This is a genomic window from Agromyces luteolus (assembly GCF_009729855.1).
GTDB lineage: Bacteria > Actinomycetota > Actinomycetes > Actinomycetales > Microbacteriaceae > Agromyces > Agromyces luteolus.
Window position 1 is genome coordinate 1 of the sequence record NZ_WODA01000018.1, and the last position, 48,073, is coordinate 48,073.

A 48,073-nucleotide genomic window follows, 5' to 3' on the forward strand; every position below is an offset into this window, starting at 1 on the left:
GCCCCAGAAATGACAGATGTCTCGCGACATATGAGACATATGTCGCGAGACATCACATGGTGGCGAGTGAGGGATTCGAACCCCCGAAGTCGTAGACAGCTGATTTACAGTCAGATCCCTTTGGCCGCTTGGGTAACTCGCCGAACGCCCGACCACGTTGTTCACATGACCGGGGGCCACACAAGGATACCCGCGGTCGGCCGTTGCGTGAAATCGACGCGAACGGCGGACCTCGGGCGGGTCAGAGCCGCTCGATCGGGACCGTGTCGTTGGGGCCGAGCCCGTCGGCGCGGTCGGATGTCGAGGGGGCGACCCGCGGTGCGGCGCCCGTCGCCGACGAGGCCTGGGCACCGGCCGCTGCGGCGCCGCCGGGGCCCAGCGGCGCGCCCGTCGCCCGGTTCACCGGCCCGCGGAGGCCGGCTCGCGCGATGACGCGCTGGATCGTGAGGTCCCGCTCGTTCGGCGAGCCCACGAACCGGATCTCGTTGAGCCCCTGCCGCTGCGCGGCCGACTCGAAGATGATGTGGCCGAAGCCGAAGATGCGGCCGACGACCGGCCGGTGCACCGAGATGTCGAGGATCCGAGAGAGGGGCATGGTCGCGATGTTCTGGCTCAGGATGCCGTGCACGCGGAACACGCGCATGTTCGTGATCACGAACCGGTCCATCTGGGCCTGCAGGATCCGCCACAGGCAGTAGCAGGCGAGCCCGATGGCGAGGACTGCGGGCAGCCACCACGCCTGGGGAGGCACGACGAACGCGAGCAGCAGCAACGGCACGGATGCCACGAGCCCGAGCACCGGCGTCACGATCGCCGCCCAGTGCTTCGCGACCTCGTCCACGACGACCTCGCCCTCGTCGGCGATGAGGAACCGCTCGACGTGGGGGTCGAAGATGCTTCGGGCGTCGGCGCTCACGGGGATCCCGTCAGGATGCGAGCGAGGTGAAGAAGGTACCGACGGCCTCGATGGCGCCCCAGACGGCGGCGAACGCGCCCTGGACGGCGTTCGCGGCATCCTCGGGCCGGGTGATCGTGTAGAACAGGGCGAACCCGACGACGAGCCCGATGGCGATGCGCTTGACCCACTTCACGGCGGTGTTCCCTTCGAGTAGAGGTGGGTATGGGCAAGCCAGGCCCCCCGAAGGCCCGCCCCGGACCCGCTCTTTTCTACCGCACGCCGGGGAGGCCCTCAACGCGCCACTCCGCGCGGCGATAGGATCGGCTGTCCCGGTCCGCGCTCCCGGCGGACGGCGTCAGGCGAGGAATCCATGGTCGGCATCGAAGAGGTGGCCAAGCTCGCGGGGGTCTCCACCGCGACGGTCTCGCGCGCCCTGAGCGGCCGCGGCCACGTCTCGCCGGCGTCGAAGGCCAAGGTGGTGGATGCCGCGGCGCAGCTCGGCTACGTCGTCTCGTCGAACGCGTCGAGCCTCGCGTCGGGGCGCACGCGCAACGTCGGCGTCGTGATCCCGTTCCTCAACCGGTGGTTCTTCGCGTCGGTGCTGGAGGGCGCGCAGCAGGCGCTGCTCAGGCACGGCTACGACGTCACGCTGTACAACCTGTCGGGCGACGGCCGCGAGCGCTCGAGCGTGTTCGAGCACTTCCTGCTCCGCCAGCGGGTCGACGCGGTCGTCGCGGTCTCGCTCGAGCTCACCGAGCACGAGGTGCAGCGCCTGCACGACCTCGGCAAGCCCCTCGTCGGCGTCGGCGGTCCGATCCCCGGCGTCCGGACGCTCACGATCGACGACGCCGCGGTCGCCCGGCTGGCGACCGAGCACCTCATCGCCCTCGGGCACCGGCGCATCGCGCACATCGGCGGCGACCTCGAGTTCGACCTCGACTTCCACCTGCCGACGAACCGCCGCCTCGGGTACGAGGCCGCGCTCCGCGACGCGGGCGTCGAGCCCGATCCGCGCATCTTCGCGCCGGCCGACTTCACGATCCAGGGCGGCTACCACGCCGCGAAGCAGCTGCTCGGCGTGCCGCACGACCGGCCGACCGCGATCTTCGCCGCGTCCGACGAGATGGCCATCGGGTCGATCCTCGCCGCGCGCGACCTCGGCATGGTCGTGCCGCGCGACGTGTCGATCATCGGCATCGACGACTACGACCTGTCCGAGTTCTTCGGCCTCTCGACCGTGGCGCAGTTCCCGCGCGGCCAGGGCGAGAAGGCGGTCGAGATCCTCATGGAGCAGCTCGAACCGGGCCCGGATGCCGCGCCGCCGGCCGCGACCCCCCTGCCGTTCGAGCTCCGCGTGCGCTCCTCCACGGCGGTCCCCCCGGAGCGCTGACCCCCGCGCGGACCCCATTCACGGACCATTTCTGCGGTGGAGTACGCGCACACCCCGCCCTCCACCCCAGAAATCGCACTCGAACGCGACGAGAGCTCGGGGCGAGAGCGCGGGGCGAGAGCGCGGCGCGTCAGGCGGGAAGGCGGAGGCGCGCCAGCGACGCCTGGATGGCGACGGCCGCCGCACCGCGCGCCCACGAGCTGAAGCCCGCCGCGTCGACGTGCACCTCCACGGGGGTCGCCTCGGGATCGCGGTCCGCGGCGAGCGCGGCGAGCGCCGTGTCGCCGGCGACCTCCCAGAGCCCGACGCCCTCCCCCGAGAGCACGATCGCGTCGACCATCGTCAGGTTCGCGATGTACCCCATCATCCGGCCGAGCGCGCGGCCCGCGGCATCCGTCACCGATCGGGCGGCCGGATGCCCCGCCGCGGCCAGCTCGAGGACCTCGTCGTAGCCGACCTCGCGTCCGAGCGCGATGCCGACCTGCGCGCAGATGCTCGGGATCGCGAGCATCGCGGTCGAGCACCCGCGGTGGCCGTCCAGGCAGAGGGGTCCGTTCTGGTCGAGCGGCAGGTGGCCGCCGAGGCCGAGGCCGGTGTCGGGTGTCGTGACGACGCGGTCGTGCATCACGAGGCCGTAGCCGACGCCGGCGCCGACCGTGACGACCGCGAACGCGTCGTGGGCCCGCGCAGGTCCGAACCACTGCTCGGCGGTCGTGAGCGCCGTCACGTCGTTCTCGAGGTCGACCGGGATGCCGAGTCGCGCCTCGAGCAGGTCGGCGAGCGGCACGTCGCGCCAACCGAGGAACGGAGCACGGGTGACCACGCGCTGGTCGGTGACGTTGCCGCCGATGCTGAGGCCGACGCCGCCGAGGGCCGAGCCGTCGAGCGCCCCGCCGTCGAGCCCCGCGCCGCCGAGGGCCGCGCCTCCGTCATCGGCGAGCTCCGCCACGAGCCCGGCGATCACGTCGACGACCCGTTCGACGTCGTGACCGTCGAGCTCTCGCGACGCCTGGGCGAGCGCGGTGGCGCGCAGGTCGGTGAGCACGCCGTACGCCGCCTCCCCGGTGAGCTTGATGCCGACGAACCGCCGGGCGTCGACGCGCACGTCGAGCGGTCGCGCCGGCCGGCCGGTCGCGCCCTGCACGGCCTCGGCGGTCTCGACGAAGAGCCCGCGGTCGAGGAACGGCTTCGACAGGCGGGTGAGGCTCGCGGGTGAGAGCCCGAGCCGGCGGCCGAGGTCGGCGCGGGAGATCGGGCCGTGGATGAGGACCTCGCGGGCGAGCTCGCGCGCGGAGTCGCCGAGTTCCACCTGCGTCATCACCGCCTCCTCACGCGATTCATTCCATCATGACATGAACCGAGGCGATCCACCCCTCTTCATAGATAGAAGAAGTGGGGATTGACACTCCGTTATTTCTGTCGTAGAAATAAGTCATGCTCCGATCAGCGCCGATCCACCTCCGCAACGGCGGCACCAGCGTGGTGCTCGACCATGCACGCGCGGCGCTCCCGACGATCGTCCACTGGGGTGCTGACCTCGGCGCGGTCACGGCCGACGACCTCGACGCGGTGGCGATCGCGGCGCTCCCCCAGCGCGTCTCCGGCGGGCTCGACCGCCCGGCCGCCCTCACGCTCATCCCCCAGGACGCCGACGGCTGGCTCGGCACCCCCGGCCTCGCCGGGCACCGCGGCGGGCGCGCGTTCTCGACGAGGCTCGTCACCGACGCGATCGAGGTCGACGGCGCGTCCGCCGTGATCAGGGCGACGGATGCCTCGGCCGGCCTCGCCGCGACCATCGAACTGCACGTGACCGACTCGGGCCTCCTCCGCCAGCGCATCACGCTCGAGAACGTCGCAGCAGAGCCCTACGCGCTCACCGCGCTCGCCCCCACGTTCCCGGTCCCGCTCGGCGCCGACGAGCTGCTCGACACGACGGGCCGCCACCTCCGCGAGCGCAGCCCCCAGCGGCACGCCTTCACGATCGGCACGCACCTCCGCGAGAGCCGGCGCGGCCGGCCGGGCTCCGACGCGAGCCTCCTGCTCGCCGCCGGCCGAACGGGCTTCGGCTTCGAGCGCGGCCTCGTCCACGCCGTGCACACCGCCTGGAGCGGCAACCACCGTCTCCTCGGCGAGCGCACCCCGACCGGCGAGGCCTTCCTGTCCGCGGGCGAGCTGCTCGTGCCCGGCGAGATCGAGCTCGCCGAAGGCGAGTCGTACACGACCCCGTGGGCGATCGGCTCGTGGGGAGACGGCCTGAACGAGCTGTCGAAGCGGTTCCACGACGAGCTCCGCGCCCGGCCGCAGCATCCGCGCCGCCCTCGCCCGGTCACGCTCAACACGTGGGAGGCCGTGTACTTCGACCACGACCTCGACACGCTGACGGCGCTCGCAGAGCGGGCCGCGCGCGTCGGCGTCGAGCGGTTCGTGCTCGACGACGGCTGGTTCCGCGGCCGCCGCGACGACACGGCCGGGCTCGGCGACTGGTTCGTCGACGAGGGCGTCTGGCCCGACGGGCTCGGGCCGCTCATCGACCGCGTCCGCGGGCTCGGCATGGAGTTCGGCCTGTGGGTCGAGCCCGAGATGGTGAACCTCGACAGCGACCTCGCGCGCGAGCACCCCGACTGGATCCTCCGCGGTCGCGACGACCTGCCCGTGCCCGCGCGGCAGCAGCACGTGCTCGACCTCGCGAACCCCGACGCGTGGGAGTACCTGCTCGACCGGCTCGACGCCCTGCTCGCCGAGTACGACATCGCGTACCTCAAGTGGGACCACAACCGCGACCTGCTCGAGGCCGGCGCCGCCGACAGCGGGCGGCCGCGCGTGCACGAGAACGTGCTCGCGCTGTACCGCCTGCTCGCGGCGCTCAAGCGCCGCCATCCGGGCCTCGAGATCGAGTCCTGCGCGTCGGGCGGTGCCCGCGTCGACCTCGGCATCCTGGAGCACACCGACCGCATCTGGACCAGCGACACCCTCGACCCGATCGAGCGCCTGCAGATCCAGAAGTACACGGGGCTGCTCGTGCCGACCGAGCTCATGGGCGCGCACCTGACGAGCCCCGAAGTCCACTCCACCGGACGCTCGGTGAGCCTCGACCTCAGCGCCGGCGTCGCGATGCTCGGCCACTTCGGCATCGAGTGGAACCTCGTGAACCTCGACGACGCCGGCCTCGACGCGGTCGCCGCGTGGGTCGCACTGCACGCGCGCCACCGCGACCTCATCCACACCGGCACGCTCGTGCACGGTGACGTGACGGATGCCGCGACCGACGTCCGCGGCGTCGTCGCACGCGACGCGGCATCCGCCCTCTTCACGTTCACGCAGGTGACCACCGGCGTGACCCTCCCGCCCGGCCGGTTCACGCTGCCGGGCCTCGACCCCGACCGCCGGTACACCGTGCGCGTCGCCGCAGGCAGCCCGGCCGCGGGCCCCGGCCAGTCGCCGCTGCCGTGGGCCGAGCAGCCCATCACGCTGACCGGCCGCCAGCTCGGCACCGTGGGCCTCCAGGCCCCGGTGCTGTACCCCGCGCAGCTCGTGCTGCTCGAACTCACCGAACCGTCCCCGGAGGTCGAGTAGGACGCGAAGCGCCCGTATCGAGACCACCACCCGCCGGGTCTCGATACGCGCGCCGCGCTACTCGACCACCGAAACCGACCACCTCATCCCCGACGCGCAAGGAGGCGCACGATGACGCACCATCCACCACGCCCGTACCGGCACCGCCGACGCCGAGCGCTCGCCGCGGCATCCGTCGCCCTCGCCCTCACCGCAGGCCTCGGCCTCGCCGGCTGCGCGAGCGGCGCCGGCGACGACCGCGTGAAGCTCGACTTCTTCCAGTTCAAGGGCGAGGCCCTCGAGGACTTCGAGCAGATCATCGCCGACTTCGAGGCCGAGAACCCCGACATCGACGTCGTGCAGAACCAGGTCGCCGACGCCGACACGCTGATCCGCACGCTGCTCGTGAAGGACCGCACGCCCGACGTCATCACCCTGAACGCGAACGGCAACTTCGGCCGGCTCGCGCAGGCCGGGGTGTTCCACGACTTCACGGGCGACCCGCTGCTCGACACGATCAACCCGGCGGTGCAGGAGATCCTCGCCGACCTCGGCACGTACGGCGACGAGGTCAACGGCCTCGGCTACGTCAACAACGCCAACGGCATCATCTACAACCGCGACATCTTCGAGGAGCAGGGCCTCGAGGTGCCCGAGACGTTCGACGAGCTGATCGCGGTGTGCGATGCGCTGGCGGATGCCGGCATCACGCCGTTCTACGGCACGCTCGCCGATTCGTGGACCGTGCTCCCGTCGTGGAACGCGCTCGGCGCGTACCCCGCGCAGGGCGACTTCTTCGACGAGATGCGCGCCGAGGGCGAGGACGTCGGCCCCGACTCCCCCGTGTCGTTCGAGAAGGACTTCCCGACGGCGATGGAGCAGCAGGCCGAGCTCTACTCGTACGCGCAGGAGGGCTACCGCGGTCGCACCTACGACGACGGCAACGCCGCCTTCGCGAACGGCGAGGCCGCGATGCTCATGCAGGGCATCTGGGCGGTGAACCCGATCCTCGGCATCGACCCCGACGTGAACCTCGGCATCTTCCCGTACCCGGGCACCGACGACCCCGACGACCGCCTGCTCGTCTCCGGCGTCGACGTCGTCGTGACCATGGGCAGGGACGGGCCGCACCAGGAGGAGGCGCAGCGCTTCATCGACTACCTCTTCCAGCCCGAGGTCATCGAGGGGTTCGCGGCGTCGCAGAACATGGTGCCGTCCGTCGAGGGCGCAGAGCTCAGCGACTCGGCCGCGATCCAGTCGGTCGCGCCGTGGTTCGAGGAGGGCCGCATCACCGGCTTCATCGACCACCAGGTCCCGCCCGGCATCCCGCTGGATGCCACGGTGCAGGAGGCCCTCTTCACCGGCGACCCGCAGTCCGCGCTCGCCACCCTCGACCGCGAGTGGGCGAAGGTCGCCGCTCGCACGATCCCCGTGACGGGAGAGTGACCATGTCCACGTTGACCCAAGCGGTCCGCACGTCGACGACGGGCGGCACCAAGCGGGGCCGGGCCGCGCGCAACCGCGTCGAGACCCGCCGCGCGATGCCCGCCTTCTACTGGATGGTGTGGCCCGCCGTGATCGCGTTCGCCGCGTTCCACACCCTCCCCGTGATCATCGGCATCTTCTTCAGCTTCACGAACTACGCGGGCTACGGCGCGTGGAACTTCGTGGGCCTGTCGAACTACGCCAACCTGTTCCGCGACGACCGCGTGCTCGCGGCGTACGGCTTCTCGTTCCTGTTCGCGATCGTCGCGACGATCCTCACCAACGTGATCTCGCTCGCGATCGCGCTCGGGCTGAACGCGAAGATCGTCGGCCGGAACTTCTTCCGCGGCGTCTACTTCGTGCCGTACGTGCTCGCGATCCTGGTCATCGGCTACGTGTTCCAGTTCTTCTTCTCGAACTCGCTGCCGAAGATCCTGTCGGGCATCCCGCTGTTCCGCGACAACCTCCTGACGAGTCCCGACTGGGCGTGGACCGCGATCGTCGTGCTCGCCGTGTGGCAGGCCTGCGCGTTCGCGATCATCATCTACCTCTCGGGGCTGCAGACGATCCCGGGCGAGCTCTACGAGGCCGCGTCGCTCGACGGCGCGGGCGCGTGGCGCCAGTTCCGCTCGATCACGTTCCCGCTCATCGGTGCGTTCTTCACGATCAACGTGGTGCTCAGCCTGAAGGGCTTCCTCCAGGTGTTCGACCCGATCGTCTCGCTCACGAACGGCGGCCCGGGCACCTCGACCGAGTCCGTGACGCTGCTCATCTTCCGGGGCGGCTTCTCGGGCGGCGAGTTCGCCTACCAGACGGCCAACGCGGTGATCTTCTTCATCGTCATCACGGTCGTCTCCCTCTTCCAGTTCCGGGTCCTTCAGCGCAGAGAGGCCGATTTCTGATGACCACCGCAACCACCACCCTGGCGCAGGCCGAGGAGGCCCTGCCCACGGGCGCCACCGACGCCGTCGGCGGCGGACGACGCCCCCGTCGCGGCCGCGGCCGCGAGTCCGACGACACCCGCCGAATCAACTGGTGGGCGACCGCCCTCATCGCGGTGTGCTCGCTCACCGTGCTGATCCCGCTCTACCTCGCGGTCGTCGTCGCCCTGAAGACCCCCGACCAGCTGGTGTCGGGCACGGGCTTCGAGTGGCCGAACCCCGTGAACTGGGGCAACTTCGCCGAAGCCTGGCAGCGGACGAACTTCCCGCAGGCGCTCACGAACACCGCCCTCATCACGGTCGGCTCGGTCGTGTTCACGCTGCTGACGAGCTCGATCGTCGCGTACGCGCTGGCCCGCAACATCCACCGGCCGTTCTTCAAGGGCGTGTTCTTCTACCTGCTCGCGGCGCTGTTCATCCCGTTCCCGATCATCATGCTGCCGCTCGTGAAGCAGACCGCGATCCTCGGGCTCGACAACCAGGCCGGCATGATCGTGCTCTACACGATCTACGGGCTCTCGCTGAACGTGTTCATCTACACGGCCTACATCCGCTCGATCCCGATCGAGCTCGAGGAGGCCGCGCGGGTGGACGGCGCCTCGACCTGGCGGGTGTTCTGGCAGGTGATCTTCCCGCTGCTCGCGCCCATGAACGCGACGGTCGGCATCCTCACCTGCGTGTGGGCGTGGAACGACTTCATCATGCCCCTCGTGGTGCTGACCGACCCCGCTGCGCGCACCCTGCCGCTCGCGCAGTACGTGTTCCAGGGCCAGTTCAACACCGAGTACACGACGGCGTTCGCGTCCTACCTCATGGCGATGGCGCCGCTGCTCATCGTGTACATCTTCAGCCAGCGCTGGGTGATCTCCGGCGTCACCCGAGGCTCGATCAAGTAACCTGCGCGGATGCCGCGGGGCGGGCGCTGCGTGCAGACCCCGTCCCGCGGCATCCGTTCGATCCCTTCGAAAGGAAACACCCCGATGACCGACGCCCGGCTCTCGACGACCGACGCGCCCGCCACCCTCGCCGATGCCACCGTGCTCGCCGCCGACCCCGACTGGTGGCGGCAGGCCGCGGTCTACCAGATCTACCCGCGCAGCTTCGCGGACGCGAACGGCGACGGCATCGGCGACCTCCGCGGCATCACGTCGCGCGTGCCGTACCTGGTGGAACTCGGCGTCGACGCCGTCTGGCTGTCGCCGTTCTACCCGTCGGCGCTCGCCGACGGCGGGTACGACGTCGACGACTACCGGAACGTCGACCCCAAGCTCGGCACGCTCGCCGACTTCGACGAGCTCATCGCGGCGCTGCACGCCTCCGGCATCCGCCTCATCGCCGACATCGTGCCGAACCACTCGTCGAACCGGCACGAATGGTTCCGCGAGGCGCTCGAGTCGCCGCGCGGGTCGGCGGCCCGTGAGCGCTACATCTTCCGCGACGGCGAGGGGCCGGATGGCTCGGAGCCGCCGAGCGACTGGCAGTCGATCTTCGGCGGCTCGGCGTGGGAGCCCGTGGGCGACGGCCAGTTCTACCTGCACCTGTTCGCGCCCGAGCAGCCCGACCTGAACTGGGCGAACCGCGAGGTGCGCGACGACTTCCTGCGCACGCTGCGCTTCTGGTCCGACCGCGGGGTCGACGGCTTCCGAGTGGACGTCGCGCACGCCCTCGCGAAGGACCTCACCTACCCGCTGCGCTCGCACGCCGAGCTCGAGGCGACGAAGCTCGTCACCGACGGCTCGCACCCGCTCTGGGATCGCGAGGAGCTCGACGAGATCTACGCCGAGTGGCGCGCCGTGTTCGACGAGTACGAGCCGCCCCGCATCGCGGTCGCCGAGGCGTGGGTCGAGCCGACGCGCCGGCACCGGTACGCGGCACCGACCAGCCTCGGCCAGGCGTTCAACTTCGACCTGCTGCGCGCGAACTTCTCCGCGGCGGAGTTCCACGAGATCGTCGACCGCAACATGGTCTTCTCGGCCGAGACAGGCTCCTCGAACACGTGGGTGTTCTCGAACCACGACGTCGTGCGCCACGCCACGCGGTACGGCCTGCCGGCCGACCCCTCGGGCGACGGCGCGCCCGGTCGGGAGTGGCTGCTGGACGGCGGCTCGCCCGCCGAGGTCGACGCCGCCTGCGGCCTCCGGCGAGCGCGCGCCGCGACGCTGTTCCTGCTGGCGCTGCCCGGCAGCGCGTACCTCTACCAGGGCGAGGAGCTCGGACTCCCCGAGGTCGGCGAGATCCCTCCGGCCGACCGCCAGGACCCGTCCTTCTTCCGCAACGCCGGCGTCGAGGTCGGGCGAGACGGATGCCGCGTGCCGCTGCCGTGGGACGCCGACGCGCCGTCGTTCGGCTTCGGGCCCGCCGGCTCGGATGCCTCGCATCTGCCGCAGCCGTCGTGGTTCGGGTCGTACGCGGTCTCCGCACAGGCCCCCGATCCGTCGTCGACCCTCTCGATGTACCGCCGCGCGCTCGCGCTGCGGCACGAGCTGCAGGGCGCCGAGGAGCTCGCGTGGATCGCGCTGGACGGCGCAGCGGGCGGTGCCGCCGGCGGTGCCGACGCCGCCGTCGAATCCGACGTGCTCGCCTTCCAGCGCCCCGGCGGATGGACCGTGGTCACGAACTTCGGCACGACCCCGTTCGCGCTGCCCGCCGAGCTCGCCGGACTCGAGTTGCTCCTCTCGAGCTCCCCGGATGCCGACTCCGCTCCCGCCGCCATCCCCGCCGAGACCACCCTCTGGCTCCGCTGACGCGCCGGCCCCCACGCACGTTCAAGCACCATTTCTGGGGTGGAGTACGCCCGCACACCGACCTCCACCCCAGAAATCGCACTCGATCGGAGGCCTGCCCTAGCGCACGATCAGGTGCACCGGCTTCCGCACGATAGGGAGGCCGGCAGCGACCAGCCGGTCGCGGATCGGGTCCCGCCGCCACATCTCCTTCCAGTCCCACCGCACGAATCCTGTCACCAGCAGGCGAATCGCGTCCTCTCGCGCCTTCTCCGCGAGCACGGCGTCGGCGGCCGATCCTCCTTCGCCGCTCACGTACTTGCCTCGTCCGTCCGCCTCCCCCACGACCTCGTGCTCGGGCCACCAGAAGTCGAGGTAGGCATCGCGATCGAGTGCGGGCAGGCGCATCCGATGCTGGAGTACCGGCTGGGGGAACCCGAACTCCTCGACGACGAGGCGGCTCATCGTCTCGAGCGGGCTGTCGGCGTCGGTCGTCGCACGCGTCAGCACCTCGTCCACACGCCGGCTGCCGTGGTACGGCAGGAGCCGCTCGTGCTCGGCACGGAGCTCGGCTAGGGTCGTCAGCGGCGGCGGCGCGGCGGCCGATCGCGACACGCGGAGCGCGGCATCCGTCGCCACCAGCGCCGTCGCGAGTGGCGCGTGCCGCGCGAGCTGCACCAGGCTGAAGGCGATCGTCGTGGTCGTCAGCCCATCGGTCTGCACGGTCGAGATGTCAGCGGTGCGCGCGACCCTGACGACATCGCCGCGGCGACTCCCCCGGCCGTCGCGCGACATGATGTGGACGTTCCGCGGCCACGGGCCCACGATGGGAAGTCCCGCAAGCGCGATCGCGGCGTACGACGTGAAGATCGGCGCCTTCAGCGAGATTCCCGCAGCTCGGACGAGGTCGCGATAGCGCGCAGCATCGCGCTCGGGCGCCGACGCGCCGGCTACGCCTACAGGCTCGCGGAACACACCGACTCGCACGCGATGGAGGCGACCTGCCTCGGCGGCGGCATAGAACTCGGCTTCACGACCCGCGGCGCGAGCGTCGCGGGCCAGGACGAAGCCATGGGTGGTCCTCGGGAACGGCTGGTTCACCTGCCGATCCTGCGCTGTCGACGACGGACGCCTCGGGCCCGCCCCCGAGTACGTGGATGACGCACGCCCGTGGACTCCTGTGCAGGCACGGTCATGCCCGGCAAGCGGCGTCGCGATCACCCATCCAAGCACCATCGCTCGCCGATCCGAGCACCATTTCTGGGGTGGAGTACGGGGTGCACGCGTACTCCACCCCAGAAACGGCACTCCAACGGCACGAAAGCCCCCTCGCTAGACTGGCGCGCATGGCTGATTCGACGTTCGACATCGTGAGCAAGGTCGACAAGATGGAGGCGGAGAACGCCGTCAACCAGGCCCGCAAGGAGGTCGAGCAGCGCTACGACTTCAAGGGCGTGGGGGCGTCGGTCGAGTGGTCGGGCGAGAAGATCCTGCTGAAGGCCTCGACCGACGAGCGCGTCAAGGCGGTGCTCGACGTGGTGCAGTCGAAGTTCATCAAGCGTGGCATCTCGCTGAAGTCGCTCGACTCGGGCGAGCCCTACCCGTCGGGCAAGGAGTTCCGCATCGAGATCGCCCTGAAGAACGGCATCGACCAGGAGCACGCGAAGAAGATCGGCAAGCTGATCCGCGACGAGGCGCCGAAGACGGTCAAGTCGCAGATCCAGGGCGACGAGCTCCGCGTCTCGTCGAAGAGCCGCGACGACCTGCAGGAGACCATCCGCCTGCTGAAGGCCGCCGACCTCGACGTCGACCTCCAGTTCGTCAACTTCCGCTGACGCGCGCGGATCGGTTCGCGAGCCAGCGGATGCCGCGCTACGGCGCCTTCACGCGCTGGCGACGAGTGGCGTGATCGTCAACGTGACGACTGAAGTGCCTCCAAATTGACGACTGAAGTGCCCCCGAATTGATGACTGGCCTCGTATCGCACCCCGGCACGATCGGATGTCACCCTTCGGCCTCGCCCGAGATCGGCGCCGCCCTCGCGCCCGTCAACCGATCCGTCCCGTACCGGAACACGAACACCAACCCGGTGATCATCACCGGAATCGTGACCACGTAGACCAACTGCGGGATCACCGTCATCTCGGGCTCGGGCACGACGATCTCGCCGATCAGCGCCGCCAGCCCCGGCGCCGCCGCCAGCAGGGGCGGCCACCACCGCCGACTCAGCCACCACCCGAGCACCAACGTCGCGGCCAACAGCACGAGTCCGACGATGTACCACGGCGCCGCCGCGCCGCGCGCCTCGAGCGCCGCCGTCCAAGTGAAGTGCAGGAACGTCTGCCAGAACCACACCCCGAGGCAGATCGTCGCGGCCACCGCGAGGAACGGCCAGACGGCGGCCCCGGCGACCAGCAGCCTGCGGCGACCCGGCCCGACCGAACGGGCACCAGCACCATCCCAGACCCCAGCCCTGGTCACACCCGCACCCCGTACCCCTCCAACCACCGCGTGACCGCCGCGTACGCCGCCGCCCGCGCCGGCTCCCGCGACAGGAACACGTCGTGCAGCGCCCCGTCGATGCGCGCAACCGTGACGTTCGGCCCGAGCTTCAGCGACTGGCGGGCGATCTCGTCGACGACGAGCACGATGTCCGACGTGAGCATCGCGTCATCCCACGTCGCCTGCAGCACCGAGCGCCCTGACACGAGGGTCAGGACGGGCGCCCCCACGTCGATGCCGGCGGCGACGGTCGCGTGCCCGGCGAGGATCGCGGTCAGCCAGGCCGGATGCGTGCGGAACCCGCGGTCGGGCCGCCACGCGTGGTCGTACTCCCACTCCCCGTCGAGCTCCTTCGCGACCGACCGCGTGTAGAACCCGAGGTCGACGTTCGGCATCGGCCCCATCGGGTCGAGCCGCGCGCGGAACCCGATGACCGGCTGGATCGCCTGCCGCCCGATCCCGCTCAGCTGGAACTCCAGCCACGGACTGTTCAGCACGAGCGCCGCCGCCCGCCCGCGGTTGCGCGCAGCCCACAGGCTGAGCGTGAGCCCGCCGGTCGAGTGCCCGACGAGAACCAACGGCCGAGCGGATGCCTCCGGCCCACCCTCGCGCGCGATGGCGCCGAGCGCCGCCTCGATGTCCTCGTCGTACACGGCCAGGTCGGTCATGTACCCGGGCGTCTGCCACTCCCGCAGGCTCCGCCCGTACTTCCGCAGGTCGAGCGCGTAGAACCGCGCCCCCGCATCGGTCCAGAATCGCGCCAACTCGCGATTGAAGAAGTAGTCGCTCCACCCGTGCACGAACAGCACATCGCACCCGGATGCCGCCGGCCGCCGCTCCGGCTCCGCCTCGCGTTCCCACGGCCAGCGCCATCGGCGCCGAGCGGATGCCGCGGCCTCGCCAGCGTCGCTCGAGGTGTGCCGCACGAGCGTCGCGACGACCTCGCCCTCGTCGTCAGCCTCGAGCGGCAACTCGAGCTGCTCGAACCCGGGCCCGAGCACGTCGGGCCGCCACCCGGCTGCATCCCCCATGCCGACCCCCTCGGGGCCAGCCTAGGCAACCGATCCGCCGCACCCTACGTGAAGGCCCCGATGATGTTGATCACCGCGGGATAGAGCAAGACGATGAAGAGGACGGGAAGGATCGCGAAGACCAGCGGGAAGACAACCTTGATGGGGACCTTCATCGCCTGTTCCTCGGCGCGCTGACGCCGCTTGATGCGCATCTCACTGGCCTGGACGCGGAGGACGTCGGCGACGGCGATACCGTAGCGGTCGGCCTGTTGGACCGCGCGTATGAACCGCTTCAGGTCGTCGGAGTTGGTGCGGGCGAGCAGCGCACTGTAGGCATCGGATCTGGAGCGACCGATGGACATGTCCTGCAGGGTTCGGATGAGTTCCTCGGAAAGCGGACCCGTGCCACCGTGCGCAGCCTTCGCCACCGCGGCTTCGAAGCCGAGACCCGCCTCAACAGCGATCGTCATCTGGTCGAGCGTGTCGGGAAGCGCGAGGTTGATCGCCGTCTGGCGGTCGTCAGCCCGGCTATTGAGGATGACCTCCGGTGCCACGAGGAGCAAGATTCCGAACACGATGCCGAGCGCCTTCTGCAGGGGCAGGGCGGCGAAGAAGATCGCCCCGAGGAGCACGAGGATTCCCGCCGCAGACACGAAGATCTTGACAAGGAGGAACCCGCCGACGGTCCACCGGCCGGCGCGACCAGCGAAGACGATCTTCTTCTGGATCCAGCCCGTGTAACCACGAGGCATCACCGCGGCGAGCGACTCACTGAAGCTCGCGCGTTCCACACGTTCCCGCTCGGCTTCCGTCGGCGGCGCGAGCACTGCCACGACGTCGCGTCTGGACGGAATCGCGGTGAAAACGAGGAAGACGAGCGCGCCCGAGCCGATCGCGATCGCCGCGATGGACAGGTACATCAACACAGTCGGTTCCATGGCCTAGAACTTCACCTTCACCGCGAAGTACATCCAGACCGTACCGAGCACCATGAGCACGAACGCCACGACGAGCGCGAGCCAACCCAGGATCGACTCGAAGAAGGGCGCCAGATAGTCGGGCCGCAGGATCAGAATCCCGAGGAAGACTCCGATCGGCAGCAGAAGCAGCACGATGGCCGACAGACGTCCCTCAGCGCTCAGAGCCTTGACCTGGCGGCGAATCTGATTCCGCTCTCGGATTGTGGCGGCGGTTCGGTCGAGGGTCTCAGCCAGGTTGCCACCTGTCTCCCTGTTGATGGCGATCGCCTGGGCCGCCCAGTTGAAGTCATCGCTGTTCATCCGAGCGGCGGTGTCCGAGAGAGCGGCACCCAGATCTCGTCCGATCCGAGACTCGTTCACGATGCGAAGGAACTCCTCCGACGTCGGCGGGTCGGCGTACCGAGCCACGGAGTCCACCGCCTGAACGAGGCCGTGTCCGGCACGCAAGTTTCCGGCGACCAGTTGAAGCGTGTCATCCAACTGGTCGGCGAACCGAGCTTGTCGACGCGATGTGCGCAGGGCGACATAGCCGCTCGCCAGCATGGGAGCCAGTACCGCGAACACGATACCCAGCACCACAGCCCAAGCCGTACCGAAGCCGACGATGACGCCGAGCAGCGCCAAGACCGCCGCGAGTGAGAACACGACGAGAATGAAGGCCGATTGAGTCATGCGGATCCCCGCCAACTCGAGTCGCTCCTCGCTGAACATGCCCGCGGACCGTCGATTCGAGAGTGCGGAATCGATCGCCGACACGGTCTTGTCGGTCGCTTTCGTGAGGGCCGACACGTGCTCTGTCCCGGGCGCGATTCGGCGCTCCACCGAGACGCGACGGTCCGGTGGCGCAATCACGAACAAGACGATCACGAGAAGAGCGAGCAGCGCCAGGAGGGCACCGGCGGCGAAGACCAGGTTCATCGGATCTCCCCGAGCATGCTGCCCTCACCGGGCTTGTACTGGAAGATGCTCGTCGGCACCTCGATGCCCACATCCCGGAACCGGTCGACGAAGCGAGGCCGGATGCCCGTGGCGACGGCGTGTCCGCGGTACCGACCGTCGGCATCGAGACCGGCCGCATAGTCGAACGCGTACGCGTCCTGCATCGTGATGATCTCGCCCTCCATGCCTTGCACCTCGGTGAGGCTCACGACACGTCGCGTACCGTCGCGAAGCCTCGAGATCTGCACGATGATGTCGATCGCGGAGGCGATCTGCTCGCGAATGGCCCGGAGCGGCAACTCCATCCCAGCCATCAGGACCAGAGTCTCGAGTCTCGACAACGCGTCACGCGGAGAGTTCGCGTGGATCGTCGAAATCGACCCCTCATGGCCTGTATTCATCGCCTGGAGCATGTCGAGGCTCTCGGCGCCACGGACCTCACCGATCACGATCCGATCCGGGCGCATGCGGAGCGAATTCCGCACGAGGTCCCGGATCGTGATCTCACCGCGTCCCTCGATGTTCGCGGGACGAGACTCCAGCCGGACCACGTGCTGCTGCTGAAGCTGGAGTTCGACCGCGTCCTCGATGGTGATGATGCGCTCATCACCGGGGATGAACGCCGACAGCACGTTGAGCAACGTGGTCTTACCGGTTCCGGTTCCACCCGAGACGAGGACGTTGAGCTTCGCCCGAACCGCCGCGTCGAGCAACGTCGCCATCTCGCGCGTGAGTGTATCGAAGCCGACGAGGTCATCGACTGTGTAGGGGGTACGTGAGAACTTCCGGATCGTGAGCGACGATCCGTCCACCGCGAGCGGAGGGATGATCGCGTTCACTCGGGATCCGTCATCGAGCCGTGCGTCCACCAGGGGCGCGGACTCATCGATTCGCCGACCAACGCGCGAGACGATCCGCTCGATCACCCGCCGCAGCTGAGCTTCACTCGTGAAACGATTCCGAGACTCGTACAGCCGACCAGCCCGTTCCACGTAGATCTGATCGAATCGGTTGACCATGATCTCAGTGATTGCGGGGTCATCGAGCAGCGGTTCGAGCGGACCGAAGCCGAGAACATCCGCCCCGATCTCGGTGATCAGCCTGTTGCGCTCGGCCGTCGTAAGGGCCACCTGTTCGGACTCGACGATGCGGCTGAGTTCATCTCTCGCGAGAGCGTGGAGCTTTTCCTCGGTGAGGCTGCGGTCATTCAAGCGAGAACCGATTCGACGGAACAGCTCCTCCGTCGCGCGCTCCTTGAGGTCGATCAGCGCATCCGCCACCGGCTCCGCACTGGACGGGCCGGCCAAGGCGGTCCAAGTGCTCGTGTGGGCAGGCTCCTCTGGCGTGTGCGGTGCCGAATCGGGCGTATCGGTCCCGCCCTCGAGATCAACCGCGTCAGTTGCGTCCTCGAGGTCTTCCTCGACTCGCGCGGCGTCAGCCGCCCGATGAATGCCACGGGCTCGATCAAGTCGATCACTCAGGCTCATGGTTCCTTGCCTTCCTGTGGATCCGCTTCCGCGTGGGCGTCGCGGAAGGTTCGATGCGCTGGATCATCGACCGCATCGCCTTCGCCGCGGAATCGCGCACGTCGTGGTGGATGAGCGGCACGCCCTCGTTCGAAGCCAGAACCACTCCGGTCGACCGGGGGATGACCACGTCGATCGGGTTACCGAGAATCGCTTGGGCGTCCTTTTGAAGCAGGCCGGTGTGCCGTTCGGCGAAGTTCAGAATGACGTGCCGATTCGCCGGAACCATGTCCAGTTGGACCAGGATCTCGAATTCCTTGCGCAGGGCGCGGAGGCTCGGCACGGTCATGTTCGTCACGAAGACACCGTCGGTGGCGTGCTCGATGGCCGCCAAGGTGTGCTCGCCGAGCCCTGGCGTGGTGTCCACGATCACGTATCTGAACATGGTTGCAAGCCGGTCGATGAGTGCACCGAGAAGCTCGTCGTCAACGTCTTCTGCGAGCTCCGGGGAAGGCGGCGCAGCGAGAACGAAGAAGTCGTCGGCATGATGGGCGAAGAGTGCCTTGAGTGCGACCTCGTCGTTGCCTACCCGGGCGACATCGGACAAGGAGTATGTCGGATTGAGCTCGAGGGCGTTCGCGATGTCCCCGAACTGAACGTCCGCATCGACGAGGACGACCGAATTGGGATGAACCTCCGCAAGCCCCGCGGCCAAGTTGATCGCGGTGGTCGTCTTGCCCTGTCCGCCCTTCGGGGCAGCGACGACGATCACCTCGGTGCGCACGGTCTGGGCGATCGGCGGGAGCACCCATTCCTCGACCGGTTCCGGTTCCGGTTCCGGTTCCGGTTCCGGTTCCGGTTCCGGTTCCGGCTCTGCCTCTCCCTCAGCTCCGTTCGAGGCGAGCAGCGATTCGAGATTCGTTGATGCAGCTGTAGGGGCCGGACCATCGCCATCCCCGAGTGCGAGCAAGACAGCTGAGGCGCCGCCATGGTCATCGTCATCCGGCATCGGCTCGTCGGGACGTCTGCCTGTCGCAGTGAGCCAATCGTCGAGCCGTACGAGCAGTTCCTGTGTCGTGGCTTCGCTCGCCTCTGGACTCAGGACGGCGTGGATCTCCATTCCGTCGACCCAGTCCTCCAAGTCGGCACGCTGCTCACGCACGACGATGACACCGATCCCCGGGTACTTCGACGTGAGACCTTCGATGAGCGACTTGGACTCGTCGAAACTGAGCAGCGGACCGAGAAGAGCGATGCGCGGGTTGCCCCGAACCCGGTCGACCACCTGACGCTGACCGAAGGTCAGGTACTCGGCCGGAACCGCCTGGAAGTGAGCGCGCAGCATGCGGCGGAGTCGCGACTCGTACTCCGCACTGCGGCTGACCAGGAGATAGCGGGTCACTAGAACGCGTTGCTTCCGGTCACCGGCGAGGTTCCACTGTTGTCGGTCTGGTCATTCTCCAGTGTGAGCCACATCTGCGCGTAGTTGGCAGCCTCACCTTCCGTGAACCACACCCATCGCTCGATGTCATGCGCGTTGAGCGCAATCGTCAGCATGATGTTCGCGTCCGAGTTCTGATCCGTCTCCTCACCGGACTCCGGATCGGTTCGAACCACGCCTTGGACGCGGGTCACAAGCACGCCATGGAATGCGAAGCTCGTAACCGGATTGATCACGTCCTCCTGGTCTCCGACTTCGTCCGGCTCGATCGTCCCAACCATGCCGATGCGGTCTCCGACCGAGACCTCGCCGCCGACCACGCGATCCGCGGGGAGTGTGAAGGAGACCAGTTGCATGCCAGGCGGCACGGCGACTGTGCCCGTCGCGAGATCCGCGGGATCGATGAATCGGTCTTGGCGAAGCAGGTCGCCTGGCAGCAGGTCGGCAGACGTCACCAGGCCATCCAGATCTGCGAGATCCGTTACTGCATCTTCCGGCACGGCGTTTCGAGGGATTTGATCGACCTCGAGGACTTCGCGGACGGCCTCCGCACCGGTGCCTTCTGGCACCATCGTCGTGACCACGTAGGCATCGACGAGTTCCGCCCCTCTGGCTGCCCTCGCGTCTGCGTCCTGAACGTAGAGGTAGAGCGCGACGCCGCCGACGACGGCCAGAATGATGGCGATGATGGCGCCGATGATGCGGGTTCTCACAAGCTTTGGTCTTTCGTTCGGGTGCGGGGGCTGTGGGGGCGTACCGAAAGTCGTGATCAACCGATGAGGTCGGCTCGCTCTGCGTCGGTGAGGATCATGCGGACAACGCTCAGGCCGTCAGGCTCACCATCGCCGAGCTCGAAGGCCTCGCCGACGGATACGTACTTGACGAAGTAGCCCTGAAGGCCGCGGCACGATCCGTTGCAGGTGGGCGCACCCGAGTCGACGTAGGTGTTGCCACCGCTCAGCTTGAACCCCGTCAGTTGGAATGCTGCGAACTTCGCGATCCGAAGGCAGACGGTTCCACCGCTCGCATTGTTGGCCTCCGTGCACTCGTGCGAGACCTTCTTGTACGAGTCGTAGATCGGGATGAGAACGGTCGTCCCGATCAGCGGAGCGAGGTCGGATGCGACGTCGCAGCCGCTCTTCGACAAGCTGTTGCCCCGATCACCCTTGTACCAGACCACGCCACCAGAGAGGTCGATATCCGCGATGCAGTCGACGGCGTCGAGCCATCCGAATCCACCCGGCGCGTACGTCTCATCACACGTAGCTCGCGCCTGAGTGTTGTACTCGACGAGGATCTTCACGGGAGTCTCGGTCTCATCGATCGGTGGGTTGCCGTCGAACTCGCAGACGCCGATCGCGAGCGGCAAGGTGGAGCCGGCGATCGGCTTCCCCCACTCGGCCGAGCCGGACGCGGAGACATCGGTGGACGTCGTGCCTGTCAACACCGAGGCGAGGATGTGGGTGACATTCGTGTCCGCGGTCACCGTCACCGTGTTGTCGACCGTATCGATCAGAGGCGTGTTCGCCAGCGGATCACGAAGAATGGCGGCGTTCGCCGTGACGTAGGTCTGAGCCGTCCCGGTCATGTTGGTCGGAGCCGCGCAATCAGATTCCTTCTTCGCGCATTTCCCCGCGACGGCGAGAGCGGCTGCGTCGACGCCGTTCTGCAACTGTGCGCGCTCTGCGTACAGCGCACCCACGTCGACGGCAATGGCACCAGCGCCGAGGAGAGGGATCAGCGCGAGTGCGACGACCGTCGCCGTCGCACCCCGTTCTGCTCGAAGACTCCTCGTCATCCACCGCACGGCATGACTCCCTTTCCAGTGAGTTCAATCGATCCCATTGCGGGGACGAAGGCTTCGATTCCCGTGATCGTCGTCAATTCGATCGTGACTTCGACCTCTGCGTCGCCACTCCCGGTCGCTGGGCACGAACTCGTCGAGATGGCGGGTGTGCTCTGAAGAGACGCAGCCGCGTTCAGGGCCGCCGTCGTGGCATCGCCGGTGTCCCGAGTGATCGCGAGCACTCGGGCGCCTTCTCGTGCTGCATTCGTCACCGTGAGCTGCTGGTTGAACACATAGCCGAACTCGATGATGCCGAGGAGCAGGACGAGAAGCGGAATGAGCACCAGCGCAAATTCGACTGCCGCGGCGCCACGCTCAGAACGAACTCGCACGGTGAACCTTTCGGTGTTGAACAGGGCATGGCCGCGCGTGTGCAACGCGCGGCCATGCCAAGCTGAGCCGAGACTTCGGCGATCGGTTCTCGGCCTAGAGGCTGCCCGCGACGTCGCTGAACAGGCCGTTGAGGCCGGCGGCGAGGGCGGCGAGCCCGACGATGATCACGACCGCGACACCGGCGATGATTAAACCGTACTCAGCGGCGTTGCCGTCCTCGTCGGTCCGAAGCGCGGCGAGACGGGCCTGGGCGTGGGTGTAGGCCTTCAGCATGTTCGATTCCTTACGATTGCAGGTCACTCGGCCGTCCCCGGATGGAGTGGCCCCGCGCTACGGGTCGAGCGCGGTCACTAGACCATACGAGGCGGAGTTGCGGACGATGAACTCCCCATTTCGGGGGACCCGTCATCTCGGCGCGGCCGACTGAGCAGCCGTCGACTCGGGCTTCATCTGGAATTCGGGGGACGTTCACCGTTCCGAGCCGGGGGTTAGTCCATCGAGGTCCGGCCTCACCCAGAGCACAAAATCATTGGCGGTCGCGGCCCGAACCCAGTCGCCTGATTCGTCGAAGCTCGAGACGAGGTCGGCGTTGCGTGGCTCTGCTTTCACGATGGCACATGTCGCATCCGCCGGCACCGGCGTGATCCCATCTCGGATCCGTAGGAACTCGAGGACGTGCTCGCGACCGTAGAAGTCCACTCGACCGTCGATCCATACCTTGACGTCCGGTCGACTGACAATCGTGGGGCCCGCTATGCGAGCGTCCGACCAGAGAAGGCATCCTCGAGGGAGTTGTGCGATGACGTGATACTCCGGCGGTCGCGCCCCGCTCGGGATGATGATGGCGAGAACGGAAAACGCCACAGCCACGACGACGAGGACATCGGTCCAGAATCGTCCGGAGGTGTACCGGAGCATGCGTTTCGACGACCAGAACCCGAGGCCCTGCCGCTGAGCGCGCCGGACGCGGTCGACGAACGCCGTTGTCGCGGCCGCCACCGCAGGAAGGATGACGAGCGTCCCGAGAGTGAGAAAGCGCAGCATGCCCGTGCCATAGACGATGGCGGGCAGCGCCAATACGAGTAGGGGCGCGATGAGACGGATTCGCGCATCGAATCGACCGACTGCGCGCAGCAACCGCACGAACCATGCGACGGTTGCACCCGCGGCGATGAGCGTGACCACCGTGATCGGAAGCCAGATCCACCCGCCCTCGTGGCCGAGCATCGTGGGCAGTGACATCCATTCGCTGATGAGTCCGACGCAGATCTCGCTCACGGCACGCGATCGCTCAAGGGTGAGCCCGATGCCGTACGGCGAGAACACGCACCCCGCGAAGAGCCCGATCGTGCCGACGCCGATGAGACCGAGACGTCGAAGAGCGTCGAGCCCGGGGGTGGCCCACCAGGCGACGGCCCACATCACCGCGACGGCTGCCGCGAGCATCATGAAGGACAGGTGAATCCAGTTGCCTGCAAACGAGAGCGCGAAGCCTGTGGCGCCGACGACGACGAGCGACTGGGCGATCGATCGCGAGGCGGCGCGGCTACCCCACCACCACGCGAAGAGCACCGAGAGGAAGATGAGGATCTGGATCATCACGGTTGCCCGCGCTGAAAGGCCGGCCGACGCTGCGAACAGGAGCGGGACGAACGCAAAGAACGTCGGCAGGGCCCGTGCTCCGGCGCACTTGGCGATGTACATTGCCAGGCCGATGAGCGCAGTCGTCGTTGCGAACGCGACCCAGAAGAGTCCCCAGAAGCCCAGACCTTCCCACGCCAGGCCCAGCACGACATTCCATGCTGGTGAGTTGGGATACCAGAGCCCCTCCGCGGACCAGCTCCACGTGTCCGGTCGAGCCAGTGGTGTCCCGTCCAGCGTTTCAAGGCCGGCCCTCGCTGACCAGAACGGGTCGCGTTCGGTCGGCGTGGCGGCTCGCGCGGCACCCATGATCGCAAGGACAGCGAAGCCGAGCCACCATCTGAAGCGCTCTGTTGCCATCAGCAAGCGCAACTTGGAGGTCTGTCGAGTCGAGGGCGGGGACAAGGCCATGCGGAGAGGTCCTTCAGTAGGGAAGTGCCCGGCCCCTAGACAGGGAATGACCGACACGTGATCTAGGTACGCTACTCAACCTGTTCAGATCACAGGAACGAAAGCCCCAGTTCGGGCGAGGGCATCACCCGTGAAGGAAGACGGCGATGATTCCTCCTGCGAGCATCGACGGCCCGAACGGAATCGAGCCCCGTAGGGTGACCCGTCTCATCGCCAGAGCCGTCAGGGCAACGATGGCCCCGACGAAGAATGCTGCGAGGAGCCCGACGAGCCAGACAGACAGGCCGAACCATCCGAGCACAAGCCCGAGCGGCAGCGCGAACTTCACGTCGCCCATGCCCATCGCCTTCGGTGAGATGAGCGCGAGCACGAAGTAGAAGAGGAACATGCCGGCGGAGCCGGCGGCCGCCCAGGCGAGCGCGAGCCAGTCGCCCGTGAGGGCGGACGCGGGGACGAGCAGCACCGCGACCACGAGCAGGGTCGGGAAGACCATGGCGTTCGGCAGGCGCTTCTCGGTGAGGTCGACGATCGAGAGGGCGACGCCGGCGGCGGCGATGGCGAGGAGCGCCGGCAGCACGGGGTCGAGGTCGTAGCGCCAGGCCAGCAGCCCGAACAGCAGGGCGGTCGTGCCCGCCGACCAGGCGCGGAGGGCGCGCAGCGGCATCCGCTCGGTTCGATCGCGACGGATGTTGCGGTCGGTCCAGACGGTGAGCGGCCACCAGCCGAGCACGGCGCCGAGGAGGGCGGCCCCGACGACGAGGGCGACGGGGGCGAGGGGCATGGTGTGCAGCGTAGCGCGGCGCGCGCCGCGCGCGCGGCGTAGGCTCCCCCGCGAAGGCACCGACAGGGGGATGACATGGATGACGTGCAGGCGACCTACGACGCCGTGGCGAACGAACTGCTCGAAGACGCCGACTACGACGTGGATGCCACGCCCGACGGGCTGCTCGTGAAGGGCAGGCTGTTCGCGTTCCTCGACGGCGGGCAGCTCGTGGTCGACCTGCCCGCGGCGCGGTCGTCCGACCTGCAGCAGCGCGGCGTAGTGGAGCCGTTCCACTCGACGCGGGGCGGCGACAGCCGCACGTGGGTGCGCGTCAGCGACCGCGAACTGTGGTCGGAACTCGCGCGCGAGGCGCACGAGTTCGTCGGCGAGCCGCCGGTGGGGCATCAGTCCTGAGGGTCTGATCGGGATCGCTCGAGGGCGCGAAGCTGGACTCAGCCGTCGGTCGTCCGGACCGATCTCCTCAGCTTGTCCTCGAATTCAGGAAGGTCCTGCTCCACGGTGTCGCGGATGATCGTCAGGTCGATGTAGGCATAGCCGTGGGCGATTCGGTTACGCGTGGCCCAGATGAACTTCCAGTCCGCGCCGAACGTTCGCTCGCGATATCCGTCACTGGCGTGTGAGACGGCCTCGATCGCCGCCGCCAACCGCAGGCTGACCGCGTCCGCCACGGTCTCGTCATCGAGGTCCCCGCGCTCGAGATGGCGCTTCAGGGCTGCGAGGTGGGCCAAGGCGTCGTCGACGAGCTCTCGATCCGACCGGCTCACAGCGGAACCGCCTCACCCAGCACACGCTCGGCGAGGTGTTCTCGCAGCCCGCGAGCCGGAACGACGTCGACCTCGGCGCCGAGGAGATCTGCGAGTTCGGCCTCCAGGCGTGCAAGCGAGAACAGGCCGGTTCCCGGCTCGAGGTCGACGAGGAGATCGATGTCGGACTCAGCAGTGTCGGCACCGGACGCGACGCTGCCGAACACGCGCACGTTGCGGGCGCCGCGAGCGGCGGCGAGCTCGATGACCTTCCTGCGGTTCCGGGCAAGTGCGCGCCCGCGAGCCGATGCCCCGCGGAAATGCAGCAGTCGGGAGACCTCGGGCTGACTCCGCCCGACCGCAGCGGCGATCTCCCGCTGGGAGAGACCGGCCCGCGCTCCGGAGCGGACGGCATTCACGAGCATCGTGCGCGATCGCTCGTGCAGCTCATCGGCGGCGCGCGCGTCAGCGCGAATCCGATCGATGATGCCGGTCGGGTGTGGTCGCATATAGCAAATACTATCAGCGAGGAGGAATCACTGAACCGGCGATGTCGATCCCGGCCCGCGCCGTTCGACGTACGAGATGAAGGCGACATCCGTCTCGACTCGAAGGGCAAACATGAACACCTCGACCTCCGGCACCGCGACCACCTTCGACCGGTCGGCCGCGACCACCCGCAGCATGCTCGGCTGGGGCGTGGTCGCCGGTCCGTTCTACCTCGTCGTCGGCCTCGCGCTCGCGCTCAGCCGGCCCGGGTTCGACCTCAGCCGGCACGCGCTCTCGCTGCTGATGCTCGGCGAATGGGGGTGGCTGCAGCGGGCGAACCTCGCGCTCGCGGGCATCATGACGATCGTCGCCGCGGTCGGGATGATCCGAGCCATCCGGAGTGGGCGCGGCCTCGCGCTCGGCGTGCTCACTTCCGTCTACGGAGGGGCGCTCGTGCTCAGCGCCGTGTTCGCCCCCGACCCGATGGGCGGCTTCCCGGCGGGTCAGGCGGATGGCACGGCGAGCCTCAGCGGCATCCTGCACCTGCTGTTCGGAGCCCTCGGGTTCGCGGCCGTCGCCGCGGCGGCGTTCGCGTATGCCGGGTGGAGCCGACGCGTCGGGGCGCCGAGGCGGGCGGCGCTCGGAGTGGTGCTCGGCGTGGTCATCGTCGGCGGCTTCTTCGGCGGTGCGGCGATGGCGACGACGGCGGCCGGCGTAGGGCTGCTGTGGCTGGCGGTCGTCGCGGCGTGGACGTGGCTCGCCGTGGCGTCGGCGCACGTGTACGCGTGGTCGCCGCATCCGCTCGGGGCACGGTGACTGGGGTCTCGATACGGGCGCTTCGCGTCCTACTCGACCACCGGAGCGGGCGGGTCTCGATACGGGCGCTGCGCGTCCTACTCGACCACCGGAGCGTACGGGCGCTTCGCGTCCTACTCGACCACCGGGAGCGGGCGGTTCAGACCTCGCCGCGCGAGATCGTCACCATCTCGTCGCGCGGCACGACCTTGATGCGCGTGCGCTCCTCGGCGGAGCCGAGGGCGAGCTCGTGCTCGTCGAGGCGGTGCCATCCGTCGAGGTCGGTCCAGCGGATGCCGCGGGCCTCGAGCATCTCGACGACCGACGCCTCCGACGGCGACTCGGGCCGCCACCAGTTGCCGAGGTCGTTGATGAGGTGCTTGATCGTCTCCATGGCGTCGGACTTGGTGTGGCCGATGAGGCCGACCGGTCCGCGCTTGATCCAGCCGGTCGCGTAGACGCCGTACATCTGACGCGACTGTCCGGTCTCGGGGTCGCGGATCAGGACCTGGCCCTCGTGGTTCGGGATGACGCCGATCTCGCGGTCGAACGGGATGCCGGGCAACGGCGAACCGAAGTAGCCGACCGCGCGGTAGAGCGCCTGGATGGCGATCTCGCGGATCTCGCCGGTGCCGACGACGCCCCCCTCGCCGTCGGGCGCGGTGCGCTCGTACCGCAGCGCGGCCACACGGCCGTCGCCGTCGCCGACGACCTCGAGCGGCTTGGCGAAGAAGTGCAGGTGCAGTCGGCGCGAGGCCTGTCCGGTTTCGCGCTTGCGCCACTGCTGGAGCACCTTGTCGATCACGAAGACCTGCTTGTTGCCGGCGACGGCCGCGCGTGCGGCGTCGTCGTAGTCGAAGTCCTCGTCGTAGACGATCATGTCGACGTCGCGAAGCTCGCCGAGCTCGCGCAGCTCGAGCGGCGTGAACTTCACCGACGTCGGGCCGCGGCGGCCGAACACGTGCACGTCGGTCACCGGAGAGCGCGAGAGCCCCTCGTACACGTTCGCGGGGATCTCGGTCGGCAGCAGGTCCTCCGCGTGCTTCGCGAGCATGCGCGCCGCGTCGAGCGCTACGTTGCCGTTGCCGATCACACCGACCGACTCCGCGTCGAGCGGCCACTCGCGCGGGTAGTCGGGGTGCCCGTCGTACCAGCTGACGAAGTCGGCCGCGCCGTACGACCCCTCGAGCTCGACGCCCGGGATGTGCAGGTCGGCATCCTTCACCGCGCCCGTCGCGAAGATGACCGCGTTGTAGTGCTTCTTCAGGTCGGCGAGCGTGATGTCCTCGCCGAAGCGCACGTTGCCGAAGATGCGGATGTCGCCTCGGTCGAGCACCTCGCGGAGCGCCGTGATGATGCCCTTGATGCGCGGGTGGTCGGGGGCGACGCCGTAGCGGACGAGTCCGTAGGGCGCGGGCAGGTGATCGAACAGGTCGATCGAGACGTCGAAGTTCCGCTCCGACTTCAGCAGGATGTCGGCGGCGTAGATGCCGGCCGGGCCGGCGCCCACGATGGCCAGGCGCAGCTTGTTCCTCGTCACCGGTCGGGTCCTCCTGTCGTCTCGGGCCTCGTCGGCTCGGGAGTCGTCGTCACGGGAGCAGGGCTCAACTCGAGCGCTCCACGATGGTGTCGGCGAAGCGCGTCAGCGCCTTCTTCACGCTGCCCTCGGGCACCGGTGCGAGCGCCTCGACGGCCTCGCGCGCCCAGCGGTGGGCCTCGGCGAGCGTCGCCCGCGTCGCTTCGTGCTCGCGCAACTCGTCGACGAGCGCGTCGACCGTCGCGCGCGACGGCACGATCCGGGCCGCGAGCGTGTTGGTGTCGAACGGGTCGCCCTGCTCGTCGGCCGGCGCGGGCAGCACGTCGCGGCGGATCCGGTCGAGCAGGTCGGCCGACGAGGCATCCGTCTTCGCCAGCTCTTCGAGCCGCAGCAGCGGCAGCGTCACGACGCCCGCGCGAAGGTCGGTTCCGGGCACCTTGCCGGTCTCCTCCGGCTGCGGCGACAGGTCGATCACGTCGTCGATCAGCTGGAACGCGACGCCGATCTTCTCGCCGAACGCGATGATGGGCGCCTCGAGCGCCGGGTCGGCGCTGCCGAACACGATGCCCGACTGCGCGGCCGCCGCGATGAGCGACCCGGTCTTGTCGGCGAGCACCTGGATGTAGTGCTCGATCGGGTCCTCGTCGGGGTCGGGTCCGACGGTCTCGTTGAGCTGGCCCAGCACGAGCCGCTCGAACGTGTCGGCCTGCATGCGGATGGCGCGCTCCCCGAGCTGCGCCATGAGCTGGCTCGCACGGGCGAACAGCAGGTCGCCCGTGAGGATCGCGACCGAGTTGCCCCACACGGTCTGCGCGCTCGGCACGCCGCGGCGGCGCTCCGACTCGTCCATGACGTCGTCGTGGTAGAGCGAGCCGAGGTGCGTGATCTCGATCGCCATCGCCGCGGTCACCACGTCGTCGACCGAGCCGTCGCCGAGCTGCGCGGTGAGCAGCGTCAGCATGGGGCGCACGCGCTTGCCGCCCGCCTCGAGCAGGTAGCGGCTCGTGACATCCGCCACCGCATCCGCGAAGCGGACCTGCTCGGCCAGCCCCGCCTCGACGCGCTCGAGGCCGTCGTCGATGGCCCGGGCCATGGCTCGATCGGCCGCGGAGGCGAACACCCGCTCGCTGAGGCCGAGATTGGCCGCGAGCGAGGAGGCGCGACGGACCGTGTGGCTCGGATTCACGTGCCCCAGCCTACCGAGAGCGAGCCGAGCGGATGCTGCGAGCTTGTCGAACGCGACGACGCCGACGCTCCACGGCGGCGGGTCCCGATGGGGGCGTCGAGGTCTCGATACGGGCGCTTCGCGTCCTACTCGACCACCGGGGCGACGTCCCGCGGGTCTCGATACGGGCGCTTCGCTCCTACTCGACCACCGGCGCGACGTCCCGCGGGTCTCGATACGGGCGCTTCGCGTCCTACTCGACCGGCGCGGCCACCGCGCCGGTCAGCGGCTTGCGCGCGCGGTGCAGCGCGACGATGCCGGCCGTGAGGTTGCGCCACGCGACATCCGCCCACCCGCTCTCGCGGATCCACCCGGCGAGCGTCGGCTGGTCGGGCCACGCGTTGATCGACTCGTTGAGGTAGTCGTAGGCGTCGTCGTTCGAGCTCGACAGCTTCACGAGCGGCGGCATGACGACCTTCTGGTAGAAGTCGTAGCCCGCGCGCACGACGCCCACCGGCGGGTGCGAGAACTCGCACACCACGAGGCGTCCGCCGGGCTTCGTCACCCGGAGGAACTCGGCGAGCGCTACCTTCGGCTCCTTCACGTTGCGGAGGCCGAACGAGATCGTCACCGCGTCGAAGTCGGCGTCGCCGAACGGCAGCTTCATCGCGTCGGCCTCGACGAACACGAGGTTCGGCACGTGCGCCTGACGCCGGCGGCCGACCTCGATCATGCCCGGCGAGAAGTCGGCGGCGACGACGCTCGCACCCGACTTCGCGAGGCTCGCGCTCGAGGTGCCCGTGCCCGCGGCGACGTCGAGGATGCGCTCGCCCGGCTTCGGCGCGATCGCCTTCGTCGTGGCGACCCGCCACAGCGCGGCGTTGCCGACCGACAGCACCGCGTTGGTGCGGTCGTAGCGCGCCGCGACCCGGTCGAACATCGCCGAGACGTCACGGGGGTCCTTGCCGAGGTCTGCGCGCGTCATGCCTGCGAGTCTACGGTCGCCCGGCTGGGCGGCCTCGGTGAGGGGCGAGGCCCTGCCGCGTGCTCCGCTCCCCTCCCCGCTCCACCCCACCCACGAGTTCGCAGGACCAGGCACCCCATACCCGCCCCACGGCACCCATCGCGCCGCTCATCCTGCGAACTCTCACGGCCCTGCCCATGCCCGCCCCTGCGCCCGACCTCGCCCACACGAGTTCGCAGGACCAGACACCCCATCCCCGCCCCACGGCACACATCGCGCCGCTCACCCTGCGAACTCGCCACGCCGCGCGCGGCCGAACCTGAGAGTTTCCATGCATCGGGATGGAACTGGGGCCGGACGGCGTTGAATCGTGGTGGACGGCGCGGATGCGCCATCCGCTCGAAGCTCGAATCTCGAAGCTCGAGAAGCTCGTAGGAAGGTACAGCTGGGCATGAAGGCGATCTGGAACGGCACGGTCATCGCGGAGTCCGACGACACCGTCGTGGTGGAGGGCAACCACTACTTCCCGCGTGAGGCGATCCGCCCGGAGTACTTCGTCTCCAGCGACAACCGCACCGTGTGCCACTGGAAGGGCACCGCGAACTACTTCCACGTCGAGGTCGACGGCCAGCGCAACCCGAACGCGGCCTGGACCTACAACACCCCGTCCGACGCGGCGGCGGAGATCCGCGAGCACGTCGCCTTCTGGCACGGCGTCGACGTCGTCCCCGCCTGAGGCGGGTGACGCGCACCGCGCGGGGAGCGACCGCGCCGCGCTGCGGCGCCCCGGCGGCCCGCGTGAATCGCCCCCGCACCCTCCGGCGTAGGCTGGTCCGGTGACGCGAACGGATGCCGCGGCGCCTCCCGCCGCCGACACGAGGTTGCGCGTCCGCACCGTCGCGGTCGACGAGACCGCGCCGCTCGTGCCTCGCCTCGACCCCCGCCATCCGCTGCTCTGGATGCGCCGCGGCGAGGGCATCATCGGCCTCGGCGAGGTGCTGCGCATCGAGACGTGCGGGGCCGACCGGGTCGCCGACGCCGCCCGCGAGTGGCAGCGCGTCGCCGCGAGCGCCGATGTCGACGATCGCGTCGGGCTCCCGGGCAGCGGCCTCGTCGCGTTCGGCGCGATCGCGTTCGCGGACGAGTCCGCGGCGACGAGCGTGCTCGTCGTGCCCGAGATCGTGCTCGGCCGTCGCGACGGGCGCGCGTGGGTCACGCGCATCGAACTCGTCGACGGGGCATCCGCGCCGCCGCCGGCACCGGTCGAACTGCCCGCGCCCGCACCGAAGCGCGACGTGCCGCGCGTGCGCTTCGCGCCAGGCTCGATGCCGCCCGAGGCATACACGGGCGCCGTCGGCGAGGCGGTGCGCCGCATCGACGACGGCCGGTTCGAGAAGGTCGTGCTAGCGCGCGAGATCGTCGGCACGCTGCACGAGGATGCGGGGCTGCGTGCAGCGCTCGCGAAGCTCGCCGACGACTACCCCGACACGTGGGTGTTCGCGGTCGACGGCCTCATCGGCGCGAGCCCCGAGACGCTCGTGCGCGTCGACCACGGCACGGTCTCGGCGCGCGTGCTCGCCGGCACGGCGTCGCGCGGGCGGGACGCGGCATCCGATCGCGCCCAGGCGGCGCGCCTCGCGGCCTCGCACAAGGACCTCGCCGAGCACGCCCTCGCCGTCGAGAGCGCCGTCGCGACGCTCGCACCGCACACCGCGCGACTCGACGCGAGCCCCGAGCCGTTCACGCTGCAGCTGCCGAACCTCTGGCACCTCGCGACCGACCTCAAGGGCACGCTCGGCGACGGGTCGAGCTCGCTCGATCTCGTGCGCGCGGTGCACCCGACGGCCGCGGTCGCGGGCACGCCCCGGAACGTCGCGCTCGCGGCGATCGCGGAGCTCGAGGGCTTCGACCGCGGACGCTACGCCGGGCCGGTGGGCTGGGTCGACGCCGACGGCGACGGCGAGTGGGCGATCGCCCTGCGCTGCGCGCAGGTGTCGACGGATGGCACGGTGCGCGCGTATGCCGGATGCGGCATCGTCCACGACTCGGTGCCGGCCGACGAACTCGCCGAGACCGACATGAAGTTCCGGCCCATCGTCGAGGCGTTCGGCGCGCCGCCGCCCTCGCCGCCCGTGCCGTAGGACTCAGCCCGCCCGCGGGCTGCGCTGCATGCGTAGCGATTCTGCGCACTCGCCGGCTCGCCCGGGTACCGCAGCTCCGCCAGCCGCATCGCCGAATCCGCGCGCCGCATCGCGCCAGTCGCACGCCGAATCGGCGCGAAGGCTCGAACCCCTCATGTGCACGCGGCTGCACATGAGCGGTACGGCACATCACCCGCGCTCGGCTCGGACCGAGCCGGAACCGTCGCGGCCCCGCGGCATCCGCCCGGCCCCGACCCGCACTCAGCCCGTCGCGAGCCGCGCCTTCTGTTCCTCGATGTCGTAGTCGGCGAGCGGCCAGTCGAGCTTCATGCCCTCGAGCGCGTCGATCAGCAGGTGCTGCACCGCGAGCCGCGCGTACCACTTGTGGTCGGCCGGCACGACGTACCAGGGCGCGTACGGCGTCGTCGTGCGGTCGAACACGACCTGGTACGCCTCGCGGTACTTCGGCGCGAGCATCCGCTCGTCGATGTCGCCGGGGTTGAACTTCCAGTGCTTGTCGCGCCGTTCTAGGCGCTTCAGCAGGCGTGACCGCTGCTCGTCCATCGAGATGTGCAGCATGACCTTGATGATCGTGGTGCCGGATGCCGCGAGCTCGGCCTCGAACTCGTTGATCGCGTCGTAGCGGCGCTCGATCTCCTCCGGAGGCGCGAGTTCCCGGACGCGGCCGATGAGCACGTCCTCGTAGTGGGACCGGTCGAAGACGCCGATCATGCCCGGCTCCGGCACCTCCTTGCGGATGCGCCAGAGGAAGTCGTGCGCGAGCTCCTCCTCCGTCGGCTTCTTGAACGTCGCCAGCTGCACGCCCTGCGGGTCGACCGCGCTCATGACGTGCTTGACGATGCCGCCCTTCCCGGCCGTGTCCATCGCCTGCAGCACGAGCAGGATGCGACGGGGATCGTCGCCCATCTGGTGCCCGGCGAACAGCTGCTCCTGCAGACCTGCCAGGATCCCGGCACCGACCGCGAGCGACTTCTCGGCCTCCCGCTTCTTCCCCTCGAACCCGGGCGCCGACCCGGTGTCGACGTCGGCGAGCACGAAGTCCTGCCGCACGCGCAGCACGTCCATCGGATCGCTCGCCCAGTACTTCTCCAGCCCCACGGCGCTCCCCTCACGGCCGCGACGGCCGCGGCGCTCCCCCATCTTCGAGGGCCGACGGATGCCACGGCAAGGGGTCGCCCGGAGCGGTCAGCGCGCGAGCGGCACCTCGAGCAGCGTCGGCCCGGTGACCGCCGTGCCCAGCGCCTCGTCGAGTTCGCCCCGCGTCGTCGCGCGGCGGTACTCCCAGCCGTAGGCCGTCGCGATCGCCGACAGGTCGACCGACTGCGGCGTGTACTGCACGCGGTCGAACGCGTCGGCCGGGGCGGATGCCGCGACCTCGAGTGCGTCGAAGATCGTGCCGCCGCCGTCGTTGCCGACGATCACGAGCACGCGCGGGCGCGCCTCCCCGGCGCCGAGCAGGAGCGAGCCGACATCGTGCAGCAGCGTGAGGTCGCCGATCAGCGCGCGCGTGGTCCCGGTCGCCTTCGGCGCGACCGACGTGCCCGCCGCCTCGACCGACGTGTCCGCCGCCGACTGGCTCGCGATCGCGATGCCGATCGCCGTCGCGACCGTGCCGTCGATGCCCGCGAGGCCGCGGTTCGCGTGCACGGGGATGCGGCGACCGGGAACGTTGCGATCGGCGTCGCGGATCAGCCGGGACGCGCCGAGCACGAGCCGGTCGTGCGGCCAGGTCGCCGCCCAAAGCGCCTCGACGAGCATGCGTCGGTCGACGGGCGTGCGGATGCGCGCGAGCTGGTCCTTCAGGTACGCGCGCTGCGCGGCGTAGTCGCTGACGTGCCCGGTCTCGTCGACGCCGCTGCGGAGGCCGCCGCCGGGCGACCCTCCCCCGCCGGACGCGCCGCCGCCGCCGGACGCGCCGCCGTCCGCACCGGCCGAGCCCGCGGTGACCTCGTCGCGCCGATCCAGCAGGATGCGGCTCGCGCGCACCCAGCGCCCGGTCCACGCCCGCTCCTCGGCCGTCGGCTCGCGCGGATCCACCGCCACCGCACGCTCGAACCGGTCGACCGAGTGCCCCGGATCGAACCACTCGATGCCCCACGGCGCGACCGCGACGGTCTCCACGCCGTCGCGCTGCACGAGTGCGGGGACCTCGCGCGACAGCGTCGGATGCCCGAACACGATCGCCCGCTCGACCGCATCGCCGAATCCGGGCTCGCGCAGCAGCTCGCGGTACGCGACGACGAGGTTCGGGCCGAACCGCGCGCCGCTCGTGACCTCGGCGATGAGCGGCCAGCCGCCCGCGCGGGCGAGCTCCTCCGCCTCGGGACCGGCGCCGGCGCCGGCGATCACGACCGTGCGCGGACCGTGCTCGAGGCGGGCGATCCCGACCCGCGCGTCGGCTGCGGCGGCCGTGATCGAGGCGACGGATGCCGCGGCATCCGCTCGCTCGACCGGGGCCGAGTCGAGCGATACCGGCGACGACAGCGGCTCGCGGTACTGCAGGTTCAGGTGCACGGGGCCGGGGCCGGGATGCGGCACGAGCACGCCGTCGGCGTCGACGCCGAGTGCGGCGCGCACGGCCTCGCGCGCGAGCGTCGCCGCGGCATCCGCCTCGCCGGCACGGCCCTCGGGCGGCGCGACATCGCGCTCGAGGCGCACCGCGCCCGCGAAGATCCCGGGCTGCACCGTGGTCTGGTTCGAGCGGATGCCGCGGAGCTCCGCCGGGCGATCGGCCGTCGCGACGATCAGCGGCACGCCCGCATGGTGCGCCTCGAGTACGGCGGGGTGCAGGTTTGCGACCGCGGTGCCCGACGTCGTAACGACCACCGCCGGGCGGCCCGTCTCGACGGCCAGGCCGAGCGCGAGGAATCCCGCGCCGCGCTCGTCGATGCGCACGTGCAGGCGGATGCCGCCGGCGCGCTCGAGTTCCGCGGCGGCGAGCGCGAGCGCCTGCGAGCGCGAACCGGGGGCCACGACGACGTCGGTCACGCCGGCGCGCGCGAGGTGGGAGAGCAGCGCGAGCGCGGCTGCGGTGGCGGGACTCGCGACCGGACGGGCCTCAGCCATTCGGCAGACCCGAGGGTCCGGGGTCGCCGGGGCCGTCGGTTCCGTCGTTGCGTCGCCGGTCGGTGCCGAGCGCGTCGTCGCCGCGGGGGCTTGCGGCGCCGTGGCCGTCGGCATCGTGGTCGCGGGCGTCGCCGTCGGCGTCGAGTTCGTGGTCGAGCTGCTCGAGCTCCTGCTCGAGGCGACGGATCCGCTCCTCGTGCTCGGCGTCGGCGCGCAGCCGGCGCAGGAACTCGGGGTCGTCGTCGGGCGCGTTGCTGTGCGGGTTCACGCGGCCGACGCGCACGGCGCGGCCCCGACCCACGATGAACCAGAGTGCGGCGCCGATCACCGGGACGAGCAGGATCACGACGATCCACCACCCGCGCGGAAGACCACGGATACGGGTGCGATCGAACAGCGCGCAGTCCACCGCCGCGTAGATCGTGAAGACCACGGCAGCGACACCGGCGATCAACCAGAGGCGGACCATGCACCGATTCTAGGCGCGTCGCATCACGTTCGGCTGGGAGCGAGCACCCAGACTGCGCCGCCTACACTGATCGGGTGAAGGCCCTCCCCGTCTGGCTCCGCTACACGCTGCTGCGCGTGCTCCTCTTCGCCGCACCGCTCGTGGTCCTGCTCGTCGCGGGCGTCACGCCGTGGATCTCCGTGCTCGTGGCCGCGCTGTTCGGCTTCAGCGCATCGCTCATCTTCCTCCGCAAGCAGCGCGAGGCGATGGCACAGGACCTCTATGCGGCGCGCCACCGCGAGCAGCCGCTCGTGACGGACGACGACGAGGCCGAGGACTCCGCGGTCGACGAGGCGGAGCAGCGCCGGGCCGAGTAGGCCGCGCGGCGGCATCCGTCGCCCGACCGGAACGCCGCGTCGCGGCATCCGCTCTAGAACGCGAACGCGAGCCCCATGCCGACGCCGTAGGCGAGCGCCGTGACGCTCGCCAGCTGCAGGCCGATGATGAGCTCGCGCGGCGTGCGCGCCCAGCCGACGATGACGCACGCCGGCAGTGCGCCGAGCAGCGCGAAGAGCACGAGCCAGGCCGGCGGGTAGAGCAGCGCCCAGAAGACGGTGATCGCGAACGGCGCGAGCATGAAGACGGCGAACAGGATGCGGCCCACGAGCGGGCCGACGAGCACGGCGAGGGTGCGCTTGCGCGCGACTCGGTCCTGTTCGACGTCGCGGAGGTTGTTCGCCATGAGCACGGCGCACGCGATGAGGCCGACGCCGATGCCGCCCGTCCACGACTCGAGGTTCACGTCGAGCGCCTGCACGTACGTCGACCCGGCGGTCGCGACCAGTCCGAAGAACACGAACACGAAGAGCTCGCCGAGGCCGTAGTAGCCGTACGGACGCTTGCCGCCCGTGTAGAACCAGCCCGCGACGATCGCGGCGGCGCCGACGGCGAGCAGCCACCACTGCTGGGTGATGACGACGAGCGCGAGGCCGGCGAGCGCGGCCAGGCCGAAGAACGCCAGCGCGACGGTGAGCACCTGCTTCGGCGTCGCAGCGCCCGAGCCCACCAGTCGGGCGGGGCCGACCCGGTGCTCGTCGGTGCCCCGCACGCCGTCCGAGTAGTCGTTCGCGTAGTTCACGCCGATCTGCAGTGCGAGGGCGACGACGAGCGCCAGCACGGCACGCCACGGATGGAACGGCTCGTCGAGGTAGCCGAGCAGCACGACCGCGGCCCCCGTGCCGAGCGCGACCGGGGCGATCGCGAGCGGAAGCGTGCGCAGGCGCGCACCGCCGACCCAGTCGCGGAACGTCGCCGGGCCGCGCTGCGCGCGCGGCGCGCCCGCCGCGGCCTTCGCCGGGTTGCCGGAGCGCCCGTTCGTGCGGGACTTCGACGGCTTGGCGGCCTGGTCGGGTCGGGCGGACTCGGCTGACTGCGTGCGGGGGGTCTTCGGGCGTGCCACCCCGACATGCTATTCCGCGCGCCTATGGGTGGGCTCTGCCGGGCGGCGCGGGCGGCGCGGGCGGCGCGGGCGGCGACGGCGGCGCCGGCTGCGCCTGCGCGGGGCGCCGCGCGAGTCCGCCGGATGCTGCTCCCCTGCAACAGCCGCTCGCTCGCCGCGACGATCCCTCGCTCACATCGCGGGGAGAAGAGTAGACGCGGAATACCTTTCTCCCGCCCTCGAGCACTGAACGGTCACCTGACGTCCACCTGACCGGCCCGCGCCGTGGGTTCGCAGGACCAGACGCGAGGTGGGCTCCACAGCGAGGGCATCGCGTCCCTGATCCTGCGAACCGCACGAGGCGGTGCCGCCGACCGCGCTGGTGCGGCCGGTCCGGCCCCCGGTCGGCGCCTGCGCGCCGGAGGGCCCGGGGGCGGGCCCGGCGTCAGGCGCCGTCGGCGCCCCGGGCGAGAGCGGATGCCGCGACGCGGTCGGGCTTGCCCGAGGCGAGTCGTGGCAGGTCGCCGACCACGACGAGACGCACCGGCCGGCCGGCGGGCGGCAGCCCCGCGGCATCCGTCGCCGCACGCAGCACCTCGAGCGCACCTTCGGCGCGTGCCGCCGCGGCCGCGCTGACCACCGCGGCCCGCTCGCCCCACTCGGCGTCGGGCACGGCGACCACCATCGCGTCGGCGAATCCCTCGACGCCGTGCACCGCGCGCTCGACCTCGCCGAGCACGACCTTGACCCCGCCCGAGATCATCACGTCGTCGGCGCGACCGGTGATCCGCAGGCGGCCGTCGTCGGCGATCGAGCCGAGGTCGCCGGTGCGATACCAGCGCCGCCCGTCGGCGTCGACCGCGAAGGCACGCGCGGTGCGTTCGGGATCGTCGAGGTAGCCCTCGGCGAGCATCCGCCCGGCGAGCTGCACCTCGCCGTCGACGATCCGGACGTCGACGCCGTTCAGCGGGCGCCCGTCGTAGACGCATCCGCCCGCGGTCTCGCTGGAGCCGTAGGTCCGATGCACGCGCGCGCCGAGGGCCGCGGCGCGCTCGACGAGCCCGGCCGGCGCGGCCTGGCCGCCGAGCAGGATCGCCTCGAACGATCCGAGGGCGGCCCGCACCGAGCGGTCGGCGTCGGCCGCCTCGACCAGGCGGGAGAGCTGCACGGGCACGAGCGAGGTGAACCACGGACGGTCGGGGTCGAGGGTTCGGGCGGCCTCGACGAAGGCCTCCGGCGTGAACCCGCCCGCGGGCACGACCGCCGGCTCGGTGCCGGCGACGAGCGAGCGCACGAGCACCTGGATGCCCGCGATGTAGGTCCCGGGGAGCGCGAGCACCCACTGCCCGTGCACGCCGCCGAACCATCCCGAGGTCGCGCCCGCGCTCGCGCGCAGCGCAGCACCCGAGAGCGCGACGCGCTTCGGCCGGTCGGTCGATCCGCTGGTCTCGACGACCACGGCGACCTCGTCGTGGACGAGAGCCTCGATCGGATCCGCCGGCTCGATCTCACCGGGGATCGGCAGCACCGCGAGCCCGTCGAGGAGCACCGCCTCGCGCAGCTGCGCGATCAACCGCGGCACGTCGCCGGCCGCAACCCGGATGAGGGGTTTCATCGCGACCCCGGTAACCGGCGGATGCGGTTCCGCCCCGCCGAGTCGCCCGAGCGACCGGCGCGCCCGCCGCTCAGTAGTGCCAAGGGTACGGACCCCAGTCGGCCTCGCGCTTCTCGAGGAACGAGTCGCGTCCCTCGACCGCCTCGTCGGTCCCGTACGCGAGCCGCGTCGCCTCGCCCGCGAACACCTGCTGGCCGACGAGCCCGTCGTCCACCGCGTTGAACGCGAACTTCAGCATGCGGATCGCCGTGGGCGACTTCGTGAGGATCGTGCGCGCCATCGCGATCGCCTCGCGCTCGAGGTCGGCGTGCGGCACGACCCGGTTCACCGCGCCCATCTCGTACGCACGGTCGGCCGAGTACTCCTCGGCGAGGAAGAACACCTCGCGCGCGAACTTCTGCCCGACCTGGCGGGCCATGTACGCCGACCCGTATCCGGCGTCGAAGCTGCCGACGTCGGCATCCGTCTGCTTGAAGCGTCCGTGCTCGCGCGACGCGATCGTGAGGTCGCAGACGACGTGCAGCGAGTGTCCGCCGCCGGCGGCCCACCCGGGCACGACCGCGATGACGACCTTCGGCATGAAGCGGATGAGCCGCTGCACCTCGAGGATGTGGAGCCGCCCGGTCGCCGCAGCCGCCGCCGGGTCGCGCACGACCTCGCCCTCGGCGGCCGAGTACTGGTACCCGTCGCGGCCTCGGATCCGCTGGTCCCCGCCCGAGCAGAAGGCCCAGCCGCCGTCCTTCGGGCTCGGCCCGTTGCCCGTGAGCAGCACGACCCCGATGCGGGGGTTCGTGCGCGCGTCCTCGAGCGCCCGGTACAGCTCGTCGACCGAGTGCGGACGGAACGCGTTGCGCACCTCCGGCCGGTCGAACGCGATGCGCGCGATGCGGCCGTCGGTCGAGTGGTGGTAGGTGATGTCGGTGAAACCGGCTCCGCCCGTGACGGATGCCGCGGCATCCGCCCACTCGCTCGGATCGTACAGTTCCGACACCTCGACCACCATGGCCTCCAGCCTAGTTCCGCCGCCCGGGTGGCAGACTCGACGCATGAGCGCCGACGCCCTGCCGCCCCTGCACGACCTGCTCGCGACTGCCCGGGTCGTCGCGCTCCCGCTCGTCACGCGGTTCCGCGGCATCGACGTGCGCGAGGCGCTGCTGTTCGAGGGGCCGGAGGGGTGGACCGAGTTCGCGCCGTTCGCCGAGTACGACGACGAGGAGGCCGCGACCTGGCTCGGCGCCGCGATCGACTTCGGCTGGAACCCGACCCCGAGCGCGCACCGCGACCGGATCCCCGTGAACGCGACCGTGCCCGCCGTCGACGCCGACGCGGTGCCCGCCGTGCTCGAGCGGTTCCCCGGGTGCCGGACCGCGAAGGTGAAGGTCGCGGCATCCGACCAGACCCTCGAGCAGGATGTGGCGCGCGTGCGCGCGGTGCGCGAGGCGATAGGCCCCGAGGGACGCATCCGCGTCGACGCGAACGGCGGGTGGAACATCGACGAGGCCGAGCACGCCATCCACGCGCTCGCGCCGTTCGACCTCGAGTACGTCGAGCAGCCGTGTCCGAGCGTCGACGAACTCGCCGAGATCCGCACGCGCACGAAGTACATGGGCATCCCGATCGCGGCCGACGAGAGCGTCCGGCGTGCCGACGATCCGCTCGCCGTCGCCGCCGCCCGCGCCGCGGACCTGCTCGTCGTGAAGGCGGCGCCGCTCGGCGGCATCCGTCGCGCCCTCGACGTCGTCGAGCGCGCGGGCCTCCCGATCGTCGTGTCGAGCGCGCTCGACACGAGCGTGGGCCTCGCGATGGGCGCGCACCTGGCCGCCGCCGTGCCGACGCTCGACTACGACTGCGGGCTCGGCACGGCCTCGCTGCTGGCGGCGGATGTCACGGCCGAGCCGCTCCTCGCGAGCGGCGGCGCGATCGACGTCCGCCGGGTCGACCCCGACCCGGCGCTGCTCAACAGGTATGCCGCCGACGCCGACCGCACGGCGTGGTGGCTCGCCCGCCTCGAGCGCTGCCACGCGGCCCTGGGAGTCGGAACGGCCTGATCAGCGCCCGATCGACGCCGCTCGGGAACCTGAGGAATACCCCCGTTTCTGGGGGTGTCGCGCCGACGAGGTCGGGGAGCACCCTGAGTCCATCAGCGTCGATCGGGGGCATCGTCGGAAGCGACGGCCGGTCGACGGCCGATCCAACCCGAATCGAAGTGGAGTACGGATGTTCTCGAGAACGATGACCAACATCGGCGCCGGCCTCGGCCTGGCCGCCGCGATCACGCTCGGCAGCGGCGCAGCCGCCTACGCGCACGAGTGCTACAACGCGAACCGTTCGGCGAAGGGCAACGCCGGCGCGAGCAACTCGCAGGCCTGGTTCACGGTGTACTTCGAGGAGCTGACCTTCGGCCTCGACCCGGCCGACGCCGAGTGCGTGACCGACGCGTACGCGTCCACCGGCGCACCGATGTCGTTCACCATCCACGTGAAGGGTGCGAACGGCCAGGGCGGCGTCGTCGCCGGCAACAACCCGCACGAGTCGAAGGCCGGCGACGGCAAGGGCATCGACGAGATCTTCGCCGCGCACGGCGCCGACCTCTTCTACGCCTTCGACAGCTGCGGGCTCGCCCTCCCGTTCTAGCGGCCGAGCGGTCCGCGACAGACGACGATGCCCGGCGCCGGGGGGAGCGCCGGGCATCGTGTCGCGCGCGGGTCGGCGCCCGGGATGGATTCCCGGGCGCCGATCCGCACCGTCCGGGCGACGCGGCGCACACTCGCGTCGCCCGGCGGCCTCAGCCTCTGACCCGCGAGCGCCGCAGGCGCGGCCCGGCGACCACGAACCCGGCCGCGAGCACCGCGATCCCCAGCAGCGCAGCCAGCGCGCCCTGCGTCGCAGTGAGCCCGAGCGGACCCACCACGGTGAGTTCCGTCACCGCTTCGGCTCCGGATGCCACACCGATCAGCCGCACGTGGTGCCCGTCGATCTCGGTCCCCTCGGGGATCGCGACCTCGAACGCCACCGAACCGTCGGCAGCGGCGGACTGCGCCTCGAGCAGGCGCGGCGTCGACTCGAGCCACACCTGCACGAGCTCGCCCGACGCGAAGCCGGAGCCCGCCACCGAGAGCGTCGAGCCGACCTGCACCGAACCGGCGTCGAGGCGCACGACCGGCGCGGCCGAGCCCGCGGTGGCAGCCGAGGCGCCCGCCGCACCCGAGCCCGACGCCGAGCCAGCCTTCGGCCCGGGCGTCGCCGCGCCGGCCTTGGCCGGCTTCGTCGCCTTCTGCTCGGAGACGAGCACCGCGGCCGTGCGCGCCGGGATCGTCAGCGTCCCGGTCTTCGCCTTCCACTTCGTCTCCTTGACGACCTCGTCGACGCCGGTCCGCAGCGGCTTGGCGAGCTTGAAGTCGCGGCCGGTGAGCCCGTCGATCCGCTCGGTGATCGCCTCGCCCGAGGCGTTGAACACCACGAGCGCACCCTCGAGCGCCGGGTCGACGTCCTCGCCGACCAGGTCGTCGATGAGCATGACGATGAGGCCGTCCGTGGCATCCGCCCCGCTGTTCGGGAACGTCACCTTCTGCTCGATGAGCTCGGCCGAACCGAGGGTGAGCAGGTCGACCGACGAGCGCACGCGCAGCAGGTCGAGAGCGGATGCCTCGGCCGCGGCGATGTCCTCGGCGGTCGGCTTCAGTGCCGGGTCGGCGAGCAGTTCCGCCATCACGGGCCAGTGATCCGCGTTGTCGGATTCCATCGGCAGGCCCGACCCGAAGGTCGACTCCTGGCCGGTCCAGTCGATCCGGTTGAACCAGTCGCCCGAGTTGTAGCTGTTCCGGTCGAGCGACTTCGAGCGGAGCAGCTCGGTGCCGGCGTGCCAGAACGACGGGCTCTGCGAGAACGACACGGTCGCGAGCGACAGCGTGTTCATGCGGATGCGGTCGGCCATCGACGTCTCCTGCGGGAGCTTCAGCACCCCGAGGTCGAACAGCGTCTCGTTGTCGTGCGCGTCGACGTAGTTGATGACCTCCTCGGGCTGGTCGGCGTACCCGGCGGGCGAGCCGTTGTAGTCGACCTCGGCGCCGGTCTTCACCACGCCGTCGTACCCGGTGAACTCGAAGTCGCGGAGGTTGCCCGCGAGGCCGATCTTCACGAGGTCGGTCTGCTGGCCGAGGTTCCGGATGCCGTCGCGCACGGGTCGGCCGTTCGGCTCGCCCGCGAGGCCGGTGCCGAAGCCCTGCTCGTACTTCGAGTCGCCCGCGACGGGGCTGCCGCCGTGCACGCCGTCGCGCAGTCGGTCGTTGAACGTGGCGATGCCGGTGCCGCCGAGCTGGCCCTGCGAGGCCTGCTCGAACCGAGCGTTGTTCGCGACCTCGCCGAAGTTCCAGCCCTCGCCGTAGAGGAACACCGCCGAACCGTCGACGCCGTCCTCGGCGAGCGTCAGCTCGTCGAGCGCGGCCCGCACGGCCAGCAGGTTGTCCTTCGAGTGGTGGCCCATGAGGTCGAAGCGGAACCCGTCGACCTTGTACTCCTTCGCCCACAGCACGACGGAGTCGACCATGAGCTTCTCGGCGACGGCGTGCTCGGTCGCGACGTTCTGGCAGCAGGTCGAGGTCTCGACGCCGCCGGTCGCGTTGAGGCGCTGGTAGTAGCCGGGCACGACCTTGTCGAGCACCGACTTCTCACCCTGGCCCGATGCCGCGGTGTGGTTGTACACCTCGTCGAGGACGACCTGCAGGCCGTTCGCGTGCAGCGCTCCGACCATCTCGCGGAACTCGGCGACGCGGGCGCCGCCATCCGGGTCCACCGCGTAGGAGCCCTCGGGCGCCTGGAAGTGGTACGGGTCGTAGCCCCAGTTGAAGCCGTCGAGGTCGCGGATCGCCTCGATGCACGCCTGCTGCTCCTCCGACGCCGGACCGAACGACTCGAGGTCGCAGTCGGGGGTCGCCTGCTGGTCGCGGCGCTCCTCGATGGTCGCGATGTCGAACGTCGGCAGCAGGTGCACCGTGTTGATGCCGGCCGCCGCGAGCTCGCGCAGCTGCGCGGTGCCCGCGCTGTTGCGCGTGAACGCGCGGTACGTGCCGCGCTCGTCCTCGGGCACCGTCTTGTCGGTGATCGAGAAGTCGCGCACGTGCAGCTCGGTGATCGCCCGGTCGACCTGGCTCTCGACGATCGGCGCCGGGGTGTCGGTCCACAGCTCGGGTGCGAGCGACGCGTCGTCGAGGTCGACGAGCACGGTGCGCGCCGAGTTCACGGTGAGCGCCTGCGAGTACGGGTCGGTGACCGAGTTCTGCTCGATCGCGGGGGTCGACGGGGCGTACACCTCGACGAGCCAGCGGACCTCGTCGCCCGCTCCGAGCGCGGCATCCGTCACCGACCACACGCCCGACGCGGCGTCGAACGTCGCCGGCAGGACCTGCGCGTCGCCCGTCGAGCCCGCGTCCCAGCGCTGCAGCGAGACCGACTGCGCGGTCGGCGCCCACACCGACTGGGTCGGCTCGCCGCCGTTCCACGAGGTGCCGAGCGTGACGGATGCCACGCCCTCGCCGTACAGGTTGTCGAGCACGCCCGGCAACTGGACGCCGGTGAAGGCGGTCAGCCGGTCGCCGTCGCGCTGCGCGACCTGCACCTGCTCGGTGACGAGCTCCGCGATCGCGTCGCGGTCGAGGCCGACCGGGCGCAGCGCCGCGTAGCTCGCGAGGTGCGGGAACGCCGCGGTGAGCTCGTCGCCGATGCCGGCGGGGTCGAACTCGAGCTCGACCTGGTCGCCGCCGCCCGTCACCGCGCCGTCAGCGACCGCGAGACCCGCGTCGGCCGCGTGCTCGATCGTCCACGACAGGTCGGCCGCGTCGGCGCCGCCGAGCAGCGATGCCGGCCAGGCGAGCGTCTCGGCATCGAGCCAGTACGCGCGCTGCGTGCCCGTACCCGCCAGCGGCGGGTCGGCCACGACGACCTCGAGCACGTGCGTCGCGATCGTGTAGCGGAAGGTCACCGTCTTGCCCTCGGTCGCGCTGAAGGCGATGTTGCCGCCGTTGCGCACGCCGTCGGCGCCGTAGTTCTCGTCCCACGAGCGGTTGTGCGCGACCTTCACCTCGTAGTTGCCGGTCGGCAGCTGGTCGGTCGAGAACTCGTAGACGCCGTCCTTGTCGCCGTCCTGCGCGAAGGTCGCCATGCACTCGGGCTGCCAGTCGCCGGGGCATCCGAGCTCCGACTGCAGGCTGCCGGGCAGCGTGATGATCGGGCCCTCGGCGGTCGACGAGAACACCTTGGTGCGCGGGTCCCAGTAGAACGTCACCGGGCCGCCGGCGGTCGTGTAGGCGACGTTCGCCCCGCCCTCGACGCCGTTCGCGCCGTAGTTGAGGTCCCAGCTGCCGTTGATCGCGACCTTGTACTCGTACGAGCCTGCCGGCACGTCGAAGGTTCCCTCGTAGACGCCGTCGGCGCGCTTGGTGAGCTTCGCGGCCTCGCAGCCGGGCTGCCAGTCACCCGGGCAACCCATCTCGGAGTTGTGGTTGCCGGGGATCGTGACCAGGTCGATCTCGGTCTCCGGCTCCTCCTCGACGACGAGGTTCACCGCGTTGCCGACCGAGGCGTAGGTGGATGCCGCGGCACGCTGCCCCGCGGCATCCGTCGAGATCGCGCGGTACTCGACGAGCGTGCCGTTCGCGAGCCCCGCCGTGTCGTGGAACACGCGCGGCGTGGTGTCCTCGGCGGTGCCGAGGCCGTGCCACTCGTCGGAGCCGGCGACGCGCCACGCGAAGCTCGTCTCCTGCCAGGTGTCGTCGGCCACGTCGGCCGAGACCGCGGTCGTGCCGGTCACGCCGGCGCCCGCTGCGGGCACGTCGACGGCGATGGCGGATGCCGCGCCGGGCGCCGTCACCTCGCGGTCGGCGCGCAGCACGACGGCGCCGAGCGCCGGCACCGAGACGGATGCCACGCCCTCCGCGTTCGCCGTGACGCCCGGGCCGTCGGTGCCGTAGAGGGGCGTGAACACGCCGTCGGCGGTGAGCGTCGTCACGTCGACCGTCTTCGCCTCGTTCGCGTTGTTCACGGCGACGAGGTACTCGACCTTCTCGTCGCGGTCGACGCGGCTGAACGCGTACACGCCCGCGCCGTCGGCGACGTAGCGCTCGAGCTGCGCGCCCTGGTCGAGGGCCGGGTGGGCGTCGCGGAGCGCCGCGAGTGCGGCGATGTGCTCGTAGAGCGGAGCATCCGTGTCGTAGCGGTCGACGCTGCCGGCCTGCTCGCCCGTGACGAGCGGCTGGTTCGCGTACTCGCCGACCTCGGTTGCGAAGAGCGTCTGGCGCGCGTCCTTGTCGCCGCCCGTGCCCGCGAAGCCCTGCTCGTCGCCGTAGTACACGACGGGCTGGCCGCGCGTGAGGTACATGAGCTCGTGCGCGAGCTCGTCGCGCTCGAGGGCGTTGCCGGTGGAGGCGAGGAAGTACCCGACGCGGCCCATGTCGTGGTTGCCGAGGAAGGTCGGCAGCACGGCGGCCGAGGTGTCGGGCGTCGTGTACCAGTCGTCGCCCGCGAAGAGCGACTGGAGGTTCTTCGCCGAGTTGCCGGCGGCGAAGCTCACGGCCTGCGACTGGAAGGTGAAGTCGAGCACCGAGTTCATGTCGGTGTCGCGCACGTACGGCGACAGCTTGACCGGGTCGGCGTCGTAGACCTCGCCGAACATGAAGAACTCGGGCTTGCCGGCCGCGTGCGCGTAGTCGAGCACCTCGGTCGACCAGGTCTCCCAGAACTCGAAGTTGACGTGCTTGGCGGTGTCGATGCGGAAGCCGTCGATACCGAGGTCGATCCAGCCCTGGTAGACGTCGACGAAGCCGTCCACGACGGTCGGGTCCTCGGTCATGAGGTCGTCGAGGCCGACGAAGTCGCCGAAGGTGACCGACTCGCCCGCCCACGTCGAGTCGCCGCGGTTGTGGTACACCGTCGGGTCGTTGAGCCACGCCGGGACCTTGACGTCCGCCTCCTCCGGGGCGATGACCGGGGTGTACGGGAAGCTCGTGGCCGCGTCGAGGTCGGGGAAGTCGGGGCTGCCGGCGATCGCGCTCGGGTCGAACACGTTCCCTGCGGCATCCGTGTACGGGCTCGTGCCCTTGTCGACGTACGAGTACTGACCCTCGGCGTAGTCGATCACGTCGGCCGTGTGGTTCGTGATGATGTCGAAGTAGATCTTGATGCCCTTGGCGTGCGCCTCGTCGATGAGCGCCTCGAGCTCGGCGTTCGTGCCGAGGTGCGGGTCGATCTGCGTGAAGTCGGTGATCCAGTACCCGTGGTAGCCGGCGCTCGCGTTCGCGCCCTCGCCCTGCACGGGCTTGTTCTTGAAGCTCGGGGTCAGCCAGATCGCCGTCGTGCCGAGCCCGGCGATGTAGTCCAGCTGGTCGCGGAGGCCCTGGATGTCGCCGCCCTGGTAGAAGCCCTTGTCGGTCGGGTCGTAGCCGTGCGCGAGACGGTCGCCCTCGATGCCCGCGGTGTCGTTCGTCGGGTCGCCGTCGGCGAAGCGGTCGGTCATGACGAAGTAGAAGTTCTCGTCGCCGCCGGCCTGACGGGCGGGGGCAGCGACGAGGCCTGCGTCGGCGGTCTCGTCGTAGGCACCGTCGATGCTGAGCAGCTCGAGCCCGACGCGCTTCTGCGCGTCGTCGAACACGACGCGCACGTCGACCTCGCCGTCGACGCTCAGCGGGATGTTGTCGCCGCCGCCGTTCAGGCCCCACGATGCGTCCCAGCCGTCGTTCGCGGCGACCTTGTACTCGTACTGGCCGGCGGGGAGCGTGAACTCCGCCGCGTACAGGTCGGGGGTGTCGGTCGCGAGCAGCTCGGTCGCCGCGCAGTCCGGCTGCCAGTCGCCCGGGCAGCCGAGCTCCGACTGGAGCGAGCCGACGAGGGCGAACGTGTCGCCGTCGGCCGAGGCCGCCGGTGCGACCGGCAGAACTGCGAGGGCGGATGCCGCGACGGCGCCCGTGATCCCGAATGTCACCCATGTCCGAGCGCGCGCCCGATGCGTCATCCTTGACTCCCGATTCCGGCACGACGACGTGCCACTGACATTGGGAGCGAACGTAGCAGCGCGCGGGACGTTAATGCAAGCGCTTGCACTCAATGCGGGTGTCTTGCCGCAGCAGCCACGCTGATGGGCGCGCCCGAGCGAGGCGCCGCCCCGATCGGGGGGCGTAATCGCTTGCACTTCCGGGCCAGGTGGCGCGTTAAATGCAGAAGAGCCGCCCGGCGGTGGGCGGCTCTTCTGTGAAGGTGTGTCCGGCGGTGTCCTACTCTCCCACAGGGTCGCCCCTGCAGTACCATCGGCGCTGCGAG

General features: G+C 70.3%; 42 protein-coding genes and 1 tRNA gene. 14 read left to right on the plus strand and 29 right to left on the minus strand.

The genetic code is table 11. From position 1 onward, the window contains the following. Positions 1 to 57: 57 nt before the first annotated feature. The 3 genes from GLX25_RS09790 to GLX25_RS09800 all read right to left on the minus strand — a co-directional run bounded on the left by GLX25_RS09790 (position 58) and on the right by GLX25_RS09800 (position 1,091). Positions 58 to 142, minus strand: a tRNA-Tyr gene (locus tag GLX25_RS09790). 99 nt (positions 143 to 241) lie between these two features. Then, the gene (locus GLX25_RS19365; protein ID WP_166548678.1) at positions 242 to 916 is read right to left on the minus strand and encodes a PH domain-containing protein; all 675 of its coding nucleotides are present in this window, start codon (positions 914 to 916) and stop codon (positions 242 to 244) included. Positions 917 to 926: 10 nt separating this feature from the next. Continuing rightward, on the minus strand, positions 927 to 1,091 hold the full coding sequence (locus tag GLX25_RS09800) for a hypothetical protein (protein ID WP_166548679.1): 165 nt from the start codon (positions 1,089 to 1,091) through the stop codon (positions 927 to 929). A 177-nt stretch (positions 1,092 to 1,268) separates the two neighbouring features. Between GLX25_RS09800 and GLX25_RS09805 the strand changes: the two genes are divergently transcribed. Beyond that, positions 1,269 to 2,288 (plus strand): LacI family DNA-binding transcriptional regulator, encoded by a 1,020-nt coding sequence (locus tag GLX25_RS09805; RefSeq protein ID WP_155842328.1) that lies wholly within the window; start codon positions 1,269 to 1,271, stop codon positions 2,286 to 2,288. A gap of 130 nt (positions 2,289 to 2,418) precedes the next feature. On the opposite strand, the gene GLX25_RS09810 is transcribed toward GLX25_RS09805, so the two are convergent. Beyond that, entirely contained in the window at positions 2,419 to 3,606 is a 1,188-nt protein-coding gene (locus GLX25_RS09810; RefSeq protein ID WP_155842329.1) for an ROK family transcriptional regulator, read from the minus strand. A 116-nt stretch (positions 3,607 to 3,722) separates the two neighbouring features. On the opposite strand from GLX25_RS09810, the gene GLX25_RS09815 reads away from it, so the two are divergent. The 5 genes from GLX25_RS09815 to GLX25_RS09835 all read left to right on the plus strand — a co-directional run bounded on the left by GLX25_RS09815 (position 3,723) and on the right by GLX25_RS09835 (position 11,010). Next, positions 3,723 to 5,861: an alpha-galactosidase gene (locus GLX25_RS09815; protein ID WP_155842330.1), complete on the plus strand. Its 2,139-nt coding sequence runs from the start codon at positions 3,723 to 3,725 to the stop codon at positions 5,859 to 5,861. A 111-nt stretch (positions 5,862 to 5,972) separates the two neighbouring features. Further along, positions 5,973 to 7,286 (plus strand): ABC transporter substrate-binding protein, encoded by a 1,314-nt coding sequence (locus GLX25_RS09820; protein WP_155842331.1) that lies wholly within the window; start codon positions 5,973 to 5,975, stop codon positions 7,284 to 7,286. A gap of 2 nt (positions 7,287 to 7,288) precedes the next feature. Further along, positions 7,289 to 8,227, plus strand: coding sequence for a carbohydrate ABC transporter permease (locus GLX25_RS09825; RefSeq protein ID WP_155842332.1), 939 nt, complete (start codon positions 7,289 to 7,291; stop codon positions 8,225 to 8,227). Continuing rightward, entirely contained in the window at positions 8,227 to 9,162 is a 936-nt protein-coding gene (locus tag GLX25_RS09830; RefSeq protein ID WP_155842333.1) for a carbohydrate ABC transporter permease, read from the plus strand. Before GLX25_RS09825 ends, GLX25_RS09830 begins: the two co-directional genes overlap by 1 nt. Positions 9,163 to 9,246: 84 nt before the next feature. Then, positions 9,247 to 11,010, plus strand: coding sequence for a glycoside hydrolase family 13 protein (locus tag GLX25_RS09835; protein ID WP_155842334.1), 1,764 nt, complete (start codon positions 9,247 to 9,249; stop codon positions 11,008 to 11,010). A 99-nt stretch (positions 11,011 to 11,109) separates the two neighbouring features. Here GLX25_RS09835 and GLX25_RS09840 read toward each other — a convergent pair whose 3' ends face one another. Beyond that, complete coding sequence (locus tag GLX25_RS09840; protein WP_155842335.1) at positions 11,110 to 11,712, minus strand: hypothetical protein; 603 nt, start codon at positions 11,710 to 11,712, stop codon at positions 11,110 to 11,112. Positions 11,713 to 12,335: 623 nt separating this feature from the next. Here GLX25_RS09840 and GLX25_RS09845 point away from each other — a divergent pair. Next, positions 12,336 to 12,824 carry a YajQ family cyclic di-GMP-binding protein gene (locus GLX25_RS09845; protein ID WP_155053383.1) on the plus strand — a complete coding sequence of 163 codons (489 nt, stop codon included), beginning with the start codon at positions 12,336 to 12,338 and terminating at the stop codon, positions 12,822 to 12,824. A 169-nt stretch (positions 12,825 to 12,993) separates the two neighbouring features. Here the strand turns inward: GLX25_RS09845 and GLX25_RS09850 are convergent, their stop codons facing one another. From GLX25_RS09850 to GLX25_RS09905, 12 genes are all read right to left on the minus strand, one after another. After that, positions 12,994 to 13,470 (minus strand): hypothetical protein, encoded by a 477-nt coding sequence (locus GLX25_RS09850; RefSeq protein WP_155842336.1) that lies wholly within the window; start codon positions 13,468 to 13,470, stop codon positions 12,994 to 12,996. Beyond that, positions 13,467 to 14,522, minus strand: a complete 1,056-nt coding sequence (locus GLX25_RS09855) for an alpha/beta hydrolase (protein WP_155842337.1) — start codon at positions 14,520 to 14,522, stop codon at positions 13,467 to 13,469. The genes GLX25_RS09850 and GLX25_RS09855 overlap by 4 nt, the downstream gene beginning before the upstream one ends. Positions 14,523 to 14,566: 44 nt before the next feature. Beyond that, positions 14,567 to 15,424, minus strand: a complete 858-nt coding sequence (locus GLX25_RS09860; protein WP_155842338.1) for a type II secretion system F family protein — start codon at positions 15,422 to 15,424, stop codon at positions 14,567 to 14,569. Between the two features lie 21 nt (positions 15,425 to 15,445). Continuing rightward, positions 15,446 to 16,402, minus strand: a complete 957-nt coding sequence (locus tag GLX25_RS09865; protein ID WP_155842339.1) for a type II secretion system F family protein — start codon at positions 16,400 to 16,402, stop codon at positions 15,446 to 15,448. Next, positions 16,399 to 17,910 carry a TadA family conjugal transfer-associated ATPase gene (locus tag GLX25_RS09870; RefSeq protein WP_155842340.1) on the minus strand — a complete coding sequence of 504 codons (1,512 nt, stop codon included), beginning with the start codon at positions 17,908 to 17,910 and terminating at the stop codon, positions 16,399 to 16,401. The genes GLX25_RS09865 and GLX25_RS09870 overlap by 4 nt, the downstream gene beginning before the upstream one ends. Further along, positions 17,897 to 19,291 carry a CpaE/TadZ family protein gene (locus tag GLX25_RS09875; protein ID WP_155842341.1) on the minus strand — a complete coding sequence of 465 codons (1,395 nt, stop codon included), beginning with the start codon at positions 19,289 to 19,291 and terminating at the stop codon, positions 17,897 to 17,899. The genes GLX25_RS09870 and GLX25_RS09875 overlap by 14 nt, the downstream gene beginning before the upstream one ends. After that, on the minus strand, positions 19,291 to 20,043 hold the full coding sequence (gene cpaB, locus GLX25_RS09880; protein WP_155842342.1) for a Flp pilus assembly protein CpaB: 753 nt from the start codon (positions 20,041 to 20,043) through the stop codon (positions 19,291 to 19,293). The genes GLX25_RS09875 and cpaB overlap by 1 nt, the downstream gene beginning before the upstream one ends. A 56-nt stretch (positions 20,044 to 20,099) precedes the next feature. Continuing rightward, positions 20,100 to 21,128 carry a pilus assembly protein TadG-related protein gene (locus GLX25_RS09885; RefSeq protein WP_155842343.1) on the minus strand — a complete coding sequence of 343 codons (1,029 nt, stop codon included), beginning with the start codon at positions 21,126 to 21,128 and terminating at the stop codon, positions 20,100 to 20,102. After that, positions 21,125 to 21,553: a TadE family protein gene (locus GLX25_RS09890; protein ID WP_240898287.1), complete on the minus strand. Its 429-nt coding sequence runs from the start codon at positions 21,551 to 21,553 to the stop codon at positions 21,125 to 21,127. The genes GLX25_RS09885 and GLX25_RS09890 overlap by 4 nt, the downstream gene beginning before the upstream one ends. 49 nt (positions 21,554 to 21,602) lie before the next feature. Beyond that, complete coding sequence (locus GLX25_RS09895) at positions 21,603 to 21,782, minus strand: Flp family type IVb pilin (protein WP_155842344.1); 180 nt, start codon at positions 21,780 to 21,782, stop codon at positions 21,603 to 21,605. Positions 21,783 to 21,977: 195 nt separating this feature from the next. Beyond that, positions 21,978 to 23,510 carry a hypothetical protein gene (locus GLX25_RS09900; RefSeq protein ID WP_155842345.1) on the minus strand — a complete coding sequence of 511 codons (1,533 nt, stop codon included), beginning with the start codon at positions 23,508 to 23,510 and terminating at the stop codon, positions 21,978 to 21,980. A 175-nt stretch (positions 23,511 to 23,685) separates the two neighbouring features. Then, a complete protein-coding gene (locus tag GLX25_RS09905) occupies positions 23,686 to 24,342 on the minus strand; it encodes a prepilin peptidase (RefSeq protein WP_155842346.1) in 657 nt (218 codons plus the stop codon). Between the two features lie 75 nt (positions 24,343 to 24,417). Here GLX25_RS09905 and GLX25_RS09910 point away from each other — a divergent pair, with 75 nt between their 5' ends. Beyond that, complete coding sequence (locus tag GLX25_RS09910; protein ID WP_155842347.1) at positions 24,418 to 24,738, plus strand: hypothetical protein; 321 nt, start codon at positions 24,418 to 24,420, stop codon at positions 24,736 to 24,738. Positions 24,739 to 24,776: 38 nt separating this feature from the next. Here the strand turns inward: GLX25_RS09910 and GLX25_RS09915 are convergent, their stop codons facing one another. Next, complete coding sequence (locus GLX25_RS09915) at positions 24,777 to 25,109, minus strand: HepT-like ribonuclease domain-containing protein (RefSeq protein ID WP_166548681.1); 333 nt, start codon at positions 25,107 to 25,109, stop codon at positions 24,777 to 24,779. After that, positions 25,106 to 25,321 carry a nucleotidyltransferase family protein gene (locus GLX25_RS19370; RefSeq protein WP_271192611.1) on the minus strand — a complete coding sequence of 72 codons (216 nt, stop codon included), beginning with the start codon at positions 25,319 to 25,321 and terminating at the stop codon, positions 25,106 to 25,108. Before GLX25_RS19370 ends, GLX25_RS09915 begins: the two co-directional genes overlap by 4 nt. 388 nt (positions 25,322 to 25,709) lie before the next feature. Here GLX25_RS19370 and GLX25_RS09925 point away from each other — a divergent pair, with 388 nt between their 5' ends. Then, positions 25,710 to 26,393 (plus strand): DUF998 domain-containing protein, encoded by a 684-nt coding sequence (locus GLX25_RS09925; protein WP_205719864.1) that lies wholly within the window; start codon positions 25,710 to 25,712, stop codon positions 26,391 to 26,393. A 139-nt stretch (positions 26,394 to 26,532) separates the two neighbouring features. On the opposite strand, the gene GLX25_RS09930 is transcribed toward GLX25_RS09925, so the two are convergent. The 3 genes from GLX25_RS09930 to GLX25_RS09940 all read right to left on the minus strand — a co-directional run bounded on the left by GLX25_RS09930 (position 26,533) and on the right by GLX25_RS09940 (position 30,059). Further along, on the minus strand, positions 26,533 to 27,912 hold the full coding sequence (locus tag GLX25_RS09930) for an FAD-dependent oxidoreductase (RefSeq protein WP_166548682.1): 1,380 nt from the start codon (positions 27,910 to 27,912) through the stop codon (positions 26,533 to 26,535). A 64-nt stretch (positions 27,913 to 27,976) separates the two neighbouring features. Continuing rightward, positions 27,977 to 29,095: a polyprenyl synthetase family protein gene (locus tag GLX25_RS09935; protein WP_166548683.1), complete on the minus strand. Its 1,119-nt coding sequence runs from the start codon at positions 29,093 to 29,095 to the stop codon at positions 27,977 to 27,979. Between the two features lie 232 nt (positions 29,096 to 29,327). Further along, positions 29,328 to 30,059, minus strand: coding sequence for a demethylmenaquinone methyltransferase (locus GLX25_RS09940; protein ID WP_155842348.1), 732 nt, complete (start codon positions 30,057 to 30,059; stop codon positions 29,328 to 29,330). 430 nt (positions 30,060 to 30,489) lie between these two features. Between GLX25_RS09940 and GLX25_RS09945 the strand changes: the two genes are divergently transcribed. Further along, complete coding sequence (locus GLX25_RS09945) at positions 30,490 to 30,774, plus strand: DUF427 domain-containing protein (protein ID WP_155842349.1); 285 nt, start codon at positions 30,490 to 30,492, stop codon at positions 30,772 to 30,774. A 100-nt stretch (positions 30,775 to 30,874) separates the two neighbouring features. After that, entirely contained in the window at positions 30,875 to 32,179 is a 1,305-nt protein-coding gene (locus GLX25_RS09950) for an isochorismate synthase (RefSeq protein WP_271192612.1), read from the plus strand. Positions 32,180 to 32,440: 261 nt separating this feature from the next. Here GLX25_RS09950 and GLX25_RS09955 read toward each other — a convergent pair whose 3' ends face one another. The 3 genes from GLX25_RS09955 to GLX25_RS09965 form a co-directional block, all read right to left on the minus strand. Next, positions 32,441 to 33,265 (minus strand): PPK2 family polyphosphate kinase, encoded by an 825-nt coding sequence (locus tag GLX25_RS09955; protein ID WP_240898292.1) that lies wholly within the window; start codon positions 33,263 to 33,265, stop codon positions 32,441 to 32,443. A gap of 120 nt (positions 33,266 to 33,385) precedes the next feature. After that, the gene (menD, locus tag GLX25_RS09960) at positions 33,386 to 35,266 is read right to left on the minus strand and encodes a 2-succinyl-5-enolpyruvyl-6-hydroxy-3-cyclohexene-1-carboxylic-acid synthase (protein WP_155842351.1); all 1,881 of its coding nucleotides are present in this window, start codon (positions 35,264 to 35,266) and stop codon (positions 33,386 to 33,388) included. Beyond that, entirely contained in the window at positions 35,259 to 35,735 is a 477-nt protein-coding gene (locus tag GLX25_RS09965) for a PLD nuclease N-terminal domain-containing protein (protein ID WP_155842352.1), read from the minus strand. The genes menD and GLX25_RS09965 overlap by 8 nt, the downstream gene beginning before the upstream one ends. Positions 35,736 to 35,809: 74 nt before the next feature. Here GLX25_RS09965 and GLX25_RS09970 point away from each other — a divergent pair, with 74 nt between their 5' ends. Then, positions 35,810 to 36,091 (plus strand): DUF4229 domain-containing protein, encoded by a 282-nt coding sequence (locus GLX25_RS09970; RefSeq protein ID WP_166548684.1) that lies wholly within the window; start codon positions 35,810 to 35,812, stop codon positions 36,089 to 36,091. Positions 36,092 to 36,144: 53 nt separating this feature from the next. Here GLX25_RS09970 and GLX25_RS09975 read toward each other — a convergent pair whose 3' ends face one another. From GLX25_RS09975 to GLX25_RS09985, 3 genes are all read right to left on the minus strand, one after another. Beyond that, a complete protein-coding gene (locus tag GLX25_RS09975; RefSeq protein WP_166548685.1) occupies positions 36,145 to 37,173 on the minus strand; it encodes a 1,4-dihydroxy-2-naphthoate polyprenyltransferase in 1,029 nt (342 codons plus the stop codon). Between the two features lie 424 nt (positions 37,174 to 37,597). Beyond that, positions 37,598 to 38,767 (minus strand): AMP-binding protein, encoded by a 1,170-nt coding sequence (locus tag GLX25_RS09980; RefSeq protein ID WP_155842353.1) that lies wholly within the window; start codon positions 38,765 to 38,767, stop codon positions 37,598 to 37,600. Positions 38,768 to 38,837: 70 nt separating this feature from the next. Beyond that, the gene (locus GLX25_RS09985) at positions 38,838 to 39,770 is read right to left on the minus strand and encodes a 1,4-dihydroxy-2-naphthoyl-CoA synthase (protein WP_155842354.1); all 933 of its coding nucleotides are present in this window, start codon (positions 39,768 to 39,770) and stop codon (positions 38,838 to 38,840) included. 43 nt (positions 39,771 to 39,813) lie between these two features. Between GLX25_RS09985 and GLX25_RS09990 the strand changes: the two genes are divergently transcribed. Beyond that, on the plus strand, positions 39,814 to 40,815 hold the full coding sequence (locus GLX25_RS09990; RefSeq protein WP_155842355.1) for an o-succinylbenzoate synthase: 1,002 nt from the start codon (positions 39,814 to 39,816) through the stop codon (positions 40,813 to 40,815). Between the two features lie 169 nt (positions 40,816 to 40,984). Continuing rightward, positions 40,985 to 41,401, plus strand: a complete 417-nt coding sequence (locus GLX25_RS09995) for a hypothetical protein (protein ID WP_155842356.1) — start codon at positions 40,985 to 40,987, stop codon at positions 41,399 to 41,401. Between the two features lie 151 nt (positions 41,402 to 41,552). Here GLX25_RS09995 and pulA read toward each other — a convergent pair whose 3' ends face one another. Continuing rightward, positions 41,553 to 47,768 carry a pullulanase-type alpha-1,6-glucosidase gene (pulA, locus tag GLX25_RS10000; protein WP_155842357.1) on the minus strand — a complete coding sequence of 2,072 codons (6,216 nt, stop codon included), beginning with the start codon at positions 47,766 to 47,768 and terminating at the stop codon, positions 41,553 to 41,555. Between the last annotated feature and the right edge of the window lie 305 nt (positions 47,769 to 48,073).

Excerpts from the sequence above, each read along its gene's own strand:
- GLX25_RS09805 (WP_155842328.1), top strand. The coding sequence starts at position 1,269 with ATGGTCGGCATCGAAGAGGTGGCCAAGCTCGCGGGGGTCTCCACCGCG.
- GLX25_RS09810 (WP_155842329.1), bottom strand. The coding sequence starts at position 3,606 with ATGACGCAGGTGGAACTCGGCGACTCCGCGCGCGAGCTCGCCCGCGAG.
- GLX25_RS09815 (WP_155842330.1), top strand. The coding sequence starts at position 3,723 with ATGCTCCGATCAGCGCCGATCCACCTCCGCAACGGCGGCACCAGCGTG.
- GLX25_RS09820 (WP_155842331.1), top strand. The coding sequence starts at position 5,973 with ATGACGCACCATCCACCACGCCCGTACCGGCACCGCCGACGCCGAGCG.
- GLX25_RS09825 (WP_155842332.1), top strand. The coding sequence starts at position 7,289 with ATGTCCACGTTGACCCAAGCGGTCCGCACGTCGACGACGGGCGGCACC.
- GLX25_RS09830 (WP_155842333.1), top strand. The coding sequence starts at position 8,227 with ATGACCACCGCAACCACCACCCTGGCGCAGGCCGAGGAGGCCCTGCCC.
- GLX25_RS09835 (WP_155842334.1), top strand. The coding sequence starts at position 9,247 with ATGACCGACGCCCGGCTCTCGACGACCGACGCGCCCGCCACCCTCGCC.
- GLX25_RS09845 (WP_155053383.1), top strand. The coding sequence starts at position 12,336 with ATGGCTGATTCGACGTTCGACATCGTGAGCAAGGTCGACAAGATGGAG.
- GLX25_RS09855 (WP_155842337.1), bottom strand. The coding sequence starts at position 14,522 with ATGGGGGATGCAGCCGGGTGGCGGCCCGACGTGCTCGGGCCCGGGTTC.
- GLX25_RS09860 (WP_155842338.1), bottom strand. The coding sequence starts at position 15,424 with ATGTACCTGTCCATCGCGGCGATCGCGATCGGCTCGGGCGCGCTCGTC.
- GLX25_RS09865 (WP_155842339.1), bottom strand. The coding sequence starts at position 16,402 with ATGAACCTGGTCTTCGCCGCCGGTGCCCTCCTGGCGCTGCTCGCTCTT.
- GLX25_RS09870 (WP_155842340.1), bottom strand. The coding sequence starts at position 17,910 with ATGAGCCTGAGTGATCGACTTGATCGAGCCCGTGGCATTCATCGGGCG.
- GLX25_RS09885 (WP_155842343.1), bottom strand. The coding sequence starts at position 21,128 with ATGACGAGGAGTCTTCGAGCAGAACGGGGTGCGACGGCGACGGTCGTC.
- GLX25_RS09895 (WP_155842344.1), bottom strand. The coding sequence starts at position 21,782 with ATGCTGAAGGCCTACACCCACGCCCAGGCCCGTCTCGCCGCGCTTCGG.
- GLX25_RS09900 (WP_155842345.1), bottom strand. The coding sequence starts at position 23,510 with ATGGCAACAGAGCGCTTCAGATGGTGGCTCGGCTTCGCTGTCCTTGCG.
- GLX25_RS09905 (WP_155842346.1), bottom strand. The coding sequence starts at position 24,342 with ATGCCCCTCGCCCCCGTCGCCCTCGTCGTCGGGGCCGCCCTCCTCGGC.
- GLX25_RS09910 (WP_155842347.1), top strand. The coding sequence starts at position 24,418 with ATGGATGACGTGCAGGCGACCTACGACGCCGTGGCGAACGAACTGCTC.
- GLX25_RS09925 (WP_205719864.1), top strand. The coding sequence starts at position 25,710 with ATGAACACCTCGACCTCCGGCACCGCGACCACCTTCGACCGGTCGGCC.
- GLX25_RS09940 (WP_155842348.1), bottom strand. The coding sequence starts at position 30,059 with ATGACGCGCGCAGACCTCGGCAAGGACCCCCGTGACGTCTCGGCGATG.
- GLX25_RS09945 (WP_155842349.1), top strand. The coding sequence starts at position 30,490 with ATGAAGGCGATCTGGAACGGCACGGTCATCGCGGAGTCCGACGACACC.
- GLX25_RS09955 (WP_240898292.1), bottom strand. The coding sequence starts at position 33,265 with ATGGACGTGCTGCGCGTGCGGCAGGACTTCGTGCTCGCCGACGTCGAC.
- menD (WP_155842351.1), bottom strand. The coding sequence starts at position 35,266 with ATGGCTGAGGCCCGTCCGGTCGCGAGTCCCGCCACCGCAGCCGCGCTC.
- GLX25_RS09965 (WP_155842352.1), bottom strand. The coding sequence starts at position 35,735 with ATGGTCCGCCTCTGGTTGATCGCCGGTGTCGCTGCCGTGGTCTTCACG.
- GLX25_RS09980 (WP_155842353.1), bottom strand. The coding sequence starts at position 38,767 with ATGAAACCCCTCATCCGGGTTGCGGCCGGCGACGTGCCGCGGTTGATC.
- GLX25_RS09985 (WP_155842354.1), bottom strand. The coding sequence starts at position 39,770 with ATGGTGGTCGAGGTGTCGGAACTGTACGATCCGAGCGAGTGGGCGGAT.
- GLX25_RS09990 (WP_155842355.1), top strand. The coding sequence starts at position 39,814 with ATGAGCGCCGACGCCCTGCCGCCCCTGCACGACCTGCTCGCGACTGCC.
- GLX25_RS09995 (WP_155842356.1), top strand. The coding sequence starts at position 40,985 with ATGTTCTCGAGAACGATGACCAACATCGGCGCCGGCCTCGGCCTGGCC.
- pulA (WP_155842357.1), bottom strand. The coding sequence starts at position 47,768 with ATGACGCATCGGGCGCGCGCTCGGACATGGGTGACATTCGGGATCACG.